The sequence below is a fragment of the uncultured Roseovarius sp. genome (assembly GCF_913057115.1).
In the GTDB taxonomy this organism is placed as follows: domain Bacteria; phylum Pseudomonadota; class Alphaproteobacteria; order Rhodobacterales; family Rhodobacteraceae; genus Roseovarius.
In genome coordinates this window covers 1-54,569 of record NZ_CAJXNN010000019.1, presented here as the reverse complement: position 1 = coordinate 54,569, position 54,569 = coordinate 1, and the positions used below count along the sequence as shown (strand labels likewise).

Annotated in this window: 58 protein-coding genes and 2 riboswitches (1 of these 60 running past the window's edge); of the genes, 23 read left to right on the top strand and 35 right to left on the bottom strand. The window is 62.3% G+C overall.

Going from position 1 to position 54,569, the window contains the following annotated elements:
• A protein-coding gene (gene metZ / locus QZ498_RS09810) for an O-succinylhomoserine sulfhydrylase (RefSeq protein WP_294621764.1) crosses the window boundary here: on the bottom strand, positions 1-124 show its 5' end (the start). It extends 1,058 nt beyond the left edge of the window; the window shows 124 of its 1,182 coding nt (coding positions 1-124); it begins with the start codon at positions 122-124; its stop codon lies beyond the left edge, outside the window.
• 62 nt (positions 125-186) lie between these two features.
• Positions 187-264: riboswitch (SAM riboswitch) on the bottom strand.
• A gap of 119 nt (positions 265-383) precedes the next feature.
• Here metZ and QZ498_RS09805 point away from each other — a divergent pair.
• The gene (locus QZ498_RS09805; protein WP_294621762.1) at positions 384-1,328 is read left to right on the top strand and encodes a DUF726 domain-containing protein; all 945 of its coding nucleotides are present in this window, start codon (positions 384-386) and stop codon (positions 1,326-1,328) included.
• Positions 1,329-1,465: 137 nt separating this feature from the next.
• Here QZ498_RS09805 and QZ498_RS09800 read toward each other — a convergent pair whose 3' ends face one another.
• From QZ498_RS09800 to QZ498_RS09790, 3 genes are read right to left on the bottom strand one after another with little or no spacing between them, the layout of a single operon-like run.
• Positions 1,466-2,236: a PhnD/SsuA/transferrin family substrate-binding protein gene (locus QZ498_RS09800; protein WP_294621760.1), complete on the bottom strand. Its 771-nt coding sequence runs from the start codon at positions 2,234-2,236 to the stop codon at positions 1,466-1,468.
• A complete protein-coding gene (locus QZ498_RS09795) occupies positions 2,233-2,841 on the bottom strand; it encodes an inner membrane-spanning protein YciB (RefSeq protein WP_294621758.1) in 609 nt (202 codons plus the stop codon). The genes QZ498_RS09800 and QZ498_RS09795 overlap by 4 nt, the downstream gene beginning before the upstream one ends.
• Before the next feature lie 14 nt (positions 2,842-2,855).
• Complete coding sequence (locus QZ498_RS09790; RefSeq protein WP_294621756.1) at positions 2,856-3,758, bottom strand: EamA family transporter; 903 nt, start codon at positions 3,756-3,758, stop codon at positions 2,856-2,858.
• Between the two features lie 66 nt (positions 3,759-3,824).
• Between QZ498_RS09790 and QZ498_RS09785 the strand changes: the two genes are divergently transcribed.
• Complete coding sequence (locus QZ498_RS09785) at positions 3,825-4,319, top strand: MgtC/SapB family protein (protein ID WP_294621754.1); 495 nt, start codon at positions 3,825-3,827, stop codon at positions 4,317-4,319.
• A gap of 20 nt (positions 4,320-4,339) precedes the next feature.
• On the opposite strand, the gene ftsY is transcribed toward QZ498_RS09785, so the two are convergent.
• The 3 genes from ftsY to QZ498_RS09770 form a co-directional block, all read right to left on the bottom strand.
• Positions 4,340-5,764: a signal recognition particle-docking protein FtsY gene (gene ftsY / locus QZ498_RS09780; RefSeq protein WP_294621752.1), complete on the bottom strand. Its 1,425-nt coding sequence runs from the start codon at positions 5,762-5,764 to the stop codon at positions 4,340-4,342.
• Between the two features lie 94 nt (positions 5,765-5,858).
• A complete protein-coding gene (locus tag QZ498_RS09775; protein ID WP_294621750.1) occupies positions 5,859-6,461 on the bottom strand; it encodes a lysoplasmalogenase in 603 nt (200 codons plus the stop codon).
• A gap of 17 nt (positions 6,462-6,478) precedes the next feature.
• Entirely contained in the window at positions 6,479-8,164 is a 1,686-nt protein-coding gene (locus QZ498_RS09770; RefSeq protein ID WP_294621748.1) for an NAD(P)H-dependent oxidoreductase subunit E, read from the bottom strand.
• A gap of 181 nt (positions 8,165-8,345) precedes the next feature.
• Between QZ498_RS09770 and QZ498_RS09765 the strand changes: the two genes are divergently transcribed.
• Positions 8,346-9,557 (top strand): alkane 1-monooxygenase, encoded by a 1,212-nt coding sequence (locus tag QZ498_RS09765; protein ID WP_367117639.1) that lies wholly within the window; start codon positions 8,346-8,348, stop codon positions 9,555-9,557.
• Complete coding sequence (locus QZ498_RS09760; RefSeq protein ID WP_367117638.1) at positions 9,538-9,873, top strand: hypothetical protein; 336 nt, start codon at positions 9,538-9,540, stop codon at positions 9,871-9,873. Before QZ498_RS09765 ends, QZ498_RS09760 begins: the two co-directional genes overlap by 20 nt.
• Positions 9,874-10,205: 332 nt before the next feature.
• On the opposite strand, the gene xseA is transcribed toward QZ498_RS09760, so the two are convergent.
• Complete coding sequence (gene xseA / locus QZ498_RS09755; RefSeq protein WP_294621781.1) at positions 10,206-11,702, bottom strand: exodeoxyribonuclease VII large subunit; 1,497 nt, start codon at positions 11,700-11,702, stop codon at positions 10,206-10,208.
• 97 nt (positions 11,703-11,799) lie between these two features.
• On the opposite strand from xseA, the gene QZ498_RS09750 reads away from it, so the two are divergent.
• The 3 genes from QZ498_RS09750 (at position 11,800) to QZ498_RS09740 (ending at position 14,492) form a co-directional block, all read left to right on the top strand.
• Positions 11,800-12,153: a hypothetical protein gene (locus QZ498_RS09750; RefSeq protein WP_294621746.1), complete on the top strand. Its 354-nt coding sequence runs from the start codon at positions 11,800-11,802 to the stop codon at positions 12,151-12,153.
• Between the two features lie 183 nt (positions 12,154-12,336).
• Entirely contained in the window at positions 12,337-13,602 is a 1,266-nt protein-coding gene (gene purD / locus QZ498_RS09745; RefSeq protein WP_294621744.1) for a phosphoribosylamine--glycine ligase, read from the top strand.
• On the top strand, positions 13,599-14,492 hold the full coding sequence (locus QZ498_RS09740; protein ID WP_294621742.1) for a bestrophin family protein: 894 nt from the start codon (positions 13,599-13,601) through the stop codon (positions 14,490-14,492). Before purD ends, QZ498_RS09740 begins: the two co-directional genes overlap by 4 nt.
• Before the next feature lie 85 nt (positions 14,493-14,577).
• Here QZ498_RS09740 and QZ498_RS09735 read toward each other — a convergent pair whose 3' ends face one another.
• Both QZ498_RS09735 and QZ498_RS09730 read right to left on the bottom strand, forming a co-directional pair.
• A complete protein-coding gene (locus QZ498_RS09735; protein WP_294621740.1) occupies positions 14,578-15,324 on the bottom strand; it encodes a VCBS repeat-containing protein in 747 nt (248 codons plus the stop codon).
• The gene (locus tag QZ498_RS09730; protein WP_294621737.1) at positions 15,324-15,647 is read right to left on the bottom strand and encodes a 2Fe-2S iron-sulfur cluster-binding protein; all 324 of its coding nucleotides are present in this window, start codon (positions 15,645-15,647) and stop codon (positions 15,324-15,326) included. Before QZ498_RS09730 ends, QZ498_RS09735 begins: the two co-directional genes overlap by 1 nt.
• A gap of 146 nt (positions 15,648-15,793) precedes the next feature.
• On the opposite strand from QZ498_RS09730, the gene QZ498_RS09725 reads away from it, so the two are divergent.
• The 3 genes from QZ498_RS09725 to QZ498_RS09715 all read left to right on the top strand — a co-directional run bounded on the left by QZ498_RS09725 (position 15,794) and on the right by QZ498_RS09715 (position 17,768).
• On the top strand, positions 15,794-16,180 hold the full coding sequence (locus tag QZ498_RS09725) for an OB-fold nucleic acid binding domain-containing protein (protein ID WP_294621779.1): 387 nt from the start codon (positions 15,794-15,796) through the stop codon (positions 16,178-16,180).
• A 34-nt stretch (positions 16,181-16,214) separates the two neighbouring features.
• Positions 16,215-16,739: a peptidoglycan-binding domain-containing protein gene (locus tag QZ498_RS09720; RefSeq protein WP_294621735.1), complete on the top strand. Its 525-nt coding sequence runs from the start codon at positions 16,215-16,217 to the stop codon at positions 16,737-16,739.
• A gap of 81 nt (positions 16,740-16,820) precedes the next feature.
• Entirely contained in the window at positions 16,821-17,768 is a 948-nt protein-coding gene (locus QZ498_RS09715; RefSeq protein WP_294621733.1) for a hypothetical protein, read from the top strand.
• Here the strand turns inward: QZ498_RS09715 and QZ498_RS09710 are convergent.
• From QZ498_RS09710 to QZ498_RS09690, 5 genes are all read right to left on the bottom strand, one after another.
• On the bottom strand, positions 17,765-18,031 hold the full coding sequence (locus tag QZ498_RS09710) for a hypothetical protein (protein ID WP_294621731.1): 267 nt from the start codon (positions 18,029-18,031) through the stop codon (positions 17,765-17,767). The two genes, QZ498_RS09715 and QZ498_RS09710, sit on opposite strands and share 4 nt — an antisense overlap.
• A gap of 194 nt (positions 18,032-18,225) precedes the next feature.
• Entirely contained in the window at positions 18,226-19,533 is a 1,308-nt protein-coding gene (locus QZ498_RS09705) for an ABC transporter substrate-binding protein (RefSeq protein ID WP_294621729.1), read from the bottom strand.
• A gap of 94 nt (positions 19,534-19,627) precedes the next feature.
• The gene (locus tag QZ498_RS09700) at positions 19,628-21,013 is read right to left on the bottom strand and encodes a hypothetical protein (protein ID WP_294621726.1); all 1,386 of its coding nucleotides are present in this window, start codon (positions 21,011-21,013) and stop codon (positions 19,628-19,630) included.
• A 79-nt stretch (positions 21,014-21,092) separates the two neighbouring features.
• The gene (locus tag QZ498_RS09695; RefSeq protein ID WP_294621725.1) at positions 21,093-22,385 is read right to left on the bottom strand and encodes an ArgE/DapE family deacylase; all 1,293 of its coding nucleotides are present in this window, start codon (positions 22,383-22,385) and stop codon (positions 21,093-21,095) included.
• A gap of 281 nt (positions 22,386-22,666) precedes the next feature.
• Entirely contained in the window at positions 22,667-22,888 is a 222-nt protein-coding gene (locus QZ498_RS09690) for a DUF1127 domain-containing protein (protein ID WP_294621723.1), read from the bottom strand.
• A gap of 237 nt (positions 22,889-23,125) precedes the next feature.
• On the opposite strand from QZ498_RS09690, the gene QZ498_RS09685 reads away from it, so the two are divergent.
• Entirely contained in the window at positions 23,126-24,205 is a 1,080-nt protein-coding gene (locus QZ498_RS09685; RefSeq protein ID WP_294621721.1) for an Mrp/NBP35 family ATP-binding protein, read from the top strand.
• A 60-nt stretch (positions 24,206-24,265) separates the two neighbouring features.
• Here the strand turns inward: QZ498_RS09685 and QZ498_RS09680 are convergent, their stop codons facing one another.
• The 4 genes from QZ498_RS09680 to QZ498_RS09665 form a co-directional block, all read right to left on the bottom strand.
• The gene (locus tag QZ498_RS09680; RefSeq protein WP_294621719.1) at positions 24,266-24,535 is read right to left on the bottom strand and encodes a hypothetical protein; all 270 of its coding nucleotides are present in this window, start codon (positions 24,533-24,535) and stop codon (positions 24,266-24,268) included.
• A gap of 95 nt (positions 24,536-24,630) precedes the next feature.
• Positions 24,631-24,831: riboswitch (cobalamin riboswitch) on the bottom strand.
• Between the two features lie 53 nt (positions 24,832-24,884).
• The gene (locus tag QZ498_RS09675; RefSeq protein WP_294621717.1) at positions 24,885-25,790 is read right to left on the bottom strand and encodes a DMT family transporter; all 906 of its coding nucleotides are present in this window, start codon (positions 25,788-25,790) and stop codon (positions 24,885-24,887) included.
• Between the two features lie 39 nt (positions 25,791-25,829).
• A complete protein-coding gene (locus QZ498_RS09670) occupies positions 25,830-26,762 on the bottom strand; it encodes a pirin family protein (protein ID WP_294621715.1) in 933 nt (310 codons plus the stop codon).
• Positions 26,763-26,851: 89 nt separating this feature from the next.
• Entirely contained in the window at positions 26,852-27,445 is a 594-nt protein-coding gene (locus QZ498_RS09665) for a LysE/ArgO family amino acid transporter (protein WP_294621713.1), read from the bottom strand.
• An 89-nt stretch (positions 27,446-27,534) separates the two neighbouring features.
• On the opposite strand from QZ498_RS09665, the gene QZ498_RS09660 reads away from it, so the two are divergent.
• Complete coding sequence (locus tag QZ498_RS09660) at positions 27,535-28,422, top strand: LysR family transcriptional regulator ArgP (protein WP_294621711.1); 888 nt, start codon at positions 27,535-27,537, stop codon at positions 28,420-28,422.
• Between the two features lie 59 nt (positions 28,423-28,481).
• Positions 28,482-28,973, top strand: a complete 492-nt coding sequence (locus QZ498_RS09655; RefSeq protein WP_294621709.1) for a DUF2867 domain-containing protein — start codon at positions 28,482-28,484, stop codon at positions 28,971-28,973.
• Between the two features lie 518 nt (positions 28,974-29,491).
• On the opposite strand, the gene QZ498_RS09650 is transcribed toward QZ498_RS09655, so the two are convergent.
• On the bottom strand, positions 29,492-30,241 hold the full coding sequence (locus QZ498_RS09650) for a YebC/PmpR family DNA-binding transcriptional regulator (RefSeq protein ID WP_294621707.1): 750 nt from the start codon (positions 30,239-30,241) through the stop codon (positions 29,492-29,494).
• A gap of 124 nt (positions 30,242-30,365) precedes the next feature.
• On the opposite strand from QZ498_RS09650, the gene QZ498_RS09645 reads away from it, so the two are divergent.
• Positions 30,366-32,147, top strand: coding sequence for an SLC13 family permease (locus tag QZ498_RS09645; RefSeq protein ID WP_294621705.1), 1,782 nt, complete (start codon positions 30,366-30,368; stop codon positions 32,145-32,147).
• Positions 32,148-32,210: 63 nt separating this feature from the next.
• On the opposite strand, the gene hemF is transcribed toward QZ498_RS09645, so the two are convergent.
• The 5 genes from hemF to QZ498_RS09620 form a co-directional block, all read right to left on the bottom strand.
• Complete coding sequence (gene hemF, locus QZ498_RS09640) at positions 32,211-33,101, bottom strand: oxygen-dependent coproporphyrinogen oxidase (RefSeq protein ID WP_294621704.1); 891 nt, start codon at positions 33,099-33,101, stop codon at positions 32,211-32,213.
• Positions 33,102-33,159: 58 nt separating this feature from the next.
• The gene (locus QZ498_RS09635; protein ID WP_294621702.1) at positions 33,160-33,960 is read right to left on the bottom strand and encodes an SDR family NAD(P)-dependent oxidoreductase; all 801 of its coding nucleotides are present in this window, start codon (positions 33,958-33,960) and stop codon (positions 33,160-33,162) included.
• A 71-nt stretch (positions 33,961-34,031) separates the two neighbouring features.
• Positions 34,032-35,024, bottom strand: coding sequence for a class I SAM-dependent methyltransferase (locus tag QZ498_RS09630; protein ID WP_294621700.1), 993 nt, complete (start codon positions 35,022-35,024; stop codon positions 34,032-34,034).
• A gap of 1 nt (position 35,025) precedes the next feature.
• Complete coding sequence (clpS, locus tag QZ498_RS09625) at positions 35,026-35,367, bottom strand: ATP-dependent Clp protease adapter ClpS (protein ID WP_294621698.1); 342 nt, start codon at positions 35,365-35,367, stop codon at positions 35,026-35,028.
• A gap of 91 nt (positions 35,368-35,458) precedes the next feature.
• Positions 35,459-37,807, bottom strand: a complete 2,349-nt coding sequence (locus QZ498_RS09620; RefSeq protein WP_294621696.1) for an ATP-dependent helicase — start codon at positions 37,805-37,807, stop codon at positions 35,459-35,461.
• A gap of 128 nt (positions 37,808-37,935) precedes the next feature.
• Between QZ498_RS09620 and QZ498_RS09615 the strand changes: the two genes are divergently transcribed.
• Positions 37,936-39,075 carry an alpha-hydroxy acid oxidase gene (locus tag QZ498_RS09615; RefSeq protein ID WP_294621695.1) on the top strand — a complete coding sequence of 380 codons (1,140 nt, stop codon included), beginning with the start codon at positions 37,936-37,938 and terminating at the stop codon, positions 39,073-39,075.
• A gap of 168 nt (positions 39,076-39,243) precedes the next feature.
• Here QZ498_RS09615 and mltG read toward each other — a convergent pair whose 3' ends face one another.
• From mltG to fabD, 6 genes are all read right to left on the bottom strand, one after another.
• Complete coding sequence (gene mltG, locus QZ498_RS09610) at positions 39,244-40,407, bottom strand: endolytic transglycosylase MltG (RefSeq protein ID WP_294621694.1); 1,164 nt, start codon at positions 40,405-40,407, stop codon at positions 39,244-39,246.
• The gene (gene fabF, locus QZ498_RS09605) at positions 40,407-41,666 is read right to left on the bottom strand and encodes a beta-ketoacyl-ACP synthase II (protein WP_294621693.1); all 1,260 of its coding nucleotides are present in this window, start codon (positions 41,664-41,666) and stop codon (positions 40,407-40,409) included. Before fabF ends, mltG begins: the two co-directional genes overlap by 1 nt.
• Before the next feature lie 127 nt (positions 41,667-41,793).
• Positions 41,794-42,537 carry a 1-(5-phosphoribosyl)-5-[(5-phosphoribosylamino)methylideneamino] imidazole-4-carboxamide isomerase gene (locus QZ498_RS09600; protein ID WP_294621692.1) on the bottom strand — a complete coding sequence of 248 codons (744 nt, stop codon included), beginning with the start codon at positions 42,535-42,537 and terminating at the stop codon, positions 41,794-41,796.
• A 195-nt stretch (positions 42,538-42,732) separates the two neighbouring features.
• Complete coding sequence (locus QZ498_RS09595; RefSeq protein WP_294621691.1) at positions 42,733-42,966, bottom strand: acyl carrier protein; 234 nt, start codon at positions 42,964-42,966, stop codon at positions 42,733-42,735.
• Between the two features lie 228 nt (positions 42,967-43,194).
• A complete protein-coding gene (gene fabG / locus QZ498_RS09590; protein WP_294621689.1) occupies positions 43,195-43,932 on the bottom strand; it encodes a 3-oxoacyl-[acyl-carrier-protein] reductase in 738 nt (245 codons plus the stop codon).
• Between the two features lie 24 nt (positions 43,933-43,956).
• Entirely contained in the window at positions 43,957-44,898 is a 942-nt protein-coding gene (gene fabD, locus QZ498_RS09585) for an ACP S-malonyltransferase (RefSeq protein WP_294621688.1), read from the bottom strand.
• 172 nt (positions 44,899-45,070) lie between these two features.
• On the opposite strand from fabD, the gene QZ498_RS09580 reads away from it, so the two are divergent.
• Both QZ498_RS09580 and QZ498_RS09575 read left to right on the top strand, forming a co-directional pair.
• Positions 45,071-46,282, top strand: a complete 1,212-nt coding sequence (locus tag QZ498_RS09580) for a cytochrome b/b6 domain-containing protein (RefSeq protein WP_294621687.1) — start codon at positions 45,071-45,073, stop codon at positions 46,280-46,282.
• 63 nt (positions 46,283-46,345) lie between these two features.
• On the top strand, positions 46,346-47,308 hold the full coding sequence (locus QZ498_RS09575) for a DUF808 domain-containing protein (RefSeq protein ID WP_294621686.1): 963 nt from the start codon (positions 46,346-46,348) through the stop codon (positions 47,306-47,308).
• Positions 47,309-47,466: 158 nt separating this feature from the next.
• On the opposite strand, the gene QZ498_RS09570 is transcribed toward QZ498_RS09575, so the two are convergent.
• Complete coding sequence (locus QZ498_RS09570; RefSeq protein ID WP_294621685.1) at positions 47,467-48,045, bottom strand: YceI family protein; 579 nt, start codon at positions 48,043-48,045, stop codon at positions 47,467-47,469.
• A gap of 133 nt (positions 48,046-48,178) precedes the next feature.
• Positions 48,179-48,661: a hypothetical protein gene (locus tag QZ498_RS09565; protein ID WP_294621684.1), complete on the bottom strand. Its 483-nt coding sequence runs from the start codon at positions 48,659-48,661 to the stop codon at positions 48,179-48,181.
• Positions 48,662-48,908: 247 nt separating this feature from the next.
• On the opposite strand from QZ498_RS09565, the gene rpsF reads away from it, so the two are divergent.
• The 6 genes from rpsF to QZ498_RS09535 all read left to right on the top strand — a co-directional run bounded on the left by rpsF (position 48,909) and on the right by QZ498_RS09535 (position 52,394).
• Positions 48,909-49,262, top strand: a complete 354-nt coding sequence (rpsF, locus tag QZ498_RS09560; RefSeq protein ID WP_294621682.1) for a 30S ribosomal protein S6 — start codon at positions 48,909-48,911, stop codon at positions 49,260-49,262.
• A gap of 28 nt (positions 49,263-49,290) precedes the next feature.
• Positions 49,291-49,518, top strand: coding sequence for a 30S ribosomal protein S18 (gene rpsR, locus QZ498_RS09555; protein ID WP_058291462.1), 228 nt, complete (start codon positions 49,291-49,293; stop codon positions 49,516-49,518).
• 12 nt (positions 49,519-49,530) lie between these two features.
• Complete coding sequence (gene rplI / locus QZ498_RS09550; protein ID WP_294621681.1) at positions 49,531-50,169, top strand: 50S ribosomal protein L9; 639 nt, start codon at positions 49,531-49,533, stop codon at positions 50,167-50,169.
• A gap of 168 nt (positions 50,170-50,337) precedes the next feature.
• Positions 50,338-50,694, top strand: coding sequence for a helix-turn-helix transcriptional regulator (locus QZ498_RS09545; RefSeq protein ID WP_294621680.1), 357 nt, complete (start codon positions 50,338-50,340; stop codon positions 50,692-50,694).
• An 18-nt stretch (positions 50,695-50,712) separates the two neighbouring features.
• Positions 50,713-51,426: a LuxR family transcriptional regulator gene (locus QZ498_RS09540; protein WP_294621679.1), complete on the top strand. Its 714-nt coding sequence runs from the start codon at positions 50,713-50,715 to the stop codon at positions 51,424-51,426.
• 170 nt (positions 51,427-51,596) lie between these two features.
• A complete protein-coding gene (locus tag QZ498_RS09535) occupies positions 51,597-52,394 on the top strand; it encodes an acyl-homoserine-lactone synthase (RefSeq protein WP_294621678.1) in 798 nt (265 codons plus the stop codon).
• An 81-nt stretch (positions 52,395-52,475) separates the two neighbouring features.
• On the opposite strand, the gene tig is transcribed toward QZ498_RS09535, so the two are convergent.
• A complete protein-coding gene (gene tig / locus QZ498_RS09530) occupies positions 52,476-53,807 on the bottom strand; it encodes a trigger factor (RefSeq protein WP_294621676.1) in 1,332 nt (443 codons plus the stop codon).
• 375 nt (positions 53,808-54,182) lie between these two features.
• Positions 54,183-54,569 (bottom strand): hypothetical protein (locus tag QZ498_RS09525; RefSeq protein ID WP_294621675.1); only part of this gene is annotated, 387 nt, incomplete at its 5' end.

The following is a 54,569-nucleotide window of genomic DNA, read 5'->3' as shown; positions in this document are numbered from 1 at the left end:
CCGCCTCCGCGCTGTCATAAACAAACCCTTGGGTGAGAAAAATCGCCTCGCTCACCTCGCCCCATTGGCTGCGTTTGGTACCGCCATGCACAGCGCTGGTGCGTTTCTTCCAATTGTCGCTCATGTCGTCCTCCAGCAGGGCTCGCCCGCCCATAAAAAAACCCCGATCGCGGCCAAGCGAAAGGGGTTTCCTCATGCTTCGCCTCTTTAGCGGAATGTTTAACGTGGCCCGCAATCCGGTCACAAATCGCCACGGGTTTCGCATTAGCCTTTGCCGTGTGACCCGTCAACACCGTCACGCAGCTTTAACAAAGCCTTCAAGGAACTGTCGTAGGGCTTGGCTATCCGCTAACCACAACATCTAGCGGTTGATGGGTGGAACCATGGCAGTTTTGCAGATCAATGCCACGCCAGACGGGCCAAGACTTCACGCCAGCCCCGGCGCGCTTGCCCCAGCCCTGAGGCAGGGGTTGGAAAGCACCGGCCCGATCGTCATCATGATCCACGGTTACAAGTTCGACCCGACCAACCGCCAGACCTGCCCGCACCGCCACATTCTGTCGCTCAGCCCCAAGCGTGACTGCGTCAAGGCTGTCAGCTGGCCGCGCGGCCTTGGGTTTTCCGGGCAGGCCGCGAACGAGGGCTTGGCCATCGGCTTTGGGTGGTCCGCGCGCGGCACAATCTGGGGGGCCTATGGGCGGGCGGCACAGGCGGGCCGCGCCTTGGCCGAGTTGATCGGGATGATCGCACGGCTGGCCCCTGACCGGCCCGTGCACCTTCTGGCCCATTCCTTGGGCGCAAGGGTGGCGCTGACCGCACTGCCCCATGTCACAACGGCTGGGGTGGGCCGGGTTATCCTGCTGTCGGGTGCCGATTACGGCCAGACAGCACGGGAGGCTCTGCAAAGCCCCGCCGGAAACAACGCCGAGATCATCAATGTCACCAGCCGCGAGAACGACCTGTTCGATTTCCTGCTGGAGCGCCTTGTCACCCCGCCAACCCATGGCGACTGGACGCTGGCCCATGGGATGCCGCAGGCCGCCAATACCCTGACCTTGCAACTGGATCACCGCGAGACTTTACGGGTCTTGCGCGGGGCCGGGTTCGAGATCGCCCCGCCGGGTGGCCGAGTCTGCCATTGGTCGTCCTACATCCGTCAAGGGGTCTTTCCGCTCTACCGCGCGCTCTTGCGGCAGCCCGATAACCTGCCCCTGGTACAGCTGCGCGCCGCCCTGCCCAAGGGCTGCGACCCACGCTGGTCGCGAATATGGCCAACGGGCTGGACCGCGCCCGAGGGGGCCATGGCCCGCCCTCAAACGCCGCTCTAAACCCGTTTCACCTTTCTCCAAATACTCCGGGGAACGTTGAAAATCCGTGATTTTCAACGCAGGGGCAGCGCCCCTGTTCGGCGCGCGTCAGCGCGCTCAAACCAGCGTGGCGAAGCCACTCCTCTAAACAGCTTTGATCAAAACGGTCTTGGCCTTGCGCCCGCGCTTTCCGGCGGGTTGGGCACCGAAAGATAGGCCGCCTTCGGGATATCAACCAAGCCACGCAAGCCCAACACCCCCCGGTCATTTTCATTCATCTTATCAATAGCTTGAAGAACAGAATCGCGCACAGTTTGCACCCTGTCACCCTGCGCCGTAATCAGCGGCAGGCCGGGGCTTTCCTCGGTCCAGCAGAGCACGCGCAACCGCTTGTGTAGGTCTTCGTGCTCTTGCATCAAACGCCATGTGACCCCGTCCAACGCGGCGATATCCGCCCGCCCTTCGGCCACGGCCTGCGCCGACATGCGATGCCCGTGGGTCTGCACCCGGTTTTCAAACCAGAACCCATGCTGCAAGCAAAGCGCATAGGGTGCGGCATAGCCCGAATGCGAGAATGTCTGATTATAGGCAAACAGCGCCTCGCGATAATCGCCCGGCGTCTGGCGTGCATCATCGGCGCGCACGACAACAGCACTGCGATAATGCCCCGGCGCACAGCCCTCCAGCCCGTAATCCGGGGTGCCCACAAGGGCCACCCGATCGTGCAGCCAAAGCCGATAAGGCATCCCACAGGTCTGGCTGAGGACCAAGTCAGGGGCGGTCCAAACCTCGAACTCCCCGGCCTCTTGTGCCAAACTCTCGGGGGCGGCGATCCCGTGATCTCTCAGCCCGTCGCGGATCAAGGCCCAAAACCGGATGGTCGCCGCCTCGGTTTCTGGGCGGGCGTACATCATCAGGTTGGCGATCATTCCTCGCCCTCGCCCTGATCGGTGCTGTAGTCGCGGAACAACGCCCCTTGCGTCATGAAGAAAAGGAAGATCGCGGCGGTCAGGCCGAAGGTTTTGAAATAGACCCAAATCTCCTCGCTCATGCTGCGCCAGACGATTTCATTCAACAGTGCAAGCCCAAGAAAGAAATAACAAATCCGCTTGGTCAGGATCATCCAGCCTTCATCGGTCAGCGGCATGACCCCATCCATCAGCGATTGCATGTAGGAAGTGCCGCGCATCAGGCCAAAGCCCAAGACCCCGCCAAAGAGAAGGTAAATGATCGTCGGCTTCATCTTGAAAAACCGCGGGTCGTTGAACCACACGCTCATCCCGCCAAAGACCACGATCAGCACGGCGGTTACCACCTGCATTTTCGACAAATGGCCGGTGAGCGCCCAAAGCGCCCCCATGGCCAGCAGGAACACGGGGATGAACCCGGCGGTGACCACGATGAACCCGTCATAATCCCGCCCGCCGATGGTAAAGATATCGTCCTTGAGCCAAAGGTAGGCCACGAAAAACGCAAGGATCGGGCCGAACTCCAGCACCGTCTTGATCATCGGGTTGGTCTTTTGCTCGCTCATCTGGTCCTCGCCATTTATCCGCCCACCTCAACTATCACAGCCCCCGCCGCGATCAATGCCATCAATGCAATCCGGCGCGGCCCCACCGTTTCTTTCAGTGCCAACCAGCCGATGAGTGCCGCGAAAACCGTCGAGGTTTCGCGCAGCACGGCGGCCTCGCCCACCTTGTCCAACCGTGTGGCCAGCATCACCGCCCCGAATGAGCCAAAGGCGACCACGCCGCCGATCCAACCGCGCAGCAAAAGCGGCGCAAGCCTCGGCGACACGGGCATATTTCGCCATTTGATATAAGCCACGACCGGCATTACCAAACCGTCGACAAAGAAAAACCATGCCAGAAAGGTAAATGGGTCCGACGCCGCGCGAATGCCATAGGCGTCATAAGTGGTATAAAGCGCCACGAAAAGGCCGGTCAGAACCGCCAGCCCAAGCGCGGCAGGCAGGGTTTCGCGGTCCAATGGGTAATGGCGCAGGTTATAGACGGCGAGCCCATAAATCCCGGCCAAGAGCACCCCAACGCCCAGCCATTGCACCGGCGTGAAAGTCTCGTTGAACAAAAGGTACGCGCCAATCACGGTAAACAGCGGCCCGGTGCCGCGCACCACCGGGTAAACCACCGTGTAGGCACCGCGCGTATAGGCCATGGCCTGCAAGACCTTGTAGGCCAGATGGATCACGAAAACCCCTGCGAAAATGGGCCACATATGCACCCCGGGCCATGGAACGACAAACAACGCCAAAGGCGCGGCCATCAGCCCATAAGCCCCGTCAATTGCCCCACGCATCAACCAAGGGTCATAGCGCCCCTTCTGCATCGCGCCGAAAACCGCATGTAGAAGTGCGGCCATCAGCGCCAAGGCAAGGGCTAGGTGATGCCCGGCCTCTGTACCTTCCAGCGAAATCAGCCAATCGCTCATCCCCGCCCCCTCGCGGAGCATGGCAGGACCGTGCTAGGCTTTCCCGAAGACAATAGAGGCAGACCTATGTACGAATACGCCTTCGATATCATAGCAGATGAGCTTTCCGGCACCTTCTCAGCCGTACCGCCGATCATTGCCGGAACGCGCCTTACGGCGGCCCTGGTGCTGGGCGCGGTCATCGGGGCCGAACGTGAACGCCGGCAGAAACCGGCGGGCCTGCGAACCCATATGCTGGTCTCCATGGCCGCCTGCCTATTCATTCTGATCAGTCAACAACTGGCCGCCCTGCCCTTCGGCGCCGAAGATGCGCTGCGCGTCGATCCCCTGCGCCTGATCGAGGCGGTGACAGCCGGCGTGGCATTTCTGGCGGCAGGTATCATCTTTACCTCGCGCGGCGAGGTGCACAACATCACCACGGGTGCCTCGATGTGGCTGGCGGGCGCGATCGGGCTGGCCTGCGGTGCGGGTCAAATGCCGCTCGCGGCCATGGCCACGGGCATCGTGCTTGTGGTGCTCTACGTCTTGCGCCTTCTGGAAAAATGGATGGGCACGCAATAGAGCGCTTCGCAGCGTACCTGTCATCCCGCTTCCAGGCCGGTGAGGGCCGCGGCGAACTCCTCGGGGTCGAAGGGGGCCAGATCGTCGATCTGCTCCCCCACCCCGATGGCGTGAATGGGCAAGCCGAACTTGTCAGCCAGCGCCACAAGAACCCCGCCACGCGCTGTGCCGTCCAGCTTGGTCATCACAAGCCCAGAGACATCCGACAGCTTCTGGAAGGTCTCGACCTGTGACAAGGCATTCTGCCCGGTGGTCGCATCCAGCACCAAAAGGGTGTTATGCGGTGCGCTTTCGTCCTTCTTGCGGATCACGCGCACGATCTTGGCCAGTTCTTCCATAAGGTCTTGGCGGTTCTGCAAGCGCCCGGCGGTGTCGATCATCAACAGGTCCGCGCCCTCGGCCTGTGCCTTGGTCATCGCATCAAAAGCAAGGCTGGCCGGGTCCGAGCCTTCGGGCGCGGTCAGAACCGGCACCCCGGCGCGATCGCCCCAAACCTGAAGCTGCTCAACCGCGGCGGCGCGGAAGGTATCACCGGCGGCAATCACCACCTGTTTGCCCGCTGCCTTGAACTGACTGGCCAGTTTGCCAATGGTCGTGGTCTTGCCCGAGCCGTTGACGCCCACCACCAAAACCACCTGCGGGGTTTTGGGATAGATCGGCATGGGCCGCGCCACGGGCTCCATGATGCGGGCAATCTCCTGCGCCAGAAGTTCCTTGATTTCCTGTGTCGACAGCTTCTTGCCCATGCGCCCTTCGGCCATGTTGGCGGTGACGCGCAGGGCGGTATCGACGCCCATATCTGCGGTGATCAGCAGCTCTTCGAGCTGCTCCAGCATATCGTCGTCCAGCACCCGGCGGGTAACGGTTTTCTTGGCCTCACCGCGGCCCAGAAGACGGCCAAGGAAACCGGGTTTCTGCGGGGCCTCGGCGCGAGTCTCGAACGGCGTGTCGGACGGGATTTCAATCGGTGTCGGGCTTGGCGTTGGGTCAGAATAGACAGGCGCTTCCTGCGGTGCCTCATCAGGCAGTTCCACAGGGGCCGAGGGCGGCACCTCGCTGGGTGTGGGTGGCACCTCCTGCGGGGGCGACTCGGGGTCTGGCTCGGTCTCCGGAGGCTGGACCGGCGTGGGTTCAGGTTCCGGGGTCGGCTCTGGGAAAGGCTCCGGTTTGGGTTGCGGTACTGGCTCAGGCTCGGGTTCGGGCTCTGGTTCGGGCGCAGGCTCTGGTTCGGGCGCGGGCTCTGGTTCGGGCGCGGGCTCCGGTTCCGGGGTTGGTTCCGGTTGGGGGGCGGGCTCTGGTGTCGGTTCCGGATCTGGCTCAGGTGTCGGCTCAGGGGGCTCGGCAAGCTCCTCCTCGCCGCCCTCCTCGACAATCGCATCCAAACCATCCTCGATCTTGGACGAGGATTTGAACAACCGTTCTTTTAACTTCTTGAAAAACGCCATGCGTCCTCCGCTGGGTTGATGTGACCTGCCGAAAACCGGTCAACCGTGTTCCGCTTTACTGCGGATCATGGGGATTTGAAAGGCTTGCCCCCAGTCAGCTGGTAAAGCCCCAGAGGATCAGCCCCTGCGCAGCAATGTAAAGCGCCCAGAGCGCCACCGAAACCACCCGCTGAAGCGGGTGATCTGCGGCCATGCGGAACATCTGAACGGCAAGCAGGGTATCGGAGGCAATAAATAGCACAGCCCCCAAAGTCACGATCCCATAGCCCACAGGCAGCATCAGCGCCATCAGCCCCATCCCGGCGATCAGGGCCACGTAGCCCCGCACTGGCCAGCGTAGTGTGCCGGTATGAGGGGCAAGCCAAAGCTCGCTACTTGCCGCATAGATAAGCAGGATCACCGCAGGCACAAGCGGCAGCGCCCCCTGCGCCATCCCGGCGAAAACCCAGATAAAGGCGATATGCGCGGCGGCAAAACCGACAAGGCCCGTCAAAAACGCCGCCTCCCCGCGCCGCGACAGGGCCAGATCGCCAAGGGCGGACAGCGCAAACCCTGCGACCAAGACCAAAGGTGCCGCCGCGAAAAAGGCCAGCCCGGCCATCACCGCCAAAGGAAGGGTTTTGATCACACTGCGCAAAAGCGAAGGGGCGCGGTGGCAATACCACAGCCCATAGGCAAGGGCCGCAGCCCCTGCCACTCCTGCTGCAACCAAAGTCAAACTTCGTCGGGGAAGTGCTTCATCGTCAGGCGAATCGGGTTGGGCGCGGCCTGCCCCAAACCACAGATCGACGCATCCGCCATGGCCTGACACAGCTCTTCCAGAAGCGGCTGATCCCAAGCATCGGCCTGCATCAGCTTCACCGCCTTTTCACAGCCCGCCCGGCACGGCGTGCATTGGCCACAGCTTTCATCCTCGAAGAACCGCAGCATGTTGAGCGCTGCCTCCTTGGCGCTGTCCTGATCCGACAGGATGACAACCGCCGCTGAGCCGATAAAGGTGCCATGCGGTTGCAGCGTATCGAAATCCAGCGGCACATCGTTCAGCGACGCGGGCAGCAGCCCCGAGGACGGACCGCCCGGCTGATAGGCCTTGAAACTGTGCCCTTCCAACATGCCACCGGCGGCTTCGATGATATCGGTGATGGTCGACCCGGCGGGCAACAGATGCACACCGGGGTTCTTTACCCGCCCCGACACCGAGTAAGAGCGCAGGCCCTTGCGGCCGTTCTTTTCGACACCCGACAGGATTTCCTTGCCCTCGCGCAAGACACGGGTGACCCAATACAGCGTCTCGACGTTGTTCACGAGGGTCGGGCGGTTGAAAATCCCCACCTGCGCCACGAAAGGCGGGCGGTGCCGCGGCAGGCCGCGTTTGCCCTCGATCGACTCGATCATCGCGCTTTCTTCGCCACAGATATAGGCCCCCGCGCCACGGCGCAGGTCGATATACCCCTTTGCCACGATCCCGGCCTCTTCAAGGGCGGCGATCTCATCGGCAAGGATTTTCAAAACTGCGGGATATTCATCGCGCATGTAGATAAAGCAGGTTTCCGCCTCGACGGCCCAGGCCGCGATCAACATTCCTTCAAGGAAAACATGGGGTTGCCGTTCAAGGTAAAAGCGGTCCTTGAAGGTGCCCGGCTCGCCCTCGTCGCCATTCACGGCCAAGTAGCGCGGCCCGGCCTCGGCCCGCACGAAACCCCATTTGCGCCCCGAAGGGAATCCAGCGCCGCCAAGCCCACGCAGGCCCGCGTCCAGCAATTCCTCTTGGACAGCGTCAAAATCGCCGCCCTCCCGCAGCTCGGTCAGTTTTTCGTAACCACCACTTGAACGATAATCCACAAGCGATTGATATTCCGGGATTTCCGCCTGTGTGTCATTCGCGGCAATCGCCGCTTTCACCTTGTCCGGTGTGGCATGGTCGATATGCTTGTGCCCCAGTTCCAGAACCGGCGCAGTGTCACAGCGGCCCATGCAAGGCGCGCGCAGCACACGGACCTCCGCAGGGTCCAACCCATCCTCAAGCGCGGCCTTCAACTGCTGCGCGCCGGCCAGTTCGCACGACAGGGAATCGCAAACCCGGATGGTCAGCGCAGGCGGCGGAGTCTCGCCTTCTTTCACCACGTCGAAATGCGCATAGAAGGTGGCGACCTCATAAACCTCGGCCTGTGCGATGCGCAGTTCCTCGGCCAAGGCGCGCAGATGCGCTGCCGACAGATGGCCGAACTTGTCCTGAATCAGGTGCAGATATTCGATCAACAGGTCACGCCGCCGCGGCCCGTCGCCCAAAAGCGCGCGCACCTCGTCCCATGCCTGATCTTCAAGCTGCCGGCCCTTGGGCGTATGCCGCCCCTTGCCCTTGCCCGATTTCCACACGCCCTTGCGTTCATCCAGTGCCATGCGCGTCGTCCCCTGATGATCCTTGGCGGTGGGATAGCGCCCCATCCCCGCCAATGCGTGGTCAAAAGCGACACTGAGACAGCCGTAAGCGTTTCAGCCGCCGCAAAATTCCCCCTGTCCTGCCTCGGCAAGGCCGGATTTACCTTTTGTAGTGTACTGCAATCCAAACCGGGATGACATCATGGGTCTTTTCGCCTTCGCCACGCTTGCCCCTGTGGGCTTGATTGCACTGGCCGCCTTATACGGCGGGCCATGGGGCTGGGCCGCGCTTGGCTATATCACGGTACTGGTTTTCGTGATGGACAAGCTGGCCGCGCGCGAAGCCGAAAACGCCGACCCCGAGGCTGAATTTCCCGCCGCCGACCGCCTTCTGGTTGTCCTTGGCCTTGCTCATTTTGCCCTTTTGGCCATGGCGCTATGGGCCGTTGCCGGGCCAAGCGGCCTGTCGTTCGTTGAACGCGCGCTGGTCGCGATTACCGCCGCGCTGCTTTTCGGGCAAATCTCCCATCCCGTCGCTCATGAACTCATCCACCGCCCGCCACGCGCCATGCGCCTGATGGGGCGGCTGATCTATACCTCTGTCCTGATGGGGCATCACGCCAGCGCCCATATGCTCATTCACCACGTTCATGTCGGCAGCGAAAAAGACCCCAACAGCCCCAGGAAAGGCATGGGCTTCTGGCGCTATGCGCCACGCGCCTGGTGGCGGTCATTCCGCCAGTCATTCGAGGCCGAGACCCGCCTCAGACGCGGCCACATCACCCTTTCGCACCCTTTCGCAATCTATACGGTCGGGGCCGCGGGCCTGATCGCCATCGCTGGCCTGTCACTTGGGGGCAAGGGCATCGCAGCCCTGCTTTTCATGGCGATTTACGCGCAAATCCAAATCCTGATGGCCGACTACGTGCAACATTACGGATTGCGCCGCGCGGTCATGGCCGATGGCCGATTGGAACCGGTCGGTCCACGACACTCTTGGAATGCGCCCGAGTGGTATTCCTCGGCGATGATGGTCAACGCCCCGCGCCACTCGGATCACCACGTCAGCCCCAATCGTCCCTACCCCGCCCTGCAACTGGACACGGAACGCATGCCAACGCTGCCCTATTCTCTGCCTGTCATGGCCTGCCTTGCCACCATCCCCCCGCTCTGGCGTCGGGTGATGGACCCGCTCTGCGAGGATTGGCAACCGGGTTGGACCGTGGCCCCCCAAGCGCCGCGCGCCCGCGATATTCCGCCCGCCGTTCTGGCCCACGCCCGCGCCGGTGGCATCGTGCCCAAGGCTGTGACAAACTGGGCGCATGACCACCCGCATCCTGATCCTGTGCCTGATAACGATGACCTCCGGCCCGACATGGGCGGCGGACCGACCGATGACAGCGGAAGAGTTTGAGGCCTATACCACCGGCAAAACCTTCTACTATGGCAATGGCGGCGCGCCTTACGGGGCCGAGGAATACCTCAGCGGCCGCTATGTGCGTTGGTCTTTTCTAGATGGCGACTGCAAGGAGGGGCGCTGGTTCACCGATGAGGGCGGGTTGATCTGTTTTACCTACGAAGACCGCCCCGAGCCGCAATGCTGGAGCTTCCTGCAAGGCCCCAATGGCCTGATCGCGCGCTACGAAAACGACCCGCAGGCGACGGAGCTTTACGAGGTCCGCCAAAGCGATGAGCCGCTGGAATGCCCAGGGCCAAAGGTGGGCGTTTAAGCGCGCAAGCGGTTTCGAAACCGCTTGGGCCAAGGATTTTCGAAAATCCTTGCCCGCGCGTCGGTTAGGGTCCGTGGACAATCATCAACCACCACCAGTTTCAGTCCAAAATCGCTCAGTTCAAGGAATTTGAGCGCAGGACTAGCGGGCTAATTCAAGCTCGAATGACGCAGAAATGGGCGATTTTGGCGAAACCCCTTGGGGGCGCAGCGGATTTTGCCCACCGCTGCGTTGCTTCGCCCTTGCGATGACCCACATCGCGGCGGTCAAAGCGCCTGGCGCTGTGCAAAATCCGTCTCGCGCTGGTGGCGGTTGATGATTGTCCACGGACCCTAGAACAAGCTGCCCTGATCCGGCGGGCTGTCTTTTGGCTTGGCGGGCTTGCGCGCTGGCTTGGGCGCGGCCCCTTGGCCCACGTCCAAAACCCCATCGGCAAACTCGATCGCCAAGGCGCGCGCCTTGGCCGCCTTGGCCTTGGTCGTGACAACATCCCCGTCACCGCGCACCACGGCATAACCGCGCTTCAGCGTCGCCTTGTATCCAAGCGTTTCACGCAGCCGGTCAAGCCCCTCCAACCGATCTCGCCAGCCGCGTTGCTGCCGGGTGGCCGCCTCGGAAAACCGCCGCGTCAAACCATCCAGATCGCGACGTTTGCCTTCGATATCGCGGCGCAGGGTGTGCAGGTTCAGCCGCGCGGCTGTATTGTCCAACCGCCGCCGGTCGCCGTCCACACCGCGCCGCAAAAGCCCCGGCCGCAAGGCACCCGCCGCCTCGGAGAGTTTCACCCGCCGCATCTGCACCCCCCGGATCAGCGCGGCGGGCAACCTGTCACTCCAGGCATCCAACCGCTGCCGCGGCCCTTCCACTAGCGTTTCCACCCGCGGCAAGGCGCGCGACAGATCGCGCAGGCGTTGCCCCCGGTTGGCCACCCCTTGGGTCAGGGCATGGGTCAACCGCGCATCCTGATTATCCAGCCACGCCAACAGATCCAGCCGCACCGGCACCGCCAGTTCCGCCGCCGCCGTGGGCGTCGGCGCGCGCTTGTCAGAAGCGTAATCAATCAACGTGGTATCGGTTTCGTGCCCCACCGCCGAAATCAGCGGAATTTCCGAGGCGGCAGCCGCCCGCACCACCGATTCCTCGTTAAACCCCCACAAGTCCTCGATGGAGCCACCACCGCGCGCCACGATCAGCAAATCGGGCCGGGGCAACGCCCCCCCCGGCGTCAGCGCATTGAAGCCTTCTATCGCGCGGGTCACCTCGGGCGCGCATTTCTCGCCCTGCACCGCCACCGGCCAGATCAGCACCTTGCGCGGGAACCGATCCCGCAAACGGTGCAGGATATCGCGGATCACCGCGCCGGACGGCGAGGTCACAACCCCGATCACCTCGGGCAAGAACGGCAAGGCCCGCTTGCGTTCGGGTGCGAAAAGCCCCTCACCGGCCAATGCCTTCTTGCGCGCCTCCAGCATCGCCATCAGCGCGCCAACCCCGGCGGGTTTGATATCCTCGATCACGATCTGATAGCGCGATTGCCCCGGGAAAGTGGTCAAACGCCCGGTGGCAACGACCTCCATGCCCTCCTCGGGCTGCACGGCCAAGCGCGAGGCGATGCCTTTCCAGATCACCCCGGCCAAAACCGCACGATCATCCTTGAGGTCCATATAAACATGACCCGAGCGTGGGCGGCTGACCCGGCCCACCTCGCCGCGCACCCGAACATGGGAAAAGCCGCCCTCAATCGCGCGCTTCACCGCGCCAGACAGCTCGGAAACAGAAAATTCCGGGGCGTTTTCACCCTCGACGGGGCTATCTATCAGGTCGGACATAGGGCACCACTCGCATCCTCTTGCCGCCACCCTATCCATGGCGCGGCGCAAGGAAAAGCCCTTCCCGATGGCCGCGCGCAGTGGCACAGTATCCCCCATGAAACCCGCTCCGGCCATCGCCCTGCTGATATGCGCGGCCTGCACGCAAGAGGCCAACCATATTCCGAACCCCTTGGCCCTGCCCGGCCAAGCGGTCACGGCGGGCTGGCACAACGCGGCCTATAACGCCCGTCGCGCCCGGGTCAGCGACCATGTCACGGCCCAGCACCCGGCGATTCTGTCCGAAATTGCAAGGGAAGGCCCGACCCCTCAGCTGACCAAGGCGATGGACCTCGCCCGCGTGCCAAAACCGCGCCGCGCCGCCCTGCGCGCAGGGCTTAAATCCGACATCGCCCTTTATCGCGCCGACAAAGAGGCGCTGACCGTCGCACTCATGGTTCACGGGCCATAGCCCCGGCTTGTGCCGCCCCCTTAAGGGCCCAAAAGTGTTTCGCCATGAGCTTGAGGCCTCTGAGAAAGGCGAAACGCCTGCAATGCGTGCATGTTGCAAGGCGTTTCGCGAAAAGCTGTGTTGCAGGTTTTTCGCAAAACGCTTTAGAAGACGGGGCAACTGAATTCGGCGGGAGAGACGGAGATGAACATCCTCATTCTGGGCGGCGGCGGGCGCGAACATGCGCTGACATGGGCGGTGATGCAAAACCCCAAGTGCGACAAGCTGATCGTCGCCCCGGGCAACGCCGGCATTGCCCAGATCGCCGAATGCGCCACGCTGGACATCGAGGATGGTGCAGCGGTGGTGAATTTCTGTGATGGCAATGCGATTGATTTCGTCATCATCGGCCCCGAGGCCCCTTTGGCCAAAGGCGTCGGCGACCGGCTGCGCGATGCCGGGCTCTTGGTCTTTGGCCCCTCTGAGGCGGCGGCGAAACTGGAAGCCTCCAAAAGCTTCACCAAGGAAATCTGCGACGCGGCGCAAGCGCCCACCGCAGGCTACGGCCATTTCACCGATGCCGAGGCCGCCCGCGCCCATATCCGCGCCAATGGCGCGCCTATCGTGGTCAAGGCCGATGGCCTGGCCGCGGGCAAAGGCGTGATCGTGGCCGAAACCGAAGATCAAGCGCTGGACGCCATCGACGACATGTTCGGCGGGGCCTTCGGCGGCGCGGGCGCCGAAGTGGTGATCGAGGAATTCATGGAAGGCGAAGAGGCGTCGTTCTTCATCTTGTGTGACGGGACCGACGCCCTGCCCATCGGCACAGCACAAGATCACAAGCGCGTCGGCGAAGGCGACACCGGCCCCAACACCGGTGGCATGGGGGCCTATTCCCCCGCCCCTGTCCTGACCGATGAGGTGGCCGCGAAAGCGATGGACGAGATCATCCGCCCCACCCTGCGCGTCATGGCCGAACGCGGCACGCCCTATCAGGGCGTGCTTTATGCCGGGCTGATGATCAAGGACGGCCAACCGCGCCTTGTGGAATACAACGTCCGCTTCGGCGATCCGGAATGCCAAGTGCTGATGATGCGGCTGGGTGCGCAGGCCTTGGACCTCATGCAAGCCGCCGCCGAGGGGCGGCTTTCCGAGGTGAAGGCCCAATGGGCCGAGGATCACGCCATGACCGTTGTGATGGCCGCCAAAGGCTATCCCGGCAGCTATGAGAAAGGCAGCGTGATCAAAGGGTTGGAGGGCTGCCCCGAAGACAGCTTCAACATGGTTTTCCACGCCGGCACCACCGAGAAAGAGGGCCAGATCACCGCCACCGGGGGGCGCGTCCTGAACGTCACCGCGCGCGGGTCGACCCTGCAAGAGGCCCGCGACCGCGCCTATGCCATGGTCGATAAAATCGACTGGCCACAAGGCTTTTGCCGCCGCGATATCGGCTGGCGCGCGCTGAAATGATCCTGCGCGACAAACCCGGGCTGCTGCAGCTTCTGTTTGCGCTGCGCGGCTCGGTTCTGCCGCATATTCTACCCCGCATCATCGGGGTCACGGTGATCGCCGCTGCAATGGTCGCCGTGGATCGCTATGTTTATACGCTCACCCATACCAGCGCCGCGCCCTTCGCCGTCTTCGGTGTGGCGCTTTCGCTGTTTCTGGGCTTTCGCAACAATGCCGCCTATGACCGCTGGTGGGAGGCGCGCAAGCTTTGGGGGCAACTGGTGGCCGATAGCCGGGCACTGGCGCGCGAAGCGGCGCTTTTTATCGACGATGACGCGCGCCGCGAAACGGTGCAACGCCTGATCTTGGGTTTCATCCACCACCACCGCGCGCAACTGCGTGGCCTGCCCGCCCCCACAGCGGCGCGCGAGTGGCTCGAGGCGGATTTCAGTGACGCACCCCACCCGCCCTGTGCCGTGCTCAACCGCCTCAATGACGAGATCATCGCCGCCAAACAGGCGGGGCAAATCGACGGCTTCGGCCTCAAGGCGTTATCCGAACGCACCGGGCGCATCGCGCTTGCACAGGCCGGGTGCGAGCGTATCGCCACCACGCCCTTGCCTTATGTCTATTCGCTCTTGGTGTTCCGCACGACCTATCTTTATTGCCTGCTGGTGCCACTGGCGCTGCTGGAGCCCGCAGGCTGGATGACCCCGGCCTTCGTGGCGGTGATTGCTTACGTCTTTTTTGGTCTCGCGGAAGTGACCGAGGAACTGGCCACGCCCTTTGGCGAAACGGTCAACGGCCTGCCGCTGGATGCCATGTGCCGGACGATCGAGATCAGCATCGCACCACATCTGGGGCTTGAGCCGCGGGAGCGCTTGAGCCCCAAGAACTATTACCTGAGTTGACCGGCTTCGGATCGCTGGCGCGATCCGACCGAGGCGGGGGGCCAGCCCCCCGCACCCCCCGGGATATTTCTGAACAGAAGAAGGCTTAGGGGCAAGCCAGCGCCGCGGTCAGGCTGTCAGGGCCGGTATAGTCCGCAACCGGGCGCGATGTGAGACCTGCACTGGACATGCGCGTCGACATGATCCGCGACCAATCGCCATTGGCGGTGATGATCTCCGGGCCGGTTGCGCAATGACGGATTCCGCCGGGAATGTGATCCCACCCGATTTTATGGTTGGTGAGGTCCAGCGCGGTGGCGATCTCGGTCAGTCGGCCCTTGTGGTAACGCCAAAGGCGCAGGGTTTTGGCCAAATGCGGCCGGTCGATATAGGCAAGCTCAATCGTCCCATCGCCATCCATATCCGCCGCGCCGATTGGCGCAAGCCAGCGGTTGCGCTGGCCGATATGGGGTGTGGCGGTGATCCGGCCTTCGGAGCCGTAAATGGCCAGCCGCGCGCCCTTTGTCAGGTTGGCCTCCACCGTGATCACCTCGGGCGCGCCATCACCGTCCAAATCAGCCAGCCGAGGCGCTATATCCTCGAAAACAAGATGCTCGGGCAATGTCATGGTCAGGCGGCGGCCATCCGCCAAGGTCAGGCGCAGCGCCCCCCATTCCACCGCGTCGCCCAAGACCCCATGCGCATAGCGCGTGGTGGGCGAGGCATAGTCCGCCTTGGTAATGACCTGGGCGCTTGCCGCCTGCGCCAGCAGCCCAAGGCACAGCGCCAACCATGCGCGGCGGGCGGGTGCCCGGTACCCACGCAACGGAAAACGCCGCGCCCCGCCCTTCATCAGATCTGCTTTTCGGGCATCTGCACTACCAGACCGTCCAATTCATCCGTGACCTTCAACTGGCAAGTCAGGCGCGAGCGTTCGGGATCAGGCTCATAGGCGAAATCCAACATGTCCTCTTCCATGTCGTCTTTCGCGGGCAGCTTTTCCACCCAGGCCGCATCGACATAGACATGGCAGGTGGAACAGGCACAGGCCCCGCCGCAATCGGCCTCGATGCCCGGAATGTTGTTATCCCGCGCGCCTTCCATCACAGTCAGGCCATTGGCGACCTCGACCTCGTGTTTCGTCCCGTTGTGCTCGATATAGGTGATCTTGGCCATCTGCTGCACACTCCCCTTAACTTGCGTGGCGATCTGTTTGAAATCCGGATGACTCCTAGCCAAGCGATATAGGTCAGGCCAGCCCCATTTGCGACTTCTGAGGAAAACAGTTGCGACAAATGCCTGATGTTCTATTTTTGTTCCAGATGAAGGCGATTTCTTCCTCCAAGGCCACGGATTGGCCCCGCCCGCCTGCCTGCTGCGTGGCGGCACAATTGCACGTGCCGCCCAACCATGCCCGCGTCACCGTGGCGGGGCTGGTGATCCTGCGGCAACGCCCCGGCACCGCCAAGGGGGTGATCTTTCTCACGCTCGAAGATGAAACCGGCGTGGTCAACGTGGTGGTCTGGCGCGCGCTTTACGAACGCTTCCGACGGGCGGTCATCGCCGGACGGCTTTTGCGTGTGACAGGCCGGGTGGAGCGGCAATCGGGCGTCACCCATGTGCTGGCCGACACGATCGAGGATATTTCCCCCCTGCTCGACCAACTGACCGCACCTGCCCCGCTTTCCCAAAACGACAAAACCGGGTAATATGCCGCAAAACCGCCCACAGAGGCCCGAGCATATGAAATCGCCCCTTGTCCTTCTGCCGCTACTGGCCGTGCTGAGCGCCTGCCAAAGCTCCCTGCCCCTGACCGGCCCGAACGAACCCGAGATCGTCCAGACCCTGCAAGAAGCGCCCCCGGGCGCCGCGCCCGGCACCTGCTGGGGCAAGGATGTGACGCCGGCCGTGATCGAAACCGTCACCGAACAGGTGTTGTTGCAGCCCGCGCAAGTCCGGAATGACGGCACCGTGGAAGAACCGGCGATCTACAAGACCGAGACCCGGCAGGCCATCGTGCAGGAACGCCGCGTGACATGGTTCGAAACCCCCTGCGCGAGTGTCCAGACGCCTGACTTCGTGGCCTCCGTGCAACGTGCGCTCAAGGTACGCGGGCTCTACCGCGGCCCTGTCACGGGGCAGATGGATGCCCGCACCCGCACCGCCGTGCGCGCCTACCAGAAGCCCGAAGGCCTCGATTCCGGCATCCTGTCACTGGCCGCCGCGCGTCGCTTGGGTCTGGCCACGGTGGAACGCCCAACCGAATGACGCGCCCTTTGACATCGCGCAAAGCGCACCGCACGCCCTGCCCCTAGCCTTGGCCCCATGTTCACCGGGAAAAGGCCCACCATGACCGATGACGCCAAGCTACACCGCATGATCGCCCGCGCCATCCGCGCGCCCTCCAGCCACAACAGCCAGCCTTGGCTGTTTCGTCCAACCGACGAGGGGATCGACCTGCTGGCCGATCGCACCCGCGCCCTGCCGGTCACCGACCCCGAAGATCGCGAGTTGACCATCAGCTGCGGCTGCGCGCTTTTCGGGCTGCGGGTGGCCGCCGCCGCCGAGGGTTTGGGCGCGGCCATCAGCCCACTTCCCGATGGCCCGGGCGAGGAACGGCTGGCGCATCTGGCGTTCAACGGCCCCGCCGAGCCGGACCTCCGTGACCTCGCATCGGTGATCGACATGCGCCAGACCTGGCGAAAGGCTTTCACAGATCAGGCGGTCGACACGGACAGCTTGACCACCCTGCAAGCGGCAACTGCGCGCGAAGGCGCATGGCTTGCCCCGCTTGAGACCGAGGAAACCCGCGAGGCCGCCGCGAAACTCGTGGCCGAAGGCGACGCCGCGCAATGGGCCGACCCGCGCTGGCGGCGGGAACTGGCCCAATGGATGCATCCACGTCGCGCAGGCGATGGCCTCACCCTGCCCGGCCTTGCCATCCCAATCGCGCGCATGGTTGTGCGCCGCTTCGATCTGGGCGATGGCGTGGCCGCACGCGATAGTGATCTGGCCGATCACTCGCCCCTTCTGGCCGTACTGGGCAGCGAAGGCGACAGCCCCGCCGATTGGCTGGCCACGGGACAGGCCCTCCACCACCTGCTTCTCCTGGGGGTCAAGGCCGGACTCGCGGCCTCCTATCTCAACCAACCGATCGAGGTGATCCACTTGCGCCCAAGGTTGCAGGCGCTCGCCGGGAAAACGGGTTATCCGCAAATCCTGCTGCGCATGGGACACGCCGCCATGGATCACGCCCCGTCGCCACGCCGCCCGGTTGACGACGTGGTGATCGACTAAAGCCCCCGTCGCGCGCGCCACAGGCTGAGCGGATAGCCGACCAGCGCCAAGGCGGCGCCCAGTCCGACCACCGCGCGCGCAAAGCCCACGGCATTCACCGGGTCGACCCGCGCGTAGACGATGTAAAACACCCCTCCGCCGAGCGCGGGCACCACAAGCACCGCCACGGCATAAAGCGCCCATACAGTGCCACGCCCACGACGTGCGGCAAAAAGCGCGCAGCCATAGACCGCCAGATAGATGCACAGAATGGTTATCAGCATAGCCTTGACCTAAAGCGTTTCGCGAAATGCAGCGCAACGCTCAATCGTTGCACGCGTTCCGCCTTTGGCTGATATCTCAGGTAAAAGGCGGAACGCTTTAGCCTCGCACAGCCGGATGTCAGCCCACCCTACCCGCACAAACAAAAAAAGGGGCGCGAAACCTATCGCGCCCCCTGTCCTGCAAACCAGAGCAATCAAAAGGATTGCGTCGTGTAATCCACTTCGTCGGGATAGAGCGTGTCCTCGATCGAAGTCGTATGCACCTTCTTGAGCATCCCGCCTTCGACCTTGCTGATATACTGGTGGCCAAAGACTTGGTGGGTCTTGCCGTTGAAGCGCTTGGCGCCCTGCGGATGCGCTTGGCTCAGTGGCATGTCAGTCATGGCCTCCACCGCCTCTATCAGGGCCGCACGGTCCTGAGGGCCGCGATAGCCCGCTGCCTCCATGCCCGCCTTGACCACATGCAGCGTCTCCCAACAACCGAACATATGCCCATAGGTCGAGACATCCGTCGGGTCGCTGACCGACGCGCCCCGCGAATCGACCCCCACGGCCTCGCGGTAAAACGCCTCGTGCTCGCTTTCATCGGGCTGGCTGTGGCGGCACATGCCTTCCCAGAAATGGCTGCCTTCAAGGAATTCCAAGCCGGGGCTGTCGATCGCCACCGCTTCAAGGCTGTCGATGAACCCGAACAACTCCGGCCCCTGCCCGCCAAAGAACTCGCCCAACTCCTTGACGAAGGTCAGAACGCCGGGGCCCACCATGACGTGATAGACGACCTCGGTCTCGCGCGGGATTTTCGGGAAATAGCGGGTGAAGGAGGTCTCCGAGGGCGGAATCGCGATCTTGGCCACAACCTCGCCGCCCTGTGCCTCGATGGCCGGGGCAAGGTTGTCGCGGTGATCATAACCAAAGCCATAATCGGGGAAGATCATGGTGACCTTCTTGCCAAGGTTCTCGGTGATGAAGGGCGCCATGGAAATCACCTGACTGCGCACATCGGTGATGCCCGGCTGCATGGTATAGCGGTTCAGCATCCCCGACGAGACATGCGTGCCTTCGGAGACCACGAAATAGGGCAATTTCAACTCCCCCGCACGCGGCGCCGAGCCGATCACGACGTGGCTGAACAGCGTGCCGAAGCCGATGTCGCAGTTGTGCTGGGTGGCGAATTTCTCGACCACTTCGGCACCGCGTTTGGGGTCGGTCCCGTCATCCTCGGCCACGATCTCGACCGGGCGGCCATTGATGCCGCCGCCCTCGTTGATCAGCTTCACCGCCGCCTGCGTGGTGCGGTCGTACCACCGTCCATAGGCCGCGCCGATGCCGGTGCGGTGGACCTGAAAGCCGATCTTGATGGGCTCGGAACTTTGCGCTTGGGCATAGCGCGCCCACATCGGCAGGGTGGCGGCTCCCGCCACACCCCCGGCAAGGGTCTTGAGCGCGCCACGGCGCGAGGTCGATGTTACGGATCTCGGGGTTCTGGGGCTTTTGGTGGTCATAAGACGCCTCCATTGGTGGTCAAAGGGGTATCTCACACACCCCGTCGCACCAATGGTGCGCCGCCGTGCTCTGCTTGTCCAGTGCTTTACCGGCTCACACACCGCGCGGCGAGGCCAAAAGCCAAAGCCCGAAGAAAGTATAGGCAATCATGAACAGCGCCAAGGGGGCCTGCCCCAAAACCGCGCGCCAGTTGTTGCCATGGCCCCGCACCGCCAAGGCATGAGCCAGCAGAATGGCGATCACATGCCCTACAACCACGGCCCCCGCCTGCGTCAGAAAGATCACCTTGACCGTGCCGGGCGTGTTGAAAAACCCCGTTGTTACATAAAACGTGCCAAGGTTGAGCAGGTCCGCGCCTTGGCCCATCGGGTCGGTCAGGAATTTGATCACATATTGCCCATCCACCATGAAAGAGGTGAGGTAATGCGCCACGTGATAGCCCAGCGCGATGGGCAGAATGGTGGGCGCATAAAGACAAAACACCTCGCCCAAGGGGCGGCGGGTGCCGGCGATCCGTTCGCCCAGCCAAAGACAGGCGGCAAAAGCGGTGATAAGCGCCGCATTGGCCACGATCAGCCCCAGAAGGTTCTGGGTGATCACAACCGACCGGCCCGGAAATTCCAGCGGATTGATGCCCAGAAAACCAAACCACCAGAAGGTTTCGTTCAGCCCGTCGAAACTGCCCGACCCCAGCATCAAAAGGATGAAAACCGCCAAGCCGAACCCCGGCCGCGGCCGCGCGAGAACCTGCCAGCCCCAAAGGCCCACCGCCAAGCGCCCGCGCGCCCGGCCCAAAAGGCCCATGCGTCCATAGGCGCGCATCAAAATGGTCAAGGCCTCGGCCCGCAGCATCCAACGCGGGCCAAACAGCGTCACCCCCATCAGTGTCAGGTACCAATAGCCGCCCACCGCCAAGGCAAGCCGGTCGGGGTCCGCCGGTGCCGGATCAGCCAGCAAAAACCCCGCAAAACACAGGAAAATCACCACGCCGGGCGCATGACCCAAGACGCGCGGGTAGCGGATGGGCGCGCGACTGCCCGTCACCCACCCCAAAAGCGCCACCAGGCCCGTCCACGGGTTGGTCCAGCGCCAGTGATTGCCCAACACCCCCTGAAGCGAGACCAAGCCGATCCAGAACACCGTCCAGACGAACAGCGGCAGGGGATTGACCGATGGATCATTCGATCCGCTGACCCCGCGCCAGACCAGAAAAGCCAGAAACAGCGTCGCCATCAGGCTTGTCGCATGCCGCAGGGGCAGGCCCCGCACCGCGACAACCGCCAAAGGTGCAAACAGCCGTGCCGCCACCCATGCCGGCAAAACCGCGAGCAAAACCACCGTCAGTGCGACACTGGCCACCCCCGCCCCGATATAGACATCGGTCGGCAACAGCAGGACAAACCCCTGCTCCGAGGCATGCGCCCAAAGCATCCCGGGCAGCAGCCCAAGGATCATGGCCAAGATCAAGCGCTGGTTCATCTTTCCCCCATCTGCGATTGGCTCCAGATTAGCCTGTCACACGCAGGGGCAAATGGGATAAATCACCGCGCCTTGAGCCTCATGACTCCCGCAATCCGCACCATTCGGCGATGAACAGCGCGATCACCTCGGTACAGCGCTGGACCGAAGCCAGATCGACCCGCTCGTCAAAACCATGGATCGCATCGGCCGTGGGGCCATAGCACAGCGCCGGGATGCCATGGTACAGCCCGTAAAACCGCGTGTCGGTCAGGGCGGTCCAAATCTGATCTTCCGGCCCCGCCTGCCCGGTTGCCGCCTCATGTGCTGCGCGCAACACCGCTTCGGGGGCCTCGGCCCCTTCAAGGGTAAAGCCATCAGCTTGAAACCCGGTCCAGACAATCTCGGGCGGGGTGTCGCGCAAAAACGGGTGCTCGGCGGCGGCCTTGGCCACCACCGCCTCGATCTGTGCCTTCCGCGTGGCCACGTCATCGCCGGGCAAAAGGCCCATCCGGCAATCCACATCGCACCACGCCGGCAAGGACGAGGTCCAGTCACCGCCCCTGATCATCCCGGCATTGAAATTCAGCGGATGCTCTACGCCCTTGTACAAAGGATGCATCGCGGCTTCGGCATTCCATGCGGCCTCCATCTCTTGCAAGGCACTCACCAGATGCATCGCCGCCGTTATGGCACTCGATCCCGTTCCGGCATAGGCCACATGCGCGGGCCGCCCCCTGACCTTGAGGCGAAACCAGATCGCGCCGACCTGCGCCCGCACAAGCCCAAGGCCCGTAGGCTCGGGAATAAAGGCGCAGTCGGCGCGATAGCCGCGCGCCAGTGTCGCCACGGCCCCAAGCCCCGAGGATTCTTCCTCGACCACCGATTGGTAATGCAGCCGCCCCATGGGCGCATATCCTGCCCGGCGCAGGGCATCGACCGCGAAAAGCGCAGCCACCTTGCCCGCCTTCATGTCACCCGCACCGCGCCCGTACATCCAGCCATCGCGCAGTTTTGGCGCATAGGGCGGCGTCTGCCACATATCCTCAGGGCCTTCAGGCACCACGTCCAAATGACCTTGCAGGATCAAGGAGCGCCCTTCACCCGCGCCCTCCATCGTCCCCACGACCGAACGCACCGACGGCACCTCACCCGCGCAATCGACAAATCCCGGTTCATCACGCAGGTCATGGGCGCGAACCGTCCAGTCGTCCACGTCCCAACCCCGCCCACGCAAGGCCCCGGCCATGAAATCCAAAGCCGCACCTTCATTGGGGCGCACGCTGGGAATGGCCGTGAAGTCGGATAAGAACTCAACTTGTCGTTCGAATCCCGCCTCGACAGCCGCAACAATCTTTGCGCGAACCTCCGGTGACGTTTTGTCCATGATCATTTGACTCCCCTTGTGTGACGCCACTCAGCCACCGCTGCCACGGCGCGTCAAGTTCCCGGCGCAGACAAAAAAACGGCGGCGCTCAGGGAGGAGGAGGAGAGCACCGCCGTTCTTTTCACGTCCGATCCAGGGAGGAGGAGAGGATCAGCCGTTCATCTTGTCCGGACCTCAAGATGGTCCGGGGTATTTTGGGCGGCGGCCCTCAGGGAGGAGGAGAGAGCGCCGCCGCCATTCACGAATGCCTCAGGGAGGAGGAGAGAGACATTCGATTCCGAATTTCCTTAGCGCATGATGCCGTAGGTGGCTTTCAACGCTTCCGCCCGCAGGCCCGACCGGTGCAGGCCAAGATCCGCCAAGGTCCGGTCATCCAGATCGCGAAGCGTCTGCAGCGTCTTGCGGTACAGGCGGTAATCGTCGATACGCTGGAAGAACTGGCTTACAGCGGCGCTGATCTCGAGGGCGAGGGCCGCGTTCGAGGCCCGGGTGTCATGTGCGAAGGTCATTGTCTTATTCTCATTTGCACCGAAGTGCGTCGCGTTTCGTTTGTTGATCCAAAGATAACCCAATGCTGCACTTGCACAATCCCCGAATTCTCAATGCTGCCATGCAGCAAATGCATACGCATTGCTGACCTAACGTTAAGCAATAAGGTGAATTTTTCATCAATCTTTACGCACCCCCTTGCCCTCCGTGTCAAAGCTGCCACCTATTGCGGCAAAGCGATGAAGGGGGTGGCAAAAATGGCAGCGACACGCGACGCGATTCTCGATGAACTGAAAAAACTGGAGCTGCCAGACGGCGGCGATCTGGTCTCGCGCGACATGGTGCGCGCCCTGTCGATCGAGGGAGCAACCGCCCGATTCGTCATCGAGGCGCCCTCGCCCGCCATGGCGCAGCAAATGGAGCCGCTGCGCGCCGCCGCCGAACGCGCCGCCCTCTCGGTGCCGGGGGTGGATCACGCCAGCGTGGCGTTGACGGCGCATGACGGCGGCAAACAGCCCCCCCAAAAAGAGGCCCCCAGCCTCAAGATCGGCGGCCACCCCAAGGGCGGCAACGAACCGGTGCGCCCTGCCGGGGTCCGCTCGATTCTCGCCGTGGCCTCGGGCAAGGGCGGCGTCGGCAAATCCACGGTGTCCTCGAACCTCGCCGTGGCGCTGGCCAAGCAAGGCCGCCGCGTGGGCCTGCTGGATGCCGATATCTATGGCCCCAGTCAACCTCGCATGATGGGCGTCAATCAGCGCCCGGCCAGCCCCGATGGCAAGATCATAGAACCGCTGCACGCCCATGGCGTCACGCTGATGTCCATCGGCCTGATGCTGGACCCCGACAAGGCCGTGGTCTGGCGCGGCCCCATGCTCATGGGGGCGCTGCAACAGATGATGACGCAGGTGAACTGGGGCGAATTGGACGTCCTGATCGTCGACCTGCCTCCCGGCACCGGCGATGTGCAATTGACCCTATGCCAGAAATCCGCTCCCACCGGCGCGCTGGTGGTCTCCACGCCACAAGACGTGGCGCTTCTGGATGCGCGCAAGGCGATGGACATGTTCAACACCCTGAAAACCCCGGTACTCGGGCTGATCGAGAATATGTCCACCTTCCACTGCCCCGAATGCGGACACGAGGCGCATATCTTCGGCCATGGCGGGGTTCAGGCGGAATCCGACAAACTGGGCATCCCCTTTCTCGGTGCCCTGCCCATCGACCTCGACACCCGGCTGGCCGGGGATGCCGGTACACCAATTGCCGCAGGCGACAGCCCCATGGCTCAGGCCTACGCCCAACTGGCCGATAGGCTCGTGCAAGGCGGAATGGCTTAGCGCCCGATTTCTTGAAAAGAAATCGGACCGAAATCTTTTAAAGATTTCGGTCCAAAGGGGTTAGTGCAGCACCCGGCCCCGCCGCGCCCGGCCCCTTGCGCCGCGCACCGGCACGCAGGCCGCTTGCAGAAATTCAACAAAGGCGCGCGCCGCCGGGCTCGTGGCCTCCTGTGCGGCCTCGGTGGCCAGAGCATCCCGTGCCGCCTGCGGCGTCGCAGCCCCCGGCATGGCAAAAACCCATTCCAGGAACCCAAGGCGCGCGGCACTATCGGCCTCGGCCCCGGTTTCGGGCATCGCTTCCAATCCATCCAAAATCTGGGTAACGCTCACTTCTACTTCTCTTCCCCCGGCCACACCCCGGGCCGGTCTGGGGCGAGGGGATGTTAAGGGAAGCGGTCCATGACACGCGCCCGCACCGCCCCCCGCGGCTTGACGTGACACAAGGCTGGTTTCCGGGCTTGGCGGGTCTGGCAAGGGCGCCTTCCCGGACCATGGCGGCGGTCCAGTGGCTTGATGCCCTTGCCCCCATCCTTACCGTTGCGGGGGCAGCGCCGGTCTCTCACCGGCTTCCCAATTCTCCGCACCCCGAATGACCGGTGTGCAGCACCTTGATAAGAAAACTCTGTCGCAGGCCGCAGGCGCACGCAAGGATTCTTTCACCTTGCGACGCAATTGCCCTTCACCCTTTTGTGGCCGACACCGGCGGGGTCACGGCACGGCCCTTCAACACCGCCTCGCGCCAACTGATGAAGCTCACCGCGCCGACAATCACCATACCGCCCAGCACGACATATGGGTCCACCCCTTCGTTGAACACCAAGGCCCCAAGTGCCACCGCCCAAACCAGCTGCAAGAAGGTCACCGGCTGCGTCACCGCCAATGGGGCCGCCCGGAAGGCCAAGGTCATGGTGAAATGCCCGCCCGTGGCAAGGCAGGCCACTCCAAAGAGGATCAGCGTTTCCCACGCCGTGGGCCAGACCCACTCCATCGCCGCCAAGGGGGCTAGGCCGATGGTCACGGTGATCGACAGCATCGCCACCACCAGACCGGGGCCCACTTCCTGCGAGAGCCGCTTGGCCGTCAGGTAAGACGCGCCAAAGAAGATCGCCGTGAAAATCATCGCCAGATGACCGGCCCCAACCTCGCGAAAGCCCGGCCGCAGGATGATCAGCGCGCCAATCAGGGCCACGACAATCGCCAAGACCCGCCGCAGCGCCAGCCGCTCCCCAAGGAACAGGGCCGCCCCCAGCGTGACGTAGATCGGTGAAAGGTAGTTCATCGCCGTCACATCGGCGATCGGGATTCGCGCCATGGCATAAAACCACAGCACCACGCCCAAAGTATGCGCCAGCCCCCGCAATCCGAACAAAGCCATAACACGCTTGCCCGGGCGTAAGCGCCGCAACTGCCCCAGCACCGGAAGCAAGAAAACCAAGCCCAATACATAGCGGATAAAGGCCGCCTCGGGCGCGGGAATGCGCGTCCCAAGGGTTTTGACAAGCGCCGTAACACCCACGAATTGCAGGCCGGTCACCACCATCCAGAAGATACCCCATCCGGGGCGATTGCCTTGGTCGGAACTCATGGTCGCATTTAGGGCTGCTTGGACAGGAATGAAAACCCCCTAAGGCAGCGGGATGAACTCATCGTCATCCCCGGGCGGCAATTGGAATCGCCCATGCGCCCAATCCCCCTCGGCCCAGGCCACCTTGGCCGCCTCGATCTTTTCCCGGCTGGAGGCCACGAAATTCCACCAGATATAGCGCGGCCCATTGAGCGTCTCGCCGCCCAATGCCATCAGCCGCGCGCCCTGCGCCCCCGCCGTCAGGGTGATCGCATCACCGGGGCGAAAGACCATCATACGGCCCGCCTCGAACACCTCGCCTGCCACGCTTACCGATCCTTGGGTCACATAAACCCCACGATCCTCGTGATCGTCGGGCAACGGCAGCTTCGCCCCCGCCTCCATCGTGACATCGGCATAGAACATCTCGGAAAATGTACTGACCGGCGCCTCCGCGCCCCAACCGCGCCCCATGATCAGGCGCAACTGCTTGCCCTCACCCTCCAGCACCGGCAACGCCTCCTGCGCATGATGCTCGAAACTGGCCTCGCGCTCCTCGGCCTGTTCGGGCAAGGCCACCCATGTCTGAATCCCGAACAGCTTGCTTTGTCCCTTGCGGGTGGCCTCGCTGGTGCGTTCCGAATGGGTCACGCCGCGCCCCGCCACCATCCAGTTCACCGCCCCGGGGTAAATCATCTGATCAGTGCCCAGACTGTCGCGATGCTGAAACTCGCCGTCATACAGATAGGTCACCGTCCCCAAGCCGATATGCGGATGCGGGCGCACGTCAATTCCCTGCCCCGTCAGAAACTCCGCCGGCCCCATCTGATCGAAGAAAATGAACGGCCCCACCATCTGCCGCCGTGGGGCCGGAAGCGCGCGCCGCACCTCGAAGCCGCCGATGTCGCGCGCGCGGGGCACGATCAGGGTCTCGATATCGTCAAGGCTCCCGGCCTCGGGGCATTGCGGCTCTAACGTGGGGTTCCAACTCATGGCATTCCTCCAATCTATCCTCACAAGAAGATAGCAAAGCCAAGCGCCCAATCACCCCGACACCCCCGCACATATTCTGTGCAAGCCCCTCAGCCCCACAAAAGTTTGGCCGCGATCCCCCACATGGTCAGCCCCACGATCAGGTCCAGCACACGCCAGCTTGACGGCCGCCGGAAAAACGGCGCCAAAAGCCGCGCGCCATACCCCAGCATGAAGAAAAAGCTGAAACTCGCCGTCACCGCCCCGGCGCCAAAACCCAGCGTGTCGTCATACTGCGCCGAGACCGAGCCAAGCAAAACCACCGTATCCAGGTAGACATGCGGGTTCAGCCAGGTCAGCGCCAGACAGGTCAAAAGCGCCCGCCGCAGACTGCCAGCCGCCTCCCCGGCCTCCAGAACCTCGCCACCGCGCCATGCCGCCAAAAGGTTTCTCGCCCCGTACCACAGCAAGAATGCGACACCACCAAAAAGCATCACCCGCTCGAGGCCCGGCACCGCCTGCGACAAGGCCCCGAATCCCAGCACGCCGGCTGTCACCAAGGCCGCATCCGAGGCTCCGCACAACAAGACCACCGGCAAGACATGCTCCCGCCTGAGCCCTTGCCGCAGCACAAAGGCATTCTGCGCCCCGATCGCAAGGATCAGCGAAAACCCCAGAAGATATCCGTCAATTACCGCCTGCATGCGCTGCCTCCTCTTTCATGCCGGGCTTGCTTAGGTGGCGCCACGCGATTACACAAATTAAAAACCTTACGCCTTCATAAGTACTTCTTATGCGTATCGACCCCAAGCACCTCACCGCCCTCGCCGCCATCCTGCGCAACGGCAGCTTCGAAGGCGCGGCCCATGATCTGGGCGTGACGCAATCAGCCATTTCGCAACGCCTCAAGGCGCTGGAGGACCGGATCGGCACTCGGCTCGTCACCCGCGGCACACCCTGTACCGGCACGCCGACCGGCAACCGCCTTGCCGCCCATGCCGATCAACTGGCCCTGCTCGATGCGCAGCTGACCCGTGATCTGGGGCAGGCCACGCCGGGCACCCGCCTGCGCCTCGCAGTCAATGCCGATAGCCTCGCCACATGGGTTTTGCCCGCACTGGCACAACTGGGCGAGCACGTGTTCGACCTTGTGCTGGACGATCAGGATGTCTCGGCCGATTGGCTCCGCCGGGGCGAGGTCATGGGCGCGATCACCGCCAGCGCCCGGCCTGTCACCGGCTGCGATGTCACGCCGCTGGGTGCGCTACGCTACATCCCTACCGCCAGCCCCGCCTTCATCGCGCGGCATTTCCCGGATGGGATCACGCCACAGGCCATGGCCCGCGCCCCTATGATGCGCTTCAACGAAAAAGACCGCCTGCAACACAACTGGCTCTCGCGGCATATGGGCCCCGGCCTCACGCCGCCCTGTCATGACATCGCCAGCTCCCAAGGCTTCGTCGACGCGGCCCGCCTCGGCCTCGGCTGGGGCCTCAACCCCGAAGCACTGGTCCGCACCGAGATCGCCCAAGGGCACCTCGTGCCGCTTCTACCGGGGGCCGAGGTCGACACCGCCCTCTACTGGCAATGCCCCCGCCTTTTCGCCGAAGCCCTCTCCCCGCTCACCCGCGCCCTGCGCGAGGCGGCCAAAAGCGCCCTGCATCCACTTGCCACACCCTGACCACTGGCTCAAACGCCGCTCTCTCTTTCCCCGGCGCAGGCCCCTCGCTAAACCAAGCCATGATCACTCTGCCCAACACCCATATCCGCGTTCTCGCCCCGGTCCCGGCGCTTGACTACTACGACAGTCAAAGCATCAACCTCCCCCACCCGGTCCGTCCACTAGAGGCTTGGGCTCTCGCCATGGCCGACCCACAGCCATTCATGCAACTCGCCTTCCGCATCCGCGATGCCATCTCATCGTGTTTCGGCGTCAAGAAAATCGGTGGCTTCAGCGGCAAAACCGTGACCAACGTCGAACCCGGCGACCATCTGGATTTTTTTCTGGTTGAATATATTGACCAGACAGCCCTCGTCCTGACCGAACGTGACCGCCACCTTGACGTGATGACCTGTATTTCATGCGATGGCCCCACGGTCAGCATCACCTCCTCGGTACGCATCCATAACTGGTTCGGGCGGGCCTACATGATCCCGGTGGGTATCGCCCATAAATGGATCGTACACGGCACGCTCAAGCGCCTGGCCTCGAAACTGTCCCCGAAGACCTGAACGATGCGGCCCGCGCCGAAAACAGACGATCACAGCGTGCCCCGGCGGCATTCAACCCGAGGGGCTGCATACGCTTTCGCGCCAAAACCGCAAAGCAATGAATGAAGCCGCAATCAAGGCCGCATACTCTTTGGCTCGAGGGCATCCAACGGAGGATTTGTCCACCATCCAGACAATCACTCAATAACTGCTCAAGGTCTGCATCCTCACTTGCACATCTCCTTTCAAAGTTCACCTCGGGGTGACACTCGCATGAAATGTATTAACAATGGCTTGCCGCGGCGCGCTTTACCCCAGTTCAGCCACAGGTTCAGTACAACCTGTACATTGTCGCCCTGCCCGGCCCGAAATTTTGTGCAGAAAACACGTACACTCTGTGCAATCCGTACAGAAACCCGCCAAGTTCCGTACGACTCGTACGACCGGCCAAACAAAACCCCCGATTTTCGTACGAAAACCGGGGGGCAAACGTACGAGTCGTACGATTCGGTGAAAATGCGCCCGTCCGGGCGCGAAAATCACTCGGCGGCCAGTTGCGCCATGACCTCGTCTGAGGCTTCAAAGTTGGTCGTCACGCGCTGCACGTCGTCGTCATCCTCAAGCGCGTCGATCAGCTTCATCAGCTTTTGCATGCCTTCAAGGTCCAACTCGGTCGTGGTCGTGGGCTTCCACACCAGTTTGGTCGATTCACTCTCGCCCAGTTCGGCCTCCAACCCATTGGAAACATCGTTCAAATCCGTATCCGCACACCAGATCGTGTGGCCATCCTCACCCGATTCCACGTCTTCCGCGCCGGCCTCGATGGCGGCCATCATCACCGTGTCGGCATCGCCCACCTCGGCCGGATAAGTCACCTCACCCTTGCGTTCGAACATGAACCCCACGCTGCCGGTCTCACCAAGGTTGCCGCCGTTCTTGGTAAAGGTCGAGCGCACGTTGCTGGCGGTGCGATTGCGGTTGTCGGTCATCGCCTCGACAATCACCGCCACGCCGTCAGGGCCGTAGCCTTCGTAACGGATTTCTTCATAGTCTTCCCCGTCGCCTGCGGTGGATTTCTTGATCGCCCGGTCAATCACATCCTTCGGAACGGAATTCGATTTCGCTTCCTTCACAGCCAGACGCAGGCGCGGGTTCTTCTCCGGGTCCGGGTCGCCCATCTTGGCGGCAACGGTTATCTCCTTGGAGAGCTTGGAAAAAAGTTTGGATCGCGCGGCGTCCTGCCGCCCTTTACGGTGCTGGATATTTGCCCATTTAGAATGGCCGGCCATGGGGTCTCTCCCTCGGGAATTGCGTGAGTTTCGCCTGATATAGGCCACTCCCCCCCAAGCCCGCAAGCCGGTTGCAAACCCTCGGGATTTCCGTTTGGCTGAAAACGACAATGGAGGCGCGCCAGTGACCAGTGACCAGATTATCCTTTTCAGCCTCTTCGGCCTGCTCTTCACCTTGCTGCTCTGGGGGCGCTATCGCTATGATATCGTTGCCTTTTCCGTCCTCCTTCTGGGCGTCATCCTAGGCGTGGTCCCCACCGAAGACGCCTTTTCGGGCTTCGGCCATCACGCCACCATCATCGTCGCACTTGTCCTTGTGGTCTCGGCCGGGTTGGCCAAGGCCGGCGCCGTGCAGCTTATCACCAGCGTGGTTGTCGACAGTGGCCGGTCCTTGCAGGGCCACATCGCCGTTCTGGGCGGCGGAGGCGCGATTTTATCAGGGTTTATCAATAACGTAGCAGCTTTGGCCCTGCTGATCCCGGTCGATATGCGCGCCGCACGCAAAGCGGGCCGCTCACCGGGGCTAACCCTCATGCCGCTCAGCTTCGCCACCATCCTTGGTGGCATGGTCACCCTGATCGGCACACCGCCCAATATCATCATTGCCTCGATCCGGGCCGAGGAAATGGGCGAACCCTTCCAAATGTTCGATTTCGCCCCGGTGGGCGCTACCGTCGCCCTTGCCGGTATGGCGTTCATCACCTTGATCGGCTGGCGTTTCATCCCCAAACGCGCCACGAGAAGCGACCCGGCCGATGCCCTGCATGAAACATCCGCTTATCTTGCCGAGCTTTCGGTGCCCGAAGGCAACTCCGCCATCGGCGAACCCCTTGGTGCACTCTACGAGGCCGCCGACGAATCCGAAGTCGCCATTCTGGGGCTGATCCGCGATGGCAAACGCCGCTATGGCAGCGCCCGCAGCACCCGGCTTGAACCTGACGATATCCTTGTCATCGAAGCGCACCCCGACGCCCTGGATGATTTCCGGGCCAGTCAGGGCTTGGCCTATACCGATTCCGACCGCCGCGACGTGATCGAGGGTGAGGCCGAAGGCCTTGCCCTGATCGAAGCGGTGGTGCCCCGCGATGCGCGTATCGCCGAAACGACGGCACAGGCCATAGGTCTGCACTGGAGACAACGTGCCATAATCGTTGGCGTCTCTCGGCAGGGGCGGCGTATATCCGACAACCTGCGACGCGCCAAGATCAAGGCGGGCGACATTCTTCTGCTGCTGACCCCCGTGGACAGCGGCCCACAGATTGTCAACTGGCTGGGGTGCCTGCCTCTGGCCGAGCGAGGCCTGTCGATCACCAAGCAAAACAAGGCATGGCTGGCGATAACGCTTTTCGCCGCCGCCGTGGGCGCGGCCACCTTCGGGGTCCTCAGCCTGCCGATCGGCCTCGGGGCCGTGGTCATGGCCTATGTGCTGACGGGCATCATCCCCCTGCGCGAGCTTTATGACCAGATCGAGTGGCCGGTCGTGGTGCTGCTGGGCTCTCTCATTCCACTGGGCACCGCGCTCAATGACAGCGGCGGGGCCGATCTTTTGGCCGGACAGTTGATCGGGCTGACCGATGGCCTGCCCGGCTGGGCCATCCTTGCGATCCTGATGGCGGTCACGATGACCCTCTCGGATGTGCTCAACAACACCGCCACAAGCCTCGTGGCCGCCCCCGTGGGTATCGAAATGGCACGCCGGCTCGATGCCTCGCCCGATGCCTTTCTGATGGCCATCGCGGTCGCGGCCTCGGCGGCGTTCCTCACCCCCATCGGCCACAAGAACAATACCCTGATCCTCGGCCCCGGCGGTTATCGTTTCGGAGATTACTGGCGCATGGGCCTGCCGCTTGAAATCTTGGTCATCGCGGTATCCATCCCGGCGATCCTTGTATTCTGGCCACTGTAACCAAGCCGACCCCCGATTTCTTCAAAAGAAATCGGACCGAAATCTTTTGAAGATTTCGGCACCTTAAATCCATTTCGCCAAGGGCGGCAGGCTCATCAACACCGCATTGGCATCATGGCCCGTGGCAAGGCCAAACTTGGTGCCTCGGTCGTAGACAAGGTTGTATTCGGCATAGAGCCCGCGATGGACCAATTGCGCGTCCTTGTCGGCCGCGTCCCACTCCTGCACCCGGCGCCTTTCCACCAAGGGCAGGAAGGCGGGCAGGAAGGCCCGGCCAATATCCTGCGTCAGGGCGAAATCGGCCTCCCAATCGCCGGTATTGCGGTCATCCATGAAAATACCGCCCACACCCCGCGCCCGGTGCCGGTGCGGGATATAGAAATACTCATCCGCCCAATCCTTGAGCCACGGGTAAATATCCGCGCCATGCGGGTCGAGATGCGCCTTTTGCGTGGCGTGGAAATGGGCGGTGTCCTCGTCATACTCAATGCAAGGGTTCAAGTCCGACCCGCCGCCGAACCACCACGCCCCCGGCGTCCAGAACATCCGCGTGTTCATGTGAACCGCCGGCGCATGCGGGTTCTGCATATGGGCCACAAGGCTGATGCCGCTGGCCCAGAAACGCGGGTCACTGTCCATCCCCGGCACACCGCGCGCCGCCATGGCCTTTTGCGCCGCCTCGCCCAATGTCCCGTACACTTCGGAGACATTGACGCCGACTTTCTCAAATACGCGCCCGCCACGCATGACGCTCATCAACCCGCCGCCCGCGTCTGACCCGTCGTCGCTTTTGCGCTTGGTCTCACTCACCTCGAAACGGCCCGGCTCCGCATCGCTCAACGGCCCCTCGGCGTGGCTGTCTTCCAAGCCTTCGAAAGCGGCGACGATCTCATCACGCAGGCTTCGAAACCACGCAGCCGCACGGCGTTTTTCTTCGGTGAAATCGGATGTCATGGGCGTGTTCCTCCTGTCTTTGGCGTTCCCTAGCAGGCACCCCAAGCCAAGACCAGCCTCAGTGCGCAGGTGCCGCAACCGGGTCCAGCAAAGACCGCCCGCCATCCACCGTCATGATCTGCCCGGTCATGAACCCCGACCCGTCACACGACAGATACTGCACCGCCTCGGCCAATTCCGTGGGCGAGGCGATCCGTCCCAACGGCGTGTGCTCCTCGATGTCACTGCGGAAACTGCGGTTGTCGCGCAACGTGTCTTTCAGCGAGGCCGACATGACCGACCCGAAGGCCACCGCGTTTACCCGAATGCGGTGCGGCGCCAAGGCCACCGCCAAACTGCGCGTCATCTGGTCCAGGGCCGCCGTGGACACCGAATAGGCCAGCAGATCGGGATGCGTACGGCGCGCAGCAATCGACGACAGGTTGACGATGGTGCCCGCCATGCCCCCCTCCTTGCCCTCCGCCTGCTTGATCATCCGCTTGGCCACCAACTGGCTCAACCGAAGCGAGGTCAACAGGTTTTGCCGTAACAGCATCTCAACCGCGTCGTCATCGGGATTGAGCGGGTCCGAGGGCACCACCTGCCGTGACCCGTTGATCAGGATATCCACCTGATCGAAGGCATCAATCGTCGCCGACAAAAGGTTGGCCAAGGTCAGTTTTTCCCGAAGGTCCCCGGCGAAATAGCGGATATTGCTATCCTCCTTGTTTTCCCCCAATTCCTTGATCAGGCGCTCTTCGTCCATATCGGCGAACATCACATTCGCGCCCTTGTCGGCAAAGTGCCGCCCGATGGCTAGCCCGATACCATTGGCCCCGCCGGTGACGATGGCGGTCTTGCCGGAAATTGAAAATGACATGCGCGGAACACTCCTGTGGTGATTCTGCCGGTTGAACCTACGCCAAGCAGCAAAACCGGGAAAAGGGCTTTCTACCTATGCTTTCGCGCAGGCCGCGTGGCGCGCAGCACCTTGAAGCGATTGTCGCCGGTGATTTCCGTTACCTCACCAAACCGCTCGGACAGCGCGGTTTCATAGGGCAAATGCCGGTTTGCGACCATCCAAAGCTGTCCCTTGGGCTTCAGCATCCCGGCCGCCTGCGCAATGAAGGCACGGCCAAGGTCGGGGTCGGCGGCACGACCGGTGTGAAAGGGGGGGTTCATCACAACGCTATCCACCGGCTCGGGCGCGTGCCATGTTGTGGCATCGGCCCAATAGAACGCGGCGCGCGGATCACTTACGTTCTGCTTGGCGCAGTCCAAGGCGGCGTGATCGGCCTCCACCAAATGCACCCGCTCGACGCTTTCGCGTTCCAGAACCCGGCGGCTCAGGTATCCCCAACCGGCCCCTAGGTCGGCCACCACCGCTCCCAATTTCTCAGGCAAGTGATCGCCCAACAGCCGTGAGGCCGGGTCGACCCCATCGGCGGAAAATACCCCCGGCGCGGTGACATAACCGCCCGCAATTTCCTGCGTTCCTGCGACGGCCCAATCGGTGAAATGCGCGCCCGCCTCGAACCAGAACAATTTGCCATGCGCCTTGTTCACAGGACCCCAGACCGGCACTCGGCCCCGCACCGCTTTGAGGATCGAATCCACCCCGTCGGTCTTGGCCCCATCAACAATGACAATGCCCTCGCTTACCGCACAAGCCTTGGCCACAAGCGCCCGCGCCTGCGCCTTGGCGCGCGGCACAAAGACGACAGCGGCGGCATAGGTTCGCTGCGGCGCAACTGCACAGTTGAACTCTTGCTTGGCAAAGGCATCGACATCCGGCTTGAACCCGGTGATCACCTGCACCCGGCCCTTGGGAAGCGCCGACAGATCAGTGTCGCCTCGCGGCGCGAAAACCGCAATGCGCCCCACCTCGGGCAAGGCCAAATCGCCCGCCTCCACGGCCAGCGTCAGGCGAGACACCTGCGCCACGTTACTCTTTTTCCATGGTGCATTGCAGCGGGTGCTGGTGCTGGCGTGCGAAATCCATCACCTGCGCCACCTTGGTCTCGGCAATCTCATGGCTGAAGACACCGACCACGGCCACGCCCTTTTTATGCACAGTCAGCATGATCTCGAAGGCCTGCGCGTGGTTCATGCCGAAAAACCGCTCCAGCACAGCCACCACGAATTCCATCGGCGTATAGTCATCGTTCAACAGCAAAACCTTGTAGAGCGGTGGCCGCTTGGTCTTGGTACGGGTTTCCACCACGACCGAGGTATCATCCCCGTCGTCCCCCATAGGCCCTGCCGTGATCACCTGATGCTGGCTCATGCTCAACGCGCTGTCTCAACCCTGTGTCGTGACCTGCATATATAACTTAGATACGAGCCGTGAAAAGGGGCGTTTCGCGATGGATTTTCGCTCAAAACGGCACATCATCCGCGCCGGTGACAAACCGCGCCACAACCTTTTTCACGCCCGCCTTCTCGAAATCAATCTCCAGCTTGTCCCCCTCGATCCCGACAATCGCGCCATAGCCGAACTTCTGGTGAAAGACCCGCTCGCCCATGGTGTGGGAACTCACCGCCTGCGCGTCGATCACGCTGGATTTGCTTTCGCGGGGTTGGGAAATGGGCCGCTCGCCTGCGCGCGACTGCATCCGCCGCCAGCCGGGGGAGTTGTAGACATTGGCCTCCGCCGCCATCTGCTCAAGCCCCGATTGGCCGATCCCACCCGCGGCACCATAGCCCCCGCCATATAATCCCGGCGGGGTCAGAACCTCGACATGCTCCTCGGGCAACTCATCAATGAACCGGCTCGGCATCTGGCTTTGCCACTGGCCATAGACCCGCCGATTGCCGGCGAAGGAAATGGTGCAAATCTCTTCAGCCCGGGTGATACCCACATAGGCCAGTCGCCGCTCTTCCTCCACGCCCTTGAGGCCGCTCTCGTCCATTGAGCGCTGCGAGGGAAAGAGGCCATCCTCCCACCCCGGCAGGAACACGGCGGGAAATTCCAGCCCCTTGGCGGCGTGCAGGGTCATAATGCTGACCTTCTCGCCCTGCTCCTCGCTCTCATTGTCCATGATCAGGCTGACGTGTTCGAGGAACCCACCAAGGTTCTCGAACTGCTCCAAGGCCTTCACCAGTTCCTTGAGATTCTCCAACCGCCCCGGCGCTTCGGGCGTCTTGTCGTTTTGCCACATCTCGGTATAGCCGGACTCATCAAGGATGATCTCGGCCAGTTCCACATGGCTTAGGTCCTTATCCCCGGTCATCCGGCCCCAGCGCGACAGGTCCACCACCAGCTTGCCCAGCGCATTGGCCCCCTTGCCCTTGATCGCGCCCTGCTCCACCGCCAAGGCCGCCCCATCCAGCAAGGACACACCATTGTCCCGCGCAATCCGCTGAATGGTCTGCTGCGCCTTGTCACCAAGCCCGCGCTTGGGCGTGTTCACGATCCGCTCAAAGGCCAGATCATCCGAGGGGCTGACCACCAGCCGGAAATAAGCCATGGCATCGCGGATCTCCATCCGCTCGTAAAACCGTGGCCCGCCGATCACCCGATAGGGCAAGCCGATGGTCAAGAACCGGTCCTCGAAGGCCCGCATCTGGTGCGAGGCGCGGACAAGAATCGCCATATCATCCAGCCCAAAGGCGCGCATCCCGCGCGTGCCGCGCTGCATGGACTCAATCTCTTCGCCGATCCAACGCGCCTCTTCCTCGCCATCCCAATGGCCGATAAGGCGTACCTTCTCACCCTCGGGCGCTTGCGTCCAAAGCTCCTTGCCCAAGCGCCCCTTGTTACCGGCAATCACCCCACCAGCCGCGGCCAAGATATGCGGGGTTGAGCGGTAATTCTGCTCCAGACGGATCACTTCCGCCCCGGGAAAATCCTTTTCGAACCGCAGGATATTGCCCACTTCGGCCCCGCGCCAACCATAGATCGACTGGTCATCATCGCCCACACAACAGATGTTCTTGTGCCCACCCGCCAAAAGCCGCAGCCAGAGGTATTGGGCGACGTTGGTATCCTGATACTCGTCCACCAGAATGTATCGGAACCACCGCTGATACTGCGCCAGAATATCCTCGTGGGTCTGGAAAATCGTGACCATGTGCAAGAGCAGGTCCCCGAAATCCACCGCGTTCAGCTCACGCAACCGCGTCTGATACTGCCGATACAGCGCCGGGGCCTTGCCATCAAAGGCGCTCGCCTCACTCGCGGGCACATTATCCGGCGTCCAGGCCCGGTTCTTCCAATTGTCGATGACCCCGGCCAGCGCCCGCGCGGGCCAGCGTTTATCGTCAATCCCCGCCGCTTGGATCAACTGTTTCAGCAGCCGGATTTGATCGTCGGTATCCAGAATGGTGAAATTTGATTTCAGATCGACCAATTCCGCATGGCGGCGCAAAAGCTTCACACAGATCGAATGGAAGGTACCCAGCCACGGCATCCCCTCCACCGCCTCGCCCAGCGTCCGGCCCACGCGCATCTTCATCTCGCGCGCCGCCTTGTTGGTAAAGGTCACCGCCAGAATTTCATTGGGGCGCGCCGTGCCAGTGTTCAGCAAATGCACAATCCGCGTGGTCAGGGCCTTGGTCTTGCCCGTGCCCGCCCCGGCCAGCATCAGGACCGGGCCCTGCAAAGCCTCAACCGCCGCGCGTTGCTGCGGATTGAGGTCATCCAGATAGGGCATCGGCCGCGCCGCCATGGCCCGCGCCGCAAGGCTCGCTCCTTCAAAGGCGTCGGATTCGTCAAAACTGCTCATGGGCCGAAGATAGCGCGGCTTAAAAATGAGTTAAAGAGAATGTTCAGGGAATGTTCCCATGTGTCGCGAAATATTCTGCCCGCCACTCTCCTCTAGACAATTTCCCCCAAACCCGCACAACTACCGCCATGAGCCTCGACGCCAAATACCCCGCCCTCACCGACCTGCGCGCCCATGCCAAGCGCCGCATCCCCCGCTTTGTCTGGGAATACCTCGACAGCGCCACCGGAACCGAGGCCACGCAGTCACGCAACCGTAGCGAACTCGACAAGGTCACCCTCATGCCCTCCATCCTGCATGGCGAGGTGACCTCCGATCTTTCGGCAAACCTCTTGGGCCAAACCTATCCTTTGCCCTTCGGCATCGCGCCCGTTGGCATGTCGGGCATGGTCTGGCCCGGCGCCGAGGGCATGCTGGCCCGTGCCGCCGCCAAGACCGGTATCCCCTATGGCCTCTCGACCGTGGCAAGCCAAACCCCCGAAGACCTCTCGGGCGACATCGGCCAGCACGCGTGGTTCCAGATGTATCCGCCACGCGACCCCGAGATTCGCCAAGACATGATGGACCGCGCCAAGCGCGCCGGGTTTTCCACCCTGATCCTCACGGTCGATGTTCCCATCCCCAGCCGCCGGGAGCGGCAGGTGCGCTCGGGGCTGACCCAACCGCCGCGCCTCACCCCGCGCCTCTTGGCCCAAGTGGCGCGTTGCCCGGCATGGGCCATGGGCATGGCGCAGCGCGGCATGCCGCGGATGCGCCTGATCGACGAATACGCCGGGAAAACCTCGGGCTTGCCGTCGAACAAACACGCCGGATACCTGCTGCGCACCGCGCCCGATTGGGATTACCTGCGCTGGCTGCGCGAGGCCTGGGATGGCCCCTTCGTGATCAAGGGCGTGCTGTCTGCCGACGATGCCAAGGCGCTTGAGGCCGAAGGCGTCGACGCCATCTGGATTTCCAATCACGCAGGCCGCCAATTCGACGCCGCCCCGGCCACCATCGAAATGCTGCCCGCCATTCGCGCGGCCACTTCCCTGCCGGTGATCATCGACGGCGGGATCGAGACGGGCCTCGACATCCTGCGGGCCTTCGCCCTAGGGGCGGATTTCGTGATGATGGGCCGGGCGTGGCACTATGCGCTTGGTGCCTTGGGCGAAGACGGCCCCGCGCACCTTGCCCACATCCTGGCTCAAGACCTGATCGCCAACATGGGCCAACTGGGGCTGACCCGACTGCACGATGTGCAGGACAAGCTGATCAAAACCCATTGATCCAAGCAGCGCGCCGTTTCCATCAAAGCCCCCCTGCGTAAAGGGGTATGCCGGGACAGGATGAGGCGCAGCATCGCACCATCCTGTACAACTTGTACATCTTCAAACGAAAACCCCCCGAGGTCTGTACAGAACTCGGGGGGTAAACGTACAACTTGTACAGACGTCCTAATTGTTGTCGCGTTCGGCTTCCAAGGCACGGTAGCGGGCGACATTCTCATTGTGCTCTGTCAGCGTTTCGGCAAAGGCATGGCCATCACGAGGATCCAGCGTTTTGGCCACGAAGAAGATGAAATCCGTGTCCAGTGGGTTGACCGCTGCCTCGATGCTCGCCCGCCCCGGATTGGCAATCGGTGTTGGCGGCAAACCGTCAATTACGTAAGTATTCCAAGGGGTTTCAGCCCGAAGTTCACTCCGCCGCAGCCCTCGGCCCAACACGCCTTCACCCTCGGTAATCCCGTAAATCACGGTCGGATCGGTTTGCAAACGCATCCCCTGCCGCAAACGATTGGTGAAAACACTGGCGACCTGCCCGCGCTCACTTGGCACCCCGGTTTCCTTCTCGATGATCGAGGCCAGTATTAAGGCCTCATACGGTGACTCAAGCGGTATCCCCTCGGCCCGGTTCTGCCAGGCGGCGGCAAGGATAACATCCTGCGCCTGCCGCATTCTTTCGATCACGCTGCCGCGCGTATCGCCCTCGCGCACCTCATAGCTATCGGGCGCAAGGCTCCCCTCTGGCGGGGTTTCGTTAACCTCTCCCGCCAGAACGTCGACCGATTGCAATCCATTGACGATCTGCCAACTGGTCACCCCCTCGGCCACCGCGATCCGATAGCGCGTATCGGCTTTCTCACGCACATTTTCAAAGATTTGCGGGGCCTCATCCTCGCCGGGCGTAAACTCGGCCTTCTCGACATAGCGGTTCGTGGCCGGGTCCAACTCGCGCACCTCGACTTCCGAACTGGTGACACCGATTCGATAAACCACCTCGGTGCCACAGGTGCTGGCCCCACCGCGCGTGACGATATCGGTGATCTCGCGCATGCTGGCGCCCTCGGGGATAAGCCAACTACCAGCCTTCAACAGGCTGGTTTTATTGGAATAGTCCGCCCCGACCCGGAATATCGTCGCATTGCTCAGGGCACCCTGAGCCTCCAACTGGCGAGATACGGCGCGCATGTTGCTGCCCCGCTCGACCCGCAGGCAGATCGGCTCGTCCAGCGGCCCCTGCGCGGTATATTCCGACTGCCCCCAGAGGATGACACCCCCCAGGAGGAAGACCAAAACAACAAGGAAAGTCAGGAAGTTAGAGGCAATATGCCGCCACATCAGCGCAATTTCCCGACGCAGAGCGAGGCATTGGTCCCACCAAACCCAAAGCTATTGGACATCGCCACGTTGATCTCCCGTTCCCGCGCCGCATTGGGCGCAAGGTCCAGCGGAGTCTCCACCGCCGGGTTATCAAGGTTGATGGTCGGCGGCGCCACCTGATCGCGCACCGCGAGGATCGAGAAGATCGCCTCGATCGCGCCCGCCGCCCCCAACAGGTGCCCAGTCGAGGATTTCGTCGAGGTCATGGTCGCCTTGCTCGCCGCCGCGCCCAAAAGTCGCTCAACCGCTTGCAATTCAATGGTATCGGCCATGGTCGAAGTGCCATGCGCGTTCATGTAATCCACTTGCCCCGGGTCGATTTCCGCGTTTTTCAAGGCCGCCTGCATGGCCCGGAAGCCACCATCGCCATCCTCAGAGGGGGCCGTGATGTGATAGGCATCGCCCGACAGACCATAGCCCAGAACCTCGGCGTAAATCTTGGCCCCGCGTGCCTTTGCGTGCTCGTATTCCTCCAGCACGACAACACCCGCACCCTCGCCCATGACAAACCCATCCCGATCTTCGTCATAAGGGCGGCTGGCCGCTTTCGGATCATCGGCCCGCTTGGTCGACAGGGCCTTGCAGGCATTGAAACCCGCAATCCCGATCTCGCAGATCGCCGCCTCGGCCCCACCGGCCACCATCACATCGGCATCACCGTATTTGATCAGCCGCGAGGCATCGCCAATCGCATGCGCACCGGTCGAACAGGCCGTCACCACCGAATGGTTCGGCCCCTTGAAGCCATAGCGGATGCTCACCTGACCACTGATAAGGTTGATCAGCGCACCGGGAATAAAGAACGGCGAGACACGACGCACCCCCTTGTCACGGATCAAAAGCGTGGTCTGTTCAATCGACTGCAAGCCACCAATGCCCGAGCCCAGCATGACGCCCGTGCGCAGAAGGCTTTCCTCATCCTCCGGCGTCCAGCCCGCATCGGCAACGGCCTGATCTGCCGCCGCCATGCCATAAAGGATGAAATCATCCACCTTGCGCCGTTCTTTCGGAGCCATGTGATCGTCGGCATTGAAGGTGCCATCGCTGCCATCACCAAGCGGCACTTCGCAGGCGTATTTCGTTGCTACGTTCTGAGGATCGAAACGGGTGATCGTTCCCGCCCCCGATTGCCCGTCCAGCAAGCGCTTCCAGCTTTCTTCGACCCCCGACGCCAAAGGCGTGACCAATCCAAGGCCGGTAACAACGACACGACGCATCCTGCTGCCCTCTCAACAATTTCCTCGGCTGCTCATAGCGCGCCTTGCCCCCGGGGGGCAAGCCCAAGCAGGCCCCGCAAGCGGGGCCATGCCAGTGTTTCTCGCCATGCAAGCAGGCGCAGCAGAGTTACTGGAACTCGGCCGTGGGCTCAGGGGCCGCCTGCGCAAGGCTCAGCACCTCTTCCAAATCCACATCGCGCGACAGAAGCGCACGACCAATCAGCGTACCAGCCACGTTCGGCACATACTTGAGGCGCGAGACATCATCGGCGCTGCGCACCGTACCGCGTGCGATCACCGGGTGATGGGTCTGCGCGGCCAGTTGGGTAATCACCCCAAGGCTGCCATCGGTGTCTTCGATATCTGCGTCGATATCGGTCACGATAATTCCAGCCAGTGGCGCATCGTCAAACGCCTTGATGTAATCCTCGGGCGTGAACGCCGATTGCGATTTCCACCCTTCGGTCATAACCGCGCCGTTGAAGACATCCACCGCCAGAACGATCTGATCGGGGAAATACTTGGCCAATTCGCGCAGCAAATCCGGGTCATGCGCGGCCATCGTGCCGATAACGATACGCCCCGCGCCTTTATCGATCCAGCGTTCCACCGCATCGCGCGACCGGAACCCGCCGCCCAATTGCACAGGGATGCCCGCCGCACGGATGATCTCTTCCAACAGTTCGGCGTTGTCGCCGTCACCTGCCAAGGCGTTGATATCAGTGACATGCATCCATTCGGCCCCGGCAGCGGCAAAGCCACGCGCGGTTTCCACAGGGTCCACATGCCAGATCACGGGTTCTTCCAAGCGGCCCCGCGTCAGCGAAACACATTTACCGTTATGCAGTTCTAGGGTGGGATAAATGATCATTCCAGCCGTGCCTTTCCATCGCATCGCCCTCCGCGCAAATCTTCGCGGCCAGTATCGATTCTGGAGTGTCTCACACATCAACGGTTGTACCAAATCGGCATGATGCAGCCAATTCGCGCCGTTCCTGAGCAGCAAAAACGAAAAAGGCCCCCGCCATCCGGCAGGGGCCTTTCAAAAAACGACGTGAAGCCTGTCTTACGACGCTTCGTTGATGAACTTCACCGCGTCGCCGAAGGTCTGGATGGTTTCGGCCGCGTCATCGGGGATCTCGATGCCGAACTCTTCTTCGAAGGCCATGACCAGCTCAACGGTGTCAAGGCTGTCAGCGCCCAGATCGTCGATGAACGAGGCGTTCTCGACCACCTTGTCCTCTTCAACGCCCAGATGTTCCACAACGATCTTTTTCACGCGATCTGCGATGTCGCTCATGTCTAAATCCTCATTTTCTTTTCGAACCGTTCGGCTCGTTTTCCGCCCCTGCCCTCGCCGGGAAGCGGGTTTGCTAATGCCCGTCCGGGCGGCTCTGACTGCCCATTTTCAGGGCACACCGGGGTCGGAACGGACCCACCGCCGGCGAATGTGCGCCGCCTATAGCACATGGCGCAAGAATGGCAAATGCTTTCCAGACAAGGCCTGCACGGGGCAGGCCAAGGCCACCTACACCATGGCCATACCGCCGTTCACATGCAAGGTCGCACCGGTGACATATCCGGCCTCGGGGCTTGCAAGATACAACACTGCCGCCGCAATTTCCTCTGGCGCGCCCATGCGTGCCGCCGGGATCTTGGCGTTGATGGCCTCTTTCTGGTCATCGGTCAGCTTCTCGGTCATGGCCGTCGCGATAAAGCCGGGCGCCACGGCATTGGCGGTGATTCCCCGGCTCGCGACCTCGTAAGCGATGGACTTGGTCATTCCCACCATGCCCGCTTTCGAGGCAGCATAGTTCACCTGCCCCGGATTGCCCGTGGTACCCACGATCGAACTGATATTGATGATCCGGCCCCAGCGCGCCTTCATCATCGGCCGCATGACCCCTCGGCACAGCCGCATGGTCGAGGTCAGGTTCACATCAATCACGCTCTGCCATTCCTCGTCCGACATGCGCATGAAAATCTGGTCTCGGGTGATCCCGGCGTTGTTCACCAGAATATCCAAGGCACCCATCGCCTCGATCGCCTGCTTGGGCAAGGCATCCACGGCCTCGCCATCGCTCAGGTTACAGGGCAGAACATGCGCCCGCTCGCCCAATTCAGCGGCCAAAGCCTCCAACGGCTCCACCCGCGTGCCCGAAAGCCCCACGGTCGCCCCCGCCTCGTGCAGCGCCTTGGCAATCGCGCCGCCAATACCGCCCGAGGCCCCGGTGACCAGCGCGCATTTTCCTGTCAGATCAAACATTTCGAATTCCCTTGTCTTGTCGGTTCAGCCGTTCAAGGCGTCTTTGGCCGCCGTCACATCGCCCGGCGTGCCCAGGTTGCGGCAGGCAACGCTGCGATCAATCCGCCGGATCATCCCCGAAAGCGCCTTGCCCGCGCCAATCTCCCACACCTCGGTCACGCCTTGCGCTGCCATGTACAAAACCGATTCGCGCCAGCGAACCGATCCGGTGACCTGCTCCACCAGCAGCGTGCGAATCTCGTCCGGGTCGCTCACCGCCTCGGCGCGCACATTGGCCACCACCGGCACGGAGGGGGCCTTGATCTCGACCGCCGCCAAGGCCTCGGCCATCACATCCGCCGCAGGCTGCATCAAGGCGCAATGGAAGGGCGCGCTTACCGGCAACAGCATGGCGCGCTTGGCCCCCTTTTCCTTGGCCAGCTCCACGGCCCGCTCCACCGCGGCCTTATGGCCCGAGACCACAACCTGCCCCGGATCGTTGTCATTCGCCGCTTGGCACACCTCGCCCTGCGCGGCCCCTTCGGCCACCTCGCGCACCGCCTCCAGATCGAGGCCCAAAATGGCGGCCATGGCCCCCTCGCCCACGGGAACGGCTTTCTGCATGGCCTCGCCGCGCGTCCGCAACAGCCGCGCGCAATCGGCCAGGCTCAAGGCCCCCGCCGCCGCCAGCGCGGAATATTCCCCAAGGCTATGCCCCGCGACCATGCTGGCCGCGTCAATCCCGATGCCCTCGGCCTCCAAGGCCCGCATCGCCGCCAGCGAGGTCGCCATCAAAGCAGGCTGCGCATTCTGGGTCAGGGTCAGCTCCTCCTGCTCCCCCTCCCAGATCAGCGACGAGAGGCTTTCGCCCAAGGCTTCGTCCACCTCATCGAACACGGCCCGGGCCGCCGGATAGGCCTCGGCCAGCTCCTTGCCCATGCCGATGGTCTGTGCCCCCTGACCGGGAAATACGAATGCGCGGCTCATCACTGTCCCTCTTCTCATGGCTTTGCCCTTCCCCCGATAGCGCGCCTCGCCGCGCGAGGCAACGCACAAACCCGGTTGGGCATAGATGCACGCCGCCTGTGCAAAGGTCGCCATTGTATGCCCCGTGCAGCGGGATACCATTCATCCCACAGATAACGGTCAGGATTCCCCAATGCCCCTCGGCAACACCCCCACCGCCTATGGCGCAGTCACCAAGACCTTTCACTGGCTCACGGCGCTTGGCATTTTTCTGGCCTTGCCCTTGGGCTATTTCGCCAATGATCTTGCCCACGCAATTGAGAACCCCGAGATTGCAACCACCGATGCGCAGGTGGCCCGCGCGGCCCTGCTATTCTCGCTGCACAAGACAATCGGTCTGACCGTGTTTTTCGTGGCCCTCGCCCGCATCCTCTGGGCGCTGACACAGACCAAACCCGGCTTGCTGAACGGCGACACGGTTCTGGAATCACGCCTCGCCGAAGTGGTCCACTGGCTGCTTTACGGCTCGCTCGTCGCCGTGCCGCTATCGGGCTGGGCGCATCACGCCTCCACCACCGGCTTTGCCCCCATCTGGTGGCCCTTCGGTCAATCCCTGCCCTTCGTGCCCAAGGATGAAAGCGTCGCGCAAATCACCGCCACCCTGCACTTCGTGCTGCAATGGGTGCTGGTCGGCGCGCTGGCCCTGCACATCGCCGGCGCACTCAAACACCACGTGATCGACCAAGACGCCACCCTGCGCCGGATGCTGCCGGGGCATACGCCGGCCCAACCCACCGCCAAACAACCCGGCCACGGGTTGCCCCTATTGGGCGCACTGGCGGTCTGGGCCCTGGTACTGATCGGGGCCAATTCCCTTGGCTGGTTCAAGGTTGACTCCACCGAACAGGCCCCCGCGCAAGCCCTCGCCTCTGTCGAAAGCGACTGGACGGTCGAAAACGGCACACTGCAAATCACCGTCGTCCAAATGGGCTCCGAGGTCACAGGCAGCTTCGCCGACTGGACCGCCGACATCAGCTACGAGGCGGAGGCCGAAAACCCCAAGGGCGATGTGACGGTCACCGTCTCGATTCCCTCGCTCACCCTCGGCTCCGTCACCGATCAGGCCATGGGGCCTGAGTATTTCAACGCCGAAGCCCACCCCACGGCCACCTTCAAAGCCGAGATCATCGAGGCCGAAGGCCTCATTGCGGAAGGGACGCTGACCATCAAGGATCAATCGGTGCCCGTCGAAATGCCCTTCGAACTGGCCATCGAAGGCGACACAGCCACCGCCACGGGGAGCCTGACCGTTGATCGCCGCGCCTTCAACATCGGCGGCGAGGCCACGGATTCTCTCGCGGCCAGCGTCGATATCCGCTTCGAATTAACCGCCACGCGGGACTAGCCGCTTGATCCCCTGCCCTACGCAGGCGATAGTTGCCCGAAACAGGCTTTGCAGGGGACAGGCATGAGCGGATTGATGGCACTTCTGGACGATGTGGCAGCCTTGGCCAAACTGGCCGCCACCTCGGTCGATGACGTGGCAGGCCAAGCCGCCAAGGCCGGATCGAAAGCCGCAGGCGCGGTGATCGACGACGCCGCCGTCACCCCCAAATACATGCAAGGGTTTTCTCCCGCCCGCGAATTGCCCATGGTCTGGCGCATCGCCCGCGCCTCGCTCTTCAACAAGCTGGTGTTCCTGCTGCCCGCCGGGCTGGCACTTTCGGCCTTCGCGCCATGGATGATCCCGCCCCTGCTGATGCTGGGCGGCGGCTATTTATGCTTCGAAGGGGCCGAGAAAATCGCCCATGCCCTTGGCTTTGGCAAAGGCCACGGGGGACCGGACGGCAGCCATGCGGAAGGCGACAAAGCCCATCTTGAAGAAGAGAAAGTCGCCGGGGCCATCAAGACCGATTTCATCCTCTCCGCCGAGATCATGACCATCGCCCTCGCCGCCATCCCCGAAAGCAATTTCTGGATGGAAGCTGCCACGCTGGCCATGGTGGCCGTGGGGATCACCGCGCTGGTCTATGGTGCGGTGGCGTTGATCGTGAAGGCCGATGACGCGGGGCTGTTCATGGCCGAAAACGGGCGGTTGGGCCTGACGCGCGCCTTGGGGCGCGGCATTGTCCGGGCCATGCCGGGGTTCATGAAGCTGCTGATGATCGTCGGCACCGCCGCGATGCTTTGGGTGGGTGGGTCGATCATCCTGCACGCGCTCGACCAAATGGGCTTTCCGGCGCTTTACGACTGGATTCACCACGTGGCTGTCGCCGCCGCCGAAGGCAAAGGCGATTGGTCGGGGGCCGTGGAATGGGGCGTTACTGCCGGCTTGGACGGGCTCTTCGGTCTCGCCCTCGGCATCGTGCTGATCCCCATCGGCGTGAAATTCGTCAAGCCGCTCTGGACGCGGATCACGGCCACAGCCTGAAAGCTCCCCCATCCGTAGGGTGCGCATGCATGCGCACCGCCCTTTTGCAACCTCTCATCGCGAAAAAGCCCGTAAGGGCTGATGAGCGCCAACCCGGCCCGCCAACAAGAAAGGGCCTGCCGAACCGGCAGGCCCTGAAATAGTCCGAGAGTGAGACCTTACTCGGCTTTCATCGCCTCGATCGAGATCATCACCTCAACCTCGTCGCCCACCGCCGGAGCAAATTTGCCAAGGCCGAAGTCCGACCGCATCAGTGTCGTGGTGGCATCGAACCCGGCCCAGTCCTTGTTCTGCATGGGGTGCGAGGCCGCTTTGTTCAGCTTGGCGTCAAGAACAACCGATTGGGTTGTGTCGTTCACAGTCAGATCACCGGTGATCTTGGCGGTATCCTCGCCCGTCACCTCGATACCCGTGGAGGTGAAGGTGATCATGTCGCCCTCGCTCGCGCCGAAGAAGTCGTCCGACATGAAATGCTCGAACCGCTTCTCCCAGCCGGTCAGCATCGACATGGTCGGCATCGACACGGAAACCGACGAGGCCGCCGGGTCTTCCTGGTCGAACATGATCTCGCCCTCAAAGCCCGAGAACATGCCGTAAGTGGTCGAATATCCGAGGTGATTATAAGAAAAAACAACTTGGCTGTGGCTCGAATCCAGAACGTATTTCTCCGGTTCCGCCACGGCTCCGGTTGCGGTCAGGGCAAGAACTGCCGCCGTCGCGAGCGCTGTGTTTTTCATTTGAGGTGCCTCCTGGCTTTAAAAAATACAAACCTTAGAATGGAGCACCTACCCCGATAAACAATCCCGCAAGGTCAAACATAATCTGTTATCTGGCGAACATTGCGCCACCGACCCGCGGACGGGCCGCAGATCAGGCCGCCTGGGGCAAAAGCCCGCGCAGGGCCTTTTCGGTCTCGGCATCGGGCAAGCGGATCGAAACGATCTGCTGGCCCGTCGCATCACATGCGGTCAAAGCATGCCCCTCAAGCGACACCTCCGACAGCGCGTCAAGGTCATAAACCTCGCGCAGGCGAAGGTTGCCGCAGGCATCCGTCGTCACGACACGCAACTGCCGGTTCAATGTATCAAGATGTACCTCGGGCATGTCCTCGGTCTGATCCAAAGCGCTGATCAGCATCAGCCCGAGGCCCAGCATGCACACCGACACGAAGAGTTTGATCATCTGCATCGCCGCGTCGCCCGCGGGCACGGCCCACATGCCAACCGCGGCCATCAACAGGGCCGTCCCGACACCCATCTTGATCCCACGCTTCAGGGCACAACCCACCGACGCCCTGCCGCGTGAAAGGCGATCCTCGGAAAAGGTGTTCGGGCCATCTGGAAAAGCAACCATCGTCGTCCCCTCCTCGTCTTGCTGTTTCTTGTCCTCGCTGCCCAATCTCTTCGCGAAAACGGACAAGAATACGGCAGGGCCAAGGTTTCTTTTCGCACCGGACTGGCCTCTTGCACCGCGCTGCAATCCATCGTAAAGACACGCTTCCTTTCGCAGTTTTTCATGAACCGCGCAGTCTCTCGTGGACGGGTCGCGGAAGGATGCAAGACCCGCCTTTGAAATGCGCCCAGACAGAAGTGGAGATAACATGCCGCTCTACGAGCATGTTTTTATTTCGCGTCAGGATTTGTCCAACGCGCAAGCTGAAGGCCTCATCGAACATTTTGGCACCGTGCTGTCCGACAACGGCGGCAAACTCGTGGATAGCGAGTACTGGGGCGTCAAAACCATGGCCTACAAGATCAACAAGAACCGCAAGGGCCACTACGCCTTCCTGCGCACCGACGCACCCGCCTCGGCCGTTCAGGAAATGGAGCGCCTGATGCGCCTGCACGACGACGTCATGCGCGTCATGACCATCAAGGTCGACGAGCACGAGGAAGGCCCCTCGGTCCAGATGCAGAAAAAAGACGACCGTGGCGAACGCCGCGAACGTCGTTGATCATCGCTTGAAGAAAGGACACTAACCCATGGCTGCAAAACCGTTTTTCCGCCGCCGCAAGGTCTGCCCCTTCTCGGGCGACAATGCACCCAAGATCGACTACAAGGACACCAAACTGCTGCAACGCTACATCAGCGAACGCGGCAAGATCGTGCCCTCGCGCATCACCGCCGTCTCGGCCAAGAAGCAGCGTGAACTGTCCCGCGCCATCAAGCGCGCGCGCTTCCTCGCCCTGCTGCCCTACGCCGTGAAGTAAGGAGAGAGCATCATGCAAGTTATCCTTCTCGAACGCGTGGCCAAACTGGGCCAGATGGGCGACGTCGTCGACGTCAAGCCCGGCTTTGCGCGCAACTTCCTGCTGCCCCAGGGCAAGGCCCTGTCAGCATCGGATCAGAACATCGCAGACTTCGAAGCCCGCAAGGCGCAGCTCGAAGCCCGCAACCTTGAAACCAAGAAAGAGGCCGAAGCCCTGGCCGCGAAGATCGACGGTCAGCAATTCGTCGTGATTCGCCAAGCCTCCGACGGCGGCAGCCTCTACGGCTCGGTCTCAACCCGTGACGCCGCAGCCGTGGCCAAAGAGGAAGGTGTGACTGTTGACCGCAAGCAGGTCATCATCCGTCAGCCGATCAAAACCCTCGGTCTGCACGAGGTCGAGGTGCACCTGCACCCCGAGGTCGAGGCCGTGATCACCCTCAACGTCGCCCGTTCTCCCGAAGAGGCCGAGCTTCAGTCCACCGGCAAATCCATTCAGGACGCCGCCGCCGAGGCCGAGGCCGCCGCCGACTACGAGATCGCCGAACTCTTCGACGATATCGGCTCCGCCGCGTCGGACGACGAAGAACTGGCCGAAGCCGTTGAAGAAGTCCTGCCCGAGTCCGACGAGGACGAAGAGAGCAAGCAAGACTGATCTCAGTCCAGAAACAATCACGAAAGGCCGCGCAAATCGTTTTGCGCGGCTTTTTTTATGATCCCGCGCCATCTCGACAGCGATTTATAATGCGTGTTAACGTCTTGGGGCGCAATAATTTGTATAGTCGCGTATCAGTAGTCGACGTCACCGAATGCAAGGGTTACCATGAACACAGTTAGTATTGACAAAGCCATCGGCGCACGCATCCGTACCTACCGTAAAGCGCTGGGGCTCAGCCAGACAGACCTTGCCAAAGAAATTGGTATCACGTTTCAACAGGTCCAAAAATACGAAAGCGGTGCCAACCGCGTCGCCGCGTCCCGACTTTGGGACATCTCCGATGCACTGGGAATTTCGGTTCTGTCGCTTTTTCAGGACATCGGTGAAGACGGCGGCGATGGGCCGGGTACACCGCTTGAACTGCTCGATCTGTACACCGCCATGCCCGCGACACGACGGGTCGAGCTCATGACATACGCGCGGCAGCTGTCTCAGAAACTGCAAAGCTCCGCCTCGCCATAGGAATGCAACCAACCTCCGATGATCAAGCCCACGAACCTCGTCGATATCGCCAGCACCCCGGGCAGGCAACGTGATTACGTCGCGCACCTGAAAACGCTTTGCGACAGTCTCGGCGTGGAACACGCAACGTATTTTTCGGCCAATCCCATCTCGGGTACGATGCACGGCTTCACCACCTACCCCGACGCGTGGAAAGCGCACTACGTCAGCGAGGGCCTGCAAACCCACGATCCGACCCTGAGTTCAGCGGCGCGGTCCGTGGCCCCGGTTGATTGGAAACGGCTGGATCGCAACGACGCCTTCGGTCGCGTCTTCCGCGATGCCAATGATTTTGGCCTGCCCAATCAAGGGGTCACGGTCCCGATCCGCGGCCTGTTCGGTGAAATCGGCCTGCTCTGCGCCTGCGCCACCATGTCCTCCAACGAATGGACCAAGTTGCGCCGCGACATCACCGGGGATCTGCTCAGCAACGCGGTTCACCTGCACGACACGGTGATGAATTCCGACCCGCTTCTGCGCGCCTTGCGCCAACCCAATCTTTCCAGCCGCGAGATTGAAATCCTGCAATGGGTCGCCGCGGGCAAGTCACAGCAGGACGTGGGCGACATCCTTTCAATCTCGCCCCGCACGGTCGAGGTGCACCTGCGCTCCACACGCGAGAAGCTCTGCACCATCTCCACAGCACAGGCCGTGGGACGCGCCGTCAGCCTCGGGATCATTCAACCCGGCTGACACCGGCACGGCGCGCCGCAAAAGGTAGTGCAACCCCAAGTAGTTGACTTATCCACAGTCGCACGCCGAATCCATGTTTTCGCGCACTTGCATACGGGATTCCCCCAATACCGCCTCGCATCGCTGGTGCTATTCTCGGACCAATACTAATAAGCCGAGGAAGCAAGACCATGATCTTAGTTATCGACGCTCTGAACCGGCATCGGTTCGGCTCTGTTCTGGACGACATGTACAAACTTCGTGCGCGCGTCTTCAAAGACCGCATGGGATGGGACGTCAAAGTGCGCAACGGACGTGAATTCGACCTGTTCGACGATCTTGACCCCGCATATCTTGTCGCGCTGGACGACGACTATCAGGTCGTCGGATGCAACCGGATGCTGCAAACCACGGGCCCGCACATGCTGGCCGACGTGTTCCAGGACATCCTCTGCGGCGAACCGCCCCTGCGCAGCGCCACGGTCTGGGAAAACACGCGCTTTTGCATCGACACCGACCGCATCAAGCGCAAGAACGATGGGCGCAGCGTTTCCTATACCGCCTGCGAACTGATGGCCGGGATCGCCGAATACGCCTATGACTCCGGCATCTCCGATGTGATCTCCGTCGTCGACCCGGCGATGGACCGTATCCTCAAGCGCAGCGACAATGCCCCCTGCGACTATATCGGCAAAACCGTGCAGATGGGCAAAACCAAGGCGCTCGCCGCTCTCAGCGACATCACAGAGGAACGGATCAACCGCATCCGCGCCTTCGCAGGTATCACCGGCAACATCTTCGCGGACGAGAATACCGTTGCCGAAGCCCTCGCCGCACGGGGTAAAGGCCCGGACCTCTCACCCGACCTGACCGATTACTGCGACCAGCAAATCTCGGATGCCCGCACCGAGAAAGAAAGGGAAGCGGCCCTGGCCCTGCAACGCACGCTCCGCAGCGCCTTCAGCACACAACCAAACTGCGACGCTTAACGGCACCCCCCCGACGTCGCAGTTAGCAAAAGGGCCGCCCATTAGGCGGCCCTTTTCATCTCGCATAGGTCAAGAGAACGCTTATTCGGCGTCCATCTCCTCGATGGCTTTCTCCAGATCGTCCTTGCTGACCTCTTTCTCGGTCACAGAGGCCAACTCAGCCACATAGTCAATGACCTTATCCTCGAAGATCGGCGCGCGCAGCTGCTGACGCATCTGCGGGTTGTTCTGCACGAACTCGAAGAACTGACGTTCCTGACCGGGGTACTGACGCGCCTGTTCCATGACCGCCTGGGTCATTTCCGCATCGGTCACCTCAACCTCGGCCTTCTGGCCCAGTTCAGCCAAAAGCAGGCCCAGGCGCACCCGGCGCTCGGCCAGCTTGGTGTGCTCCTCGGTGGGCTCGATCTCGGGATGATCGTGGCCCTCGACCTCGGGGTTATCCTCGTGCCACATCTGGTGGGCAATCTGCTTGGCCTCGGCCTCCACCATGCTCGGCGGCAGCTCGAAGGATACCATCTTGTCCAGCTCGTCCAGCATCGCGCGCTTCATCACCGCACGACCCGCGCCGGCATACTCGGATTCCAGACGCTCGCGGATCTGTCCCTTCAGGTCGTCAAGGCTCTCGGCGCCATACTTGGTAGCCAACTCGTCGTTGATCTCGGCGGCGACGGGTTCCTTCACTTCCTTGACGGTACATTCGAAAACCGCGTCTTTACCGGCCAGATGCTCGGCCCCGTATTCCTCGGGGAAGGTCACCTTGACCTCTTTCTCCTCACCGGCCTTCACGCCAACAAGCTGCTCCTCGAACCCGGGGATAAAGCTGTCCGAGCCCAGCGTCAGCGGGTAATCCTCGGCAGACCCCCCTTCAAAGGCCTCGCCATCGACCTTGCCGACAAAGTCGATCACGACCTGATCGCCGTCTTTCGACTTGGTGCCTTTCTTGCGGTCCTTGAAGTCCTGCGCGCTCTCGGCCAGATTGCCAAGCGCCTCGTCAACAGCCGCATCGTCGGCTTTGACAACCATCTTCTCCAGCTTGATGGATTTCAGGTCCACCTCGGGGATATCGGGCAGCGCCTCATAGGTCATCTCGACCTCGACATCGTCGCCCTCTTGCCAATTCTCATTGGTCATCTTCACGGCCGGTTCCGCCGCCGGGCGCTCGCCGCTGTCCTCAAAGTGCTTCGACATCGCACCGTCAACGGCTTCCTGCATGGCCTCACCCAGAACACGCTGGCCGAACTGCTTTTTCAAAAGCGGCAGCGGCACCTTGCCCTTGCGAAAGCCCTTCATCTCGATGTCAGGCTGCGCGTCTTTCAGCTTGTCCATCACCTTGTCGTCAAGCTCCTGCGCGGTCAGAAGCAATTTATATCCGCGTTTCAGCCCTTCATTCAGGGTCTCGGTGACCTGCATTGTCGTCCTCTCATATGCATCGGGCCGCGGAGGCGTCCGCGGCGGTCAAAATCAAGCGCCCTTCTAGGGATGACACGGCAAAGGCGCAAGCAGAGTCTTGGGGCACAGCACAAACCCGCGCCAGTTCTCAGAATCTAAGAACGAAGGGACGCGCCCGACCCTGGGTGGGCGCACCACACCATCTGATTTCCGCCGCACGCTCAAAAGAAGAGATGTCGCGCATACTGCGCATGACCTCGCCAAAGCGCCCTCCCGGGGGGAGGGGTGAGAGGCGTCCCGGAAACGCTCCGGCGGAGCGTTTCAGCCTCGAACGCGCAAAGCGCCGGACGGGCGCGGCCCGGCCTTGCAGTCCGGGCCAAACTTATGGCCAAGCCCTCACTTCAACCGAAACCGATTGCGCAGGCCCAAGGCCAGCAGGAAGAAAAACACCGCCCCGAATACCGTCTGCAACCCTGCAAAATATTTCAGGCTAATCGGCAACCCCACCAAGACCTCCGCGAAAAACGCCCGCGACAACCCCAGAAACGCAAAGACATTCGCAAACGACAGGCCAATCCCCGACCACCCGGGCGAGGCCGCGACACGTTCGGGCACATCATGGCCCATCGGGGCCAGAAAATAGCCCCAGAACATCGCCGCCCCCAACGCCCAAAGCCCCGCCAAAACAGCCGCCGGGCGCATCACCGAAATCCCGCTATCGGCAAACTTGCGATAGAGAACGAAAAGCCCCGTCTCAAACCGCCCCGCCAGAGCCTCCTTGCA

What these genes read in the sequence shown, in the direction of transcription:
- QZ498_RS09715 (WP_294621733.1), top strand. Translation starts at nt 16,821, where the DNA reads ATGACCGATGACGCCAAGCTACACCGCATGATCGCCCGCGCCATCCGC.
- QZ498_RS09750 (WP_294621746.1), top strand. Translation starts at nt 11,800, where the DNA reads ATGAAACCCGCTCCGGCCATCGCCCTGCTGATATGCGCGGCCTGCACG.
- QZ498_RS09580 (WP_294621687.1), top strand. Translation starts at nt 45,071, where the DNA reads ATGCCCCTCGGCAACACCCCCACCGCCTATGGCGCAGTCACCAAGACC.
- QZ498_RS09790 (WP_294621756.1), bottom strand. Translation starts at nt 3,758, where the DNA reads ATGAGCGATTGGCTGATTTCGCTGGAAGGTACAGAGGCCGGGCATCAC.
- rpsF (WP_294621682.1), top strand. Translation starts at nt 48,909, where the DNA reads ATGCCGCTCTACGAGCATGTTTTTATTTCGCGTCAGGATTTGTCCAAC.
- QZ498_RS09800 (WP_294621760.1), bottom strand. Translation starts at nt 2,236, where the DNA reads ATGATCGCCAACCTGATGATGTACGCCCGCCCAGAAACCGAGGCGGCG.
- rplI (WP_294621681.1), top strand. Translation starts at nt 49,531, where the DNA reads ATGCAAGTTATCCTTCTCGAACGCGTGGCCAAACTGGGCCAGATGGGC.
- QZ498_RS09785 (WP_294621754.1), top strand. Translation starts at nt 3,825, where the DNA reads ATGTACGAATACGCCTTCGATATCATAGCAGATGAGCTTTCCGGCACC.
- QZ498_RS09540 (WP_294621679.1), top strand. Translation starts at nt 50,713, where the DNA reads ATGATCAAGCCCACGAACCTCGTCGATATCGCCAGCACCCCGGGCAGG.
- QZ498_RS09635 (WP_294621702.1), bottom strand. Translation starts at nt 33,960, where the DNA reads ATGTCATTTTCAATTTCCGGCAAGACCGCCATCGTCACCGGCGGGGCC.
- fabD (WP_294621688.1), bottom strand. Translation starts at nt 44,898, where the DNA reads ATGAGCCGCGCATTCGTATTTCCCGGTCAGGGGGCACAGACCATCGGC.
- QZ498_RS09695 (WP_294621725.1), bottom strand. Translation starts at nt 22,385, where the DNA reads ATGATCATGGACAAAACGTCACCGGAGGTTCGCGCAAAGATTGTTGCG.
- tig (WP_294621676.1), bottom strand. Translation starts at nt 53,807, where the DNA reads ATGCAGGTCACCGAGACCCTGAATGAAGGGCTGAAACGCGGATATAAA.
- QZ498_RS09705 (WP_294621729.1), bottom strand. Translation starts at nt 19,533, where the DNA reads ATGACCACCAAAAGCCCCAGAACCCCGAGATCCGTAACATCGACCTCG.
- QZ498_RS09730 (WP_294621737.1), bottom strand. Translation starts at nt 15,647, where the DNA reads ATGGCCAAGATCACCTATATCGAGCACAACGGGACGAAACACGAGGTC.
- rpsR (WP_058291462.1), top strand. Translation starts at nt 49,291, where the DNA reads ATGGCTGCAAAACCGTTTTTCCGCCGCCGCAAGGTCTGCCCCTTCTCG.
- QZ498_RS09615 (WP_294621695.1), top strand. Translation starts at nt 37,936, where the DNA reads ATGAGCCTCGACGCCAAATACCCCGCCCTCACCGACCTGCGCGCCCAT.
- QZ498_RS09770 (WP_294621748.1), bottom strand. Translation starts at nt 8,164, where the DNA reads ATGGCACTGGATGAACGCAAGGGCGTGTGGAAATCGGGCAAGGGCAAG.
- fabF (WP_294621693.1), bottom strand. Translation starts at nt 41,666, where the DNA reads ATGCGTCGTGTCGTTGTTACCGGCCTTGGATTGGTCACGCCTTTGGCG.
- QZ498_RS09665 (WP_294621713.1), bottom strand. Translation starts at nt 27,445, where the DNA reads ATGCAGGCGGTAATTGACGGATATCTTCTGGGGTTTTCGCTGATCCTT.
- fabG (WP_294621689.1), bottom strand. Translation starts at nt 43,932, where the DNA reads ATGTTTGATCTGACAGGAAAATGCGCGCTGGTCACCGGGGCCTCGGGC.
- xseA (WP_294621781.1), bottom strand. Translation starts at nt 11,702, where the DNA reads ATGTCCGACCTGATAGATAGCCCCGTCGAGGGTGAAAACGCCCCGGAA.
- QZ498_RS09575 (WP_294621686.1), top strand. Translation starts at nt 46,346, where the DNA reads ATGAGCGGATTGATGGCACTTCTGGACGATGTGGCAGCCTTGGCCAAA.
- QZ498_RS09545 (WP_294621680.1), top strand. Translation starts at nt 50,338, where the DNA reads ATGAACACAGTTAGTATTGACAAAGCCATCGGCGCACGCATCCGTACC.
- QZ498_RS09650 (WP_294621707.1), bottom strand. Translation starts at nt 30,241, where the DNA reads ATGGCCGGCCATTCTAAATGGGCAAATATCCAGCACCGTAAAGGGCGG.
- QZ498_RS09655 (WP_294621709.1), top strand. Translation starts at nt 28,482, where the DNA reads ATGATCACTCTGCCCAACACCCATATCCGCGTTCTCGCCCCGGTCCCG.
- QZ498_RS09720 (WP_294621735.1), top strand. Translation starts at nt 16,215, where the DNA reads ATGAAATCGCCCCTTGTCCTTCTGCCGCTACTGGCCGTGCTGAGCGCC.
- QZ498_RS09710 (WP_294621731.1), bottom strand. Translation starts at nt 18,031, where the DNA reads ATGCTGATAACCATTCTGTGCATCTATCTGGCGGTCTATGGCTGCGCG.
- QZ498_RS09685 (WP_294621721.1), top strand. Translation starts at nt 23,126, where the DNA reads ATGGCAGCGACACGCGACGCGATTCTCGATGAACTGAAAAAACTGGAG.
- hemF (WP_294621704.1), bottom strand. Translation starts at nt 33,101, where the DNA reads ATGACATCCGATTTCACCGAAGAAAAACGCCGTGCGGCTGCGTGGTTT.
- QZ498_RS09535 (WP_294621678.1), top strand. Translation starts at nt 51,597, where the DNA reads ATGATCTTAGTTATCGACGCTCTGAACCGGCATCGGTTCGGCTCTGTT.
- QZ498_RS09660 (WP_294621711.1), top strand. Translation starts at nt 27,535, where the DNA reads ATGCGTATCGACCCCAAGCACCTCACCGCCCTCGCCGCCATCCTGCGC.
- QZ498_RS09765 (WP_367117639.1), top strand. Translation starts at nt 8,346, where the DNA reads ATGGGTCTTTTCGCCTTCGCCACGCTTGCCCCTGTGGGCTTGATTGCA.
- QZ498_RS09670 (WP_294621715.1), bottom strand. Translation starts at nt 26,762, where the DNA reads ATGAGTTGGAACCCCACGTTAGAGCCGCAATGCCCCGAGGCCGGGAGC.
- QZ498_RS09675 (WP_294621717.1), bottom strand. Translation starts at nt 25,790, where the DNA reads ATGAGTTCCGACCAAGGCAATCGCCCCGGATGGGGTATCTTCTGGATG.
- QZ498_RS09600 (WP_294621692.1), bottom strand. Translation starts at nt 42,537, where the DNA reads ATGATCATTTATCCCACCCTAGAACTGCATAACGGTAAATGTGTTTCG.
- QZ498_RS09690 (WP_294621723.1), bottom strand. Translation starts at nt 22,888, where the DNA reads ATGACCTTCGCACATGACACCCGGGCCTCGAACGCGGCCCTCGCCCTC.
- QZ498_RS09760 (WP_367117638.1), top strand. Translation starts at nt 9,538, where the DNA reads ATGACAGCGGAAGAGTTTGAGGCCTATACCACCGGCAAAACCTTCTAC.
- purD (WP_294621744.1), top strand. Translation starts at nt 12,337, where the DNA reads ATGAACATCCTCATTCTGGGCGGCGGCGGGCGCGAACATGCGCTGACA.
- ftsY (WP_294621752.1), bottom strand. Translation starts at nt 5,764, where the DNA reads ATGGCGTTTTTCAAGAAGTTAAAAGAACGGTTGTTCAAATCCTCGTCC.
- QZ498_RS09570 (WP_294621685.1), bottom strand. Translation starts at nt 48,045, where the DNA reads ATGAAAAACACAGCGCTCGCGACGGCGGCAGTTCTTGCCCTGACCGCA.
- QZ498_RS09595 (WP_294621691.1), bottom strand. Translation starts at nt 42,966, where the DNA reads ATGAGCGACATCGCAGATCGCGTGAAAAAGATCGTTGTGGAACATCTG.
- QZ498_RS09700 (WP_294621726.1), bottom strand. Translation starts at nt 21,013, where the DNA reads ATGAACCAGCGCTTGATCTTGGCCATGATCCTTGGGCTGCTGCCCGGG.
- clpS (WP_294621698.1), bottom strand. Translation starts at nt 35,367, where the DNA reads ATGAGCCAGCATCAGGTGATCACGGCAGGGCCTATGGGGGACGACGGG.
- QZ498_RS09565 (WP_294621684.1), bottom strand. Translation starts at nt 48,661, where the DNA reads ATGGTTGCTTTTCCAGATGGCCCGAACACCTTTTCCGAGGATCGCCTT.
- QZ498_RS09620 (WP_294621696.1), bottom strand. Translation starts at nt 37,807, where the DNA reads ATGAGCAGTTTTGACGAATCCGACGCCTTTGAAGGAGCGAGCCTTGCG.
- mltG (WP_294621694.1), bottom strand. Translation starts at nt 40,407, where the DNA reads ATGTGGCGGCATATTGCCTCTAACTTCCTGACTTTCCTTGTTGTTTTG.
- QZ498_RS09805 (WP_294621762.1), top strand. Translation starts at nt 384, where the DNA reads ATGGCAGTTTTGCAGATCAATGCCACGCCAGACGGGCCAAGACTTCAC.
- QZ498_RS09725 (WP_294621779.1), top strand. Translation starts at nt 15,794, where the DNA reads ATGAAGGCGATTTCTTCCTCCAAGGCCACGGATTGGCCCCGCCCGCCT.
- QZ498_RS09740 (WP_294621742.1), top strand. Translation starts at nt 13,599, where the DNA reads ATGATCCTGCGCGACAAACCCGGGCTGCTGCAGCTTCTGTTTGCGCTG.
- QZ498_RS09735 (WP_294621740.1), bottom strand. Translation starts at nt 15,324, where the DNA reads ATGAAGGGCGGGGCGCGGCGTTTTCCGTTGCGTGGGTACCGGGCACCC.
- QZ498_RS09795 (WP_294621758.1), bottom strand. Translation starts at nt 2,841, where the DNA reads ATGAGCGAGCAAAAGACCAACCCGATGATCAAGACGGTGCTGGAGTTC.